The sequence below is a fragment of the Mesorhizobium sp. BR1-1-2 genome (genome assembly GCF_020165435.1).
Taxonomy (GTDB): domain Bacteria; phylum Pseudomonadota; class Alphaproteobacteria; order Rhizobiales; family Rhizobiaceae; genus Mesorhizobium.
In genome coordinates this window covers 505,467-560,349 of sequence record NZ_JAIUID010000003.1, presented here as the reverse complement: position 1 = coordinate 560,349, position 54,883 = coordinate 505,467, and the positions used below count along the sequence as shown (strand labels likewise).

59 protein-coding genes and 1 tRNA gene (2 of these 60 only partly in view) are annotated in these 54,883 nt (G+C 63.7%); 30 read left to right on the top strand and 30 right to left on the bottom strand.

The genetic code is table 11. The annotated features are described in order from the left end of the window. Positions 1–932 carry the 5' portion of a DNA recombination protein RmuC gene (locus LB551_RS09200; protein ID WP_224658969.1) on the bottom strand. Its footprint begins 355 nt before the window's first position, so only the first 932 of its 1,287 coding nucleotides appear in the window; its start codon is at positions 930–932; the stop codon falls past the left edge of the window. A gap of 103 nt (positions 933–1,035) precedes the next feature. Here LB551_RS09200 and def point away from each other — a divergent pair, with 103 nt between their 5' ends. From def to truA, 4 genes are read left to right on the top strand one after another with little or no spacing between them, the layout of a single operon-like run. Then, the gene (gene def, locus LB551_RS09195; protein ID WP_224658968.1) at positions 1,036–1,566 is read left to right on the top strand and encodes a peptide deformylase; all 531 of its coding nucleotides are present in this window, start codon (positions 1,036–1,038) and stop codon (positions 1,564–1,566) included. A gap of 6 nt (positions 1,567–1,572) precedes the next feature. Then, on the top strand, positions 1,573–2,508 hold the full coding sequence (gene fmt / locus LB551_RS09190) for a methionyl-tRNA formyltransferase (RefSeq protein WP_224658967.1): 936 nt from the start codon (positions 1,573–1,575) through the stop codon (positions 2,506–2,508). Beyond that, positions 2,505–3,011, top strand: a complete 507-nt coding sequence (locus LB551_RS09185) for a GNAT family N-acetyltransferase (protein WP_224658966.1) — start codon at positions 2,505–2,507, stop codon at positions 3,009–3,011. The genes fmt and LB551_RS09185 overlap by 4 nt, the downstream gene beginning before the upstream one ends. Before the next feature lie 23 nt (positions 3,012–3,034). Then, positions 3,035–3,784, top strand: a complete 750-nt coding sequence (truA, locus tag LB551_RS09180; RefSeq protein WP_224658965.1) for a tRNA pseudouridine(38-40) synthase TruA — start codon at positions 3,035–3,037, stop codon at positions 3,782–3,784. Here the strand turns inward: truA and LB551_RS09175 are convergent. Next, positions 3,772–4,401 carry a transporter gene (locus LB551_RS09175; protein WP_224658964.1) on the bottom strand — a complete coding sequence of 210 codons (630 nt, stop codon included), beginning with the start codon at positions 4,399–4,401 and terminating at the stop codon, positions 3,772–3,774. The two genes, truA and LB551_RS09175, sit on opposite strands and share 13 nt — an antisense overlap. 5 nt (positions 4,402–4,406) lie before the next feature. Further along, the gene (gene dapE / locus LB551_RS09170) at positions 4,407–5,600 is read right to left on the bottom strand and encodes a succinyl-diaminopimelate desuccinylase (protein WP_224658963.1); all 1,194 of its coding nucleotides are present in this window, start codon (positions 5,598–5,600) and stop codon (positions 4,407–4,409) included. A 128-nt stretch (positions 5,601–5,728) separates the two neighbouring features. Between dapE and LB551_RS09165 the strand changes: the two genes are divergently transcribed. Beyond that, positions 5,729–6,766, top strand: a complete 1,038-nt coding sequence (locus LB551_RS09165) for a 2-dehydropantoate 2-reductase (RefSeq protein WP_224658962.1) — start codon at positions 5,729–5,731, stop codon at positions 6,764–6,766. A 73-nt stretch (positions 6,767–6,839) separates the two neighbouring features. Here the strand turns inward: LB551_RS09165 and LB551_RS09160 are convergent, their stop codons facing one another. Both LB551_RS09160 and dapD read right to left on the bottom strand, forming a co-directional pair. Further along, positions 6,840–7,217: a DUF805 domain-containing protein gene (locus tag LB551_RS09160; RefSeq protein ID WP_224658961.1), complete on the bottom strand. Its 378-nt coding sequence runs from the start codon at positions 7,215–7,217 to the stop codon at positions 6,840–6,842. 142 nt (positions 7,218–7,359) lie between these two features. Further along, on the bottom strand, positions 7,360–8,214 hold the full coding sequence (gene dapD / locus LB551_RS09155) for a 2,3,4,5-tetrahydropyridine-2,6-dicarboxylate N-succinyltransferase (RefSeq protein WP_224658960.1): 855 nt from the start codon (positions 8,212–8,214) through the stop codon (positions 7,360–7,362). Between the two features lie 146 nt (positions 8,215–8,360). On the opposite strand from dapD, the gene LB551_RS09150 reads away from it, so the two are divergent. Continuing rightward, positions 8,361–9,206: an LOG family protein gene (locus tag LB551_RS09150; protein ID WP_224658959.1), complete on the top strand. Its 846-nt coding sequence runs from the start codon at positions 8,361–8,363 to the stop codon at positions 9,204–9,206. Between the two features lie 108 nt (positions 9,207–9,314). Here the strand turns inward: LB551_RS09150 and LB551_RS09145 are convergent, their stop codons facing one another. Next, positions 9,315–10,025 carry a pyrimidine 5'-nucleotidase gene (locus tag LB551_RS09145; RefSeq protein ID WP_224658958.1) on the bottom strand — a complete coding sequence of 237 codons (711 nt, stop codon included), beginning with the start codon at positions 10,023–10,025 and terminating at the stop codon, positions 9,315–9,317. A 161-nt stretch (positions 10,026–10,186) separates the two neighbouring features. Here LB551_RS09145 and LB551_RS09140 point away from each other — a divergent pair, with 161 nt between their 5' ends. The 3 genes from LB551_RS09140 to LB551_RS09130 all read left to right on the top strand — a co-directional run bounded on the left by LB551_RS09140 (position 10,187) and on the right by LB551_RS09130 (position 12,722). Beyond that, entirely contained in the window at positions 10,187–10,948 is a 762-nt protein-coding gene (locus LB551_RS09140) for a GGDEF domain-containing protein (RefSeq protein WP_224658957.1), read from the top strand. A 167-nt stretch (positions 10,949–11,115) separates the two neighbouring features. Beyond that, a complete protein-coding gene (locus tag LB551_RS09135) occupies positions 11,116–11,286 on the top strand; it encodes a hypothetical protein (protein WP_224658956.1) in 171 nt (56 codons plus the stop codon). Beyond that, positions 11,283–12,722 carry a GMC oxidoreductase gene (locus LB551_RS09130; protein WP_224658955.1) on the top strand — a complete coding sequence of 480 codons (1,440 nt, stop codon included), beginning with the start codon at positions 11,283–11,285 and terminating at the stop codon, positions 12,720–12,722. Before LB551_RS09135 ends, LB551_RS09130 begins: the two co-directional genes overlap by 4 nt. 136 nt (positions 12,723–12,858) lie before the next feature. On the opposite strand, the gene LB551_RS09125 is transcribed toward LB551_RS09130, so the two are convergent. The 3 genes from LB551_RS09125 to LB551_RS09115 form a co-directional block, all read right to left on the bottom strand. Beyond that, positions 12,859–13,833, bottom strand: coding sequence for an amino acid ABC transporter permease (locus tag LB551_RS09125; protein ID WP_224658954.1), 975 nt, complete (start codon positions 13,831–13,833; stop codon positions 12,859–12,861). Next, positions 13,830–15,134 carry an NAD(P)/FAD-dependent oxidoreductase gene (locus LB551_RS09120; RefSeq protein ID WP_224658953.1) on the bottom strand — a complete coding sequence of 435 codons (1,305 nt, stop codon included), beginning with the start codon at positions 15,132–15,134 and terminating at the stop codon, positions 13,830–13,832. Before LB551_RS09120 ends, LB551_RS09125 begins: the two co-directional genes overlap by 4 nt. Before the next feature lie 179 nt (positions 15,135–15,313). Next, entirely contained in the window at positions 15,314–16,078 is a 765-nt protein-coding gene (locus LB551_RS09115; RefSeq protein ID WP_224556422.1) for a transporter substrate-binding domain-containing protein, read from the bottom strand. A 334-nt stretch (positions 16,079–16,412) separates the two neighbouring features. Here LB551_RS09115 and LB551_RS09110 point away from each other — a divergent pair, with 334 nt between their 5' ends. Further along, positions 16,413–16,991 carry an Lrp/AsnC family transcriptional regulator gene (locus LB551_RS09110; RefSeq protein WP_224658951.1) on the top strand — a complete coding sequence of 193 codons (579 nt, stop codon included), beginning with the start codon at positions 16,413–16,415 and terminating at the stop codon, positions 16,989–16,991. A gap of 162 nt (positions 16,992–17,153) precedes the next feature. Here the strand turns inward: LB551_RS09110 and phhA are convergent, their stop codons facing one another. Continuing rightward, a complete protein-coding gene (gene phhA, locus LB551_RS09105) occupies positions 17,154–17,990 on the bottom strand; it encodes a phenylalanine 4-monooxygenase (RefSeq protein WP_140551634.1) in 837 nt (278 codons plus the stop codon). Positions 17,991–18,118: 128 nt separating this feature from the next. Here phhA and LB551_RS09100 point away from each other — a divergent pair, with 128 nt between their 5' ends. Continuing rightward, on the top strand, positions 18,119–18,595 hold the full coding sequence (locus tag LB551_RS09100) for an Lrp/AsnC family transcriptional regulator (RefSeq protein ID WP_224658950.1): 477 nt from the start codon (positions 18,119–18,121) through the stop codon (positions 18,593–18,595). 304 nt (positions 18,596–18,899) lie between these two features. Next, entirely contained in the window at positions 18,900–19,358 is a 459-nt protein-coding gene (locus LB551_RS09095; protein WP_140551635.1) for a RidA family protein, read from the top strand. Positions 19,359–19,383: 25 nt separating this feature from the next. On the opposite strand, the gene argB is transcribed toward LB551_RS09095, so the two are convergent. Beyond that, on the bottom strand, positions 19,384–20,277 hold the full coding sequence (gene argB, locus LB551_RS09090; RefSeq protein WP_140551636.1) for an acetylglutamate kinase: 894 nt from the start codon (positions 20,275–20,277) through the stop codon (positions 19,384–19,386). A 167-nt stretch (positions 20,278–20,444) separates the two neighbouring features. Further along, a complete protein-coding gene (locus LB551_RS09085; protein ID WP_224626561.1) occupies positions 20,445–21,938 on the bottom strand; it encodes an amidase in 1,494 nt (497 codons plus the stop codon). A 146-nt stretch (positions 21,939–22,084) separates the two neighbouring features. Here LB551_RS09085 and LB551_RS09080 point away from each other — a divergent pair, with 146 nt between their 5' ends. The 4 genes from LB551_RS09080 (at position 22,085) to msrB (ending at position 24,805) form a co-directional block, all read left to right on the top strand. After that, on the top strand, positions 22,085–22,624 hold the full coding sequence (locus LB551_RS09080; RefSeq protein WP_224626563.1) for a sigma-70 family RNA polymerase sigma factor: 540 nt from the start codon (positions 22,085–22,087) through the stop codon (positions 22,622–22,624). Next, a complete protein-coding gene (locus tag LB551_RS09075; RefSeq protein WP_224626566.1) occupies positions 22,621–23,319 on the top strand; it encodes an anti-sigma factor domain-containing protein in 699 nt (232 codons plus the stop codon). The genes LB551_RS09080 and LB551_RS09075 overlap by 4 nt, the downstream gene beginning before the upstream one ends. Before the next feature lie 224 nt (positions 23,320–23,543). Beyond that, positions 23,544–24,101 carry a fasciclin domain-containing protein gene (locus LB551_RS09070; RefSeq protein ID WP_140551640.1) on the top strand — a complete coding sequence of 186 codons (558 nt, stop codon included), beginning with the start codon at positions 23,544–23,546 and terminating at the stop codon, positions 24,099–24,101. Between the two features lie 200 nt (positions 24,102–24,301). Further along, positions 24,302–24,805: a peptide-methionine (R)-S-oxide reductase MsrB gene (msrB, locus tag LB551_RS09065; RefSeq protein ID WP_224626583.1), complete on the top strand. Its 504-nt coding sequence runs from the start codon at positions 24,302–24,304 to the stop codon at positions 24,803–24,805. A 168-nt stretch (positions 24,806–24,973) separates the two neighbouring features. On the opposite strand, the gene LB551_RS09060 is transcribed toward msrB, so the two are convergent. Both LB551_RS09060 and LB551_RS09055 read right to left on the bottom strand, forming a co-directional pair. After that, entirely contained in the window at positions 24,974–26,566 is a 1,593-nt protein-coding gene (locus LB551_RS09060) for a DHA2 family efflux MFS transporter permease subunit (RefSeq protein WP_140551642.1), read from the bottom strand. A gap of 22 nt (positions 26,567–26,588) precedes the next feature. Then, the gene (locus tag LB551_RS09055) at positions 26,589–27,773 is read right to left on the bottom strand and encodes an HlyD family secretion protein (RefSeq protein ID WP_224626586.1); all 1,185 of its coding nucleotides are present in this window, start codon (positions 27,771–27,773) and stop codon (positions 26,589–26,591) included. Between the two features lie 128 nt (positions 27,774–27,901). On the opposite strand from LB551_RS09055, the gene LB551_RS09050 reads away from it, so the two are divergent. Next, positions 27,902–28,636, top strand: coding sequence for a TetR/AcrR family transcriptional regulator (locus tag LB551_RS09050; RefSeq protein WP_140551644.1), 735 nt, complete (start codon positions 27,902–27,904; stop codon positions 28,634–28,636). A gap of 17 nt (positions 28,637–28,653) precedes the next feature. Here LB551_RS09050 and yihA read toward each other — a convergent pair whose 3' ends face one another. From yihA to LB551_RS09035, 3 genes are all read right to left on the bottom strand, one after another. Then, complete coding sequence (gene yihA / locus LB551_RS09045) at positions 28,654–29,313, bottom strand: ribosome biogenesis GTP-binding protein YihA/YsxC (protein ID WP_140551645.1); 660 nt, start codon at positions 29,311–29,313, stop codon at positions 28,654–28,656. Next, positions 29,310–29,948 carry a CatB-related O-acetyltransferase gene (locus tag LB551_RS09040; protein WP_224626589.1) on the bottom strand — a complete coding sequence of 213 codons (639 nt, stop codon included), beginning with the start codon at positions 29,946–29,948 and terminating at the stop codon, positions 29,310–29,312. Before LB551_RS09040 ends, yihA begins: the two co-directional genes overlap by 4 nt. A gap of 123 nt (positions 29,949–30,071) precedes the next feature. After that, positions 30,072–30,386: a hypothetical protein gene (locus LB551_RS09035; protein ID WP_224626592.1), complete on the bottom strand. Its 315-nt coding sequence runs from the start codon at positions 30,384–30,386 to the stop codon at positions 30,072–30,074. Positions 30,387–30,561: 175 nt separating this feature from the next. Between LB551_RS09035 and LB551_RS09030 the strand changes: the two genes are divergently transcribed. Genes LB551_RS09030 through LB551_RS09020 form a run of 3 tightly spaced genes read left to right on the top strand, consistent with a single transcriptional unit; the run spans position 30,562 to position 33,843 of the window. Beyond that, the gene (locus LB551_RS09030) at positions 30,562–31,026 is read left to right on the top strand and encodes a MarR family winged helix-turn-helix transcriptional regulator (protein ID WP_224626594.1); all 465 of its coding nucleotides are present in this window, start codon (positions 30,562–30,564) and stop codon (positions 31,024–31,026) included. Then, complete coding sequence (locus LB551_RS09025; protein WP_224626597.1) at positions 31,019–32,308, top strand: HlyD family secretion protein; 1,290 nt, start codon at positions 31,019–31,021, stop codon at positions 32,306–32,308. The genes LB551_RS09030 and LB551_RS09025 overlap by 8 nt, the downstream gene beginning before the upstream one ends. Next, a complete protein-coding gene (locus LB551_RS09020; RefSeq protein WP_140551650.1) occupies positions 32,305–33,843 on the top strand; it encodes a DHA2 family efflux MFS transporter permease subunit in 1,539 nt (512 codons plus the stop codon). Before LB551_RS09025 ends, LB551_RS09020 begins: the two co-directional genes overlap by 4 nt. Before the next feature lie 302 nt (positions 33,844–34,145). Here the strand turns inward: LB551_RS09020 and yidC are convergent, their stop codons facing one another. Genes yidC through rpmH form a run of 3 tightly spaced genes read right to left on the bottom strand, consistent with a single transcriptional unit; the run spans position 34,146 to position 36,483 of the window. Then, positions 34,146–35,966, bottom strand: a complete 1,821-nt coding sequence (gene yidC, locus LB551_RS09015; RefSeq protein ID WP_224626600.1) for a membrane protein insertase YidC — start codon at positions 35,964–35,966, stop codon at positions 34,146–34,148. 14 nt (positions 35,967–35,980) lie between these two features. Then, positions 35,981–36,334, bottom strand: a complete 354-nt coding sequence (rnpA, locus tag LB551_RS09010; protein ID WP_224626602.1) for a ribonuclease P protein component — start codon at positions 36,332–36,334, stop codon at positions 35,981–35,983. A gap of 14 nt (positions 36,335–36,348) precedes the next feature. Then, on the bottom strand, positions 36,349–36,483 hold the full coding sequence (gene rpmH, locus LB551_RS09005) for a 50S ribosomal protein L34 (protein ID WP_008833937.1): 135 nt from the start codon (positions 36,481–36,483) through the stop codon (positions 36,349–36,351). A gap of 291 nt (positions 36,484–36,774) precedes the next feature. On the opposite strand from rpmH, the gene LB551_RS09000 reads away from it, so the two are divergent. Further along, the gene (locus tag LB551_RS09000) at positions 36,775–38,262 is read left to right on the top strand and encodes an ATP-binding protein (protein ID WP_140551653.1); all 1,488 of its coding nucleotides are present in this window, start codon (positions 36,775–36,777) and stop codon (positions 38,260–38,262) included. 226 nt (positions 38,263–38,488) lie between these two features. Further along, positions 38,489–38,565, top strand: a tRNA-Arg gene (locus tag LB551_RS08995). A 207-nt stretch (positions 38,566–38,772) separates the two neighbouring features. On the opposite strand, the gene LB551_RS08990 is transcribed toward LB551_RS08995, so the two are convergent. From LB551_RS08990 to LB551_RS08955, 8 genes are all read right to left on the bottom strand, one after another. Then, positions 38,773–39,426 (bottom strand): hypothetical protein, encoded by a 654-nt coding sequence (locus LB551_RS08990; RefSeq protein WP_224658948.1) that lies wholly within the window; start codon positions 39,424–39,426, stop codon positions 38,773–38,775. Positions 39,427–39,568: 142 nt separating this feature from the next. Then, entirely contained in the window at positions 39,569–39,943 is a 375-nt protein-coding gene (locus LB551_RS08985) for an avidin/streptavidin family protein (RefSeq protein WP_224658947.1), read from the bottom strand. Between the two features lie 279 nt (positions 39,944–40,222). After that, positions 40,223–40,813 carry a DUF308 domain-containing protein gene (locus LB551_RS08980; protein WP_224658945.1) on the bottom strand — a complete coding sequence of 197 codons (591 nt, stop codon included), beginning with the start codon at positions 40,811–40,813 and terminating at the stop codon, positions 40,223–40,225. Between the two features lie 283 nt (positions 40,814–41,096). Continuing rightward, the gene (locus LB551_RS08975; RefSeq protein ID WP_224658944.1) at positions 41,097–41,729 is read right to left on the bottom strand and encodes a hypothetical protein; all 633 of its coding nucleotides are present in this window, start codon (positions 41,727–41,729) and stop codon (positions 41,097–41,099) included. Positions 41,730–41,825: 96 nt separating this feature from the next. After that, entirely contained in the window at positions 41,826–42,407 is a 582-nt protein-coding gene (locus tag LB551_RS08970; RefSeq protein WP_224658942.1) for a TetR/AcrR family transcriptional regulator, read from the bottom strand. 161 nt (positions 42,408–42,568) lie between these two features. Beyond that, the gene (arsB, locus tag LB551_RS08965; protein ID WP_263495736.1) at positions 42,569–43,675 is read right to left on the bottom strand and encodes an ACR3 family arsenite efflux transporter; all 1,107 of its coding nucleotides are present in this window, start codon (positions 43,673–43,675) and stop codon (positions 42,569–42,571) included. A 14-nt stretch (positions 43,676–43,689) separates the two neighbouring features. Next, positions 43,690–44,196, bottom strand: a complete 507-nt coding sequence (locus tag LB551_RS08960) for an arsenate reductase ArsC (RefSeq protein WP_224658941.1) — start codon at positions 44,194–44,196, stop codon at positions 43,690–43,692. 16 nt (positions 44,197–44,212) lie between these two features. After that, positions 44,213–44,545, bottom strand: a complete 333-nt coding sequence (locus LB551_RS08955; RefSeq protein ID WP_224658940.1) for an ArsR/SmtB family transcription factor — start codon at positions 44,543–44,545, stop codon at positions 44,213–44,215. Positions 44,546–44,824: 279 nt separating this feature from the next. Here LB551_RS08955 and LB551_RS08950 point away from each other — a divergent pair, with 279 nt between their 5' ends. Next, positions 44,825–45,802 carry an alpha/beta fold hydrolase gene (locus tag LB551_RS08950; protein ID WP_224658938.1) on the top strand — a complete coding sequence of 326 codons (978 nt, stop codon included), beginning with the start codon at positions 44,825–44,827 and terminating at the stop codon, positions 45,800–45,802. Between the two features lie 27 nt (positions 45,803–45,829). Then, positions 45,830–46,261, top strand: a complete 432-nt coding sequence (locus LB551_RS08945; RefSeq protein ID WP_224626611.1) for a nuclear transport factor 2 family protein — start codon at positions 45,830–45,832, stop codon at positions 46,259–46,261. 20 nt (positions 46,262–46,281) lie between these two features. Here LB551_RS08945 and LB551_RS08940 read toward each other — a convergent pair whose 3' ends face one another. Both LB551_RS08940 and LB551_RS08935 read right to left on the bottom strand, forming a co-directional pair. Further along, positions 46,282–46,839, bottom strand: coding sequence for a TMEM175 family protein (locus LB551_RS08940; RefSeq protein WP_263495735.1), 558 nt, complete (start codon positions 46,837–46,839; stop codon positions 46,282–46,284). A gap of 129 nt (positions 46,840–46,968) precedes the next feature. Beyond that, positions 46,969–47,670, bottom strand: coding sequence for a GntR family transcriptional regulator (locus LB551_RS08935; protein WP_181165185.1), 702 nt, complete (start codon positions 47,668–47,670; stop codon positions 46,969–46,971). Positions 47,671–47,887: 217 nt separating this feature from the next. Between LB551_RS08935 and LB551_RS08930 the strand changes: the two genes are divergently transcribed. From LB551_RS08930 to LB551_RS08905, 6 genes are all read left to right on the top strand, one after another. After that, positions 47,888–48,928, top strand: coding sequence for an ABC transporter substrate-binding protein (locus LB551_RS08930; RefSeq protein WP_224658936.1), 1,041 nt, complete (start codon positions 47,888–47,890; stop codon positions 48,926–48,928). Positions 48,929–49,002: 74 nt separating this feature from the next. Continuing rightward, complete coding sequence (locus LB551_RS08925; RefSeq protein ID WP_224658935.1) at positions 49,003–50,085, top strand: ABC transporter ATP-binding protein; 1,083 nt, start codon at positions 49,003–49,005, stop codon at positions 50,083–50,085. Next, complete coding sequence (locus LB551_RS08920) at positions 50,085–51,011, top strand: ABC transporter permease (RefSeq protein ID WP_140551667.1); 927 nt, start codon at positions 50,085–50,087, stop codon at positions 51,009–51,011. The genes LB551_RS08925 and LB551_RS08920 overlap by 1 nt, the downstream gene beginning before the upstream one ends. Further along, positions 51,008–51,808, top strand: a complete 801-nt coding sequence (locus LB551_RS08915; RefSeq protein ID WP_140551668.1) for an ABC transporter permease — start codon at positions 51,008–51,010, stop codon at positions 51,806–51,808. Before LB551_RS08920 ends, LB551_RS08915 begins: the two co-directional genes overlap by 4 nt. A 48-nt stretch (positions 51,809–51,856) precedes the next feature. Continuing rightward, positions 51,857–53,443 (top strand): gamma-glutamyltransferase, encoded by a 1,587-nt coding sequence (ggt, locus tag LB551_RS08910; protein ID WP_224658933.1) that lies wholly within the window; start codon positions 51,857–51,859, stop codon positions 53,441–53,443. Between the two features lie 153 nt (positions 53,444–53,596). Next, positions 53,597–54,883 carry the 5' portion of an acyl--CoA ligase gene (locus LB551_RS08905; RefSeq protein WP_224658932.1) on the top strand. Its footprint extends 234 nt past the window's final position, so 1,287 of the gene's 1,521 nt are visible here — the first part of the coding sequence; the start codon lies at positions 53,597–53,599; its stop codon lies off the right edge, out of view.

Sequence of the window (54,883 nt, the reverse complement as noted above, 5' to 3'; positions counted from 1 at the left end):
GCCTGGATGACCTGGATCGACAGCATCAGCAGCGACGGCGAGACGATGACGACGCGGGCGCGGTGCGCCTTCTGCACCACCGCCTCGAAATTCTCGTGGATCTCGGCAAACACCGATTCCGACGGCACGAACATGAAGGCGGTGTCCTGCGTCTCGCCCTGGATCAGGTATTTTTCCGCGATATCGCGGATATGCACCTCGATGTCGCGGCGGAAGGCCTGCGCCGCGACCTTCTGCTGTTCGACGCCTTCGGCGGCGCGGATGGCGTTCCAGGCTTCCAGCGGAAACTTGGCGTCGACGGAAAGCGACGGCGCGCCGTTGGGCATCTTCACCAGGCAATCGGGCCGGCTGCCGTTGGACAAGGTCGCCTGGAACTCGTAGGCGCCGTGCGGCAGGCCGTCGGCGACGATCGCTTCCATGCGCGACTGGCCGAAGGCGCCGCGCGTCTGCTTGTTGGAGAGGATCGCCTGCAATTGCACGACCTGGCCGGCGAGCGACTGGATATTGCCTTGCGCGGTGTCGATGACGGCCAGCCGCTCCTGCAATTTGGCCAGGCTTTCATGCGTGGACCTGGTCTGCTCGGTCATGGTCTGGCCGAGGCGGCCAGTCATGGCGTCGAGGCGCTGGCCGATCGACTGCGTCAGTTCCGCCTGCCGCGCGCCGAAGACTTCCGCGATAGCGCCCATGCGACCCTGCATCTCAGCCTGGCTTTGCAATATGCCGGCCATCCGCGCCTCGGCATCGCGGGCATGGTCGGCGGCTTCGGCGGCGGCAACAGCACGCGCCTTGGCCGAGCGCCACAGCGCGACGACAAGCGCCACGAACAGGCCAAGAAACACAAAGGCCCCGAAAGCCAGCGCATGGCCGAGCGTGATCGTGGTCGCGCCAAGCCGGGCGACGGGCTCCGAAAGGATGGATGTCAGGTCGTTCATGCGCACAGCATAGACGATTCGGCCGCCCAGCACAGATCAAAACGTGAACGATCCCCTGGCGCACCGGTTGACGCCCTTTATTCAAGGTCTTAGGTGAGACGCCATGCCGATCAAGCCGCTCATCATCCTTCCCGACCCCATCCTGCGCCAGGTTTCCAAGCCGGTGGAGCGCGTCGATGCACCCTTGCACAAACTGGCCGACGACATGCTGGCGACCATGTATGACGCGCCCGGCATCGGGCTCGCCGCGATCCAGATCGGCGAGCCGCTGCGCATGCTGGTGATCGACCTCGCCAAGGAGGACGAGACGCCGGCGCCGCATGTCTTCATCAACCCAGAAATCCTGGAAAGCGCCGACCAGCGCTCCGTCTACGAGGAAGGCTGCCTGTCCATCCCCGACTATTATGCCGAGGTCGAACGCCCGGCTTCCGTGCGGGTCAAGTATCTCGACCGCGACGGCAAGCTGCAGGAGATGGAGGCCGAGGGGCTGATGGCGACCTGCCTGCAGCATGAGATCGACCATCTCAACGGCGTGCTGTTCATCGACCACATTTCGAAGCTGAAACGCGACATGGTGGTGAAGAAGTTCAAGAAGCTGGCCAAGGACAAGGCTCCGGGCAAGCTGGTGGGATAGGGGACAATGCCCCTTCGCGTCATTTTCATGGGGACGCCGGAGTTTTCGGTGCCGACGTTGCGCGCGATTGCCGAGGCCGGACATGATGTCGCCGCCGTCTACACGCAGCCGCCGCGGGCCGCCGGCCGGCGCGGCCTTGAGCTGACGCCGTCGCCGGTACAGCGCGAGGCGGAACGGCTGGGCATCGAGACGCGCACGCCGACGTCGCTCAAAGGCGAGGCCGAACAGGCAGCTTTTCGCGCGTTGCAAGCCGATATCGGCGTGGTCGTGGCTTACGGCCTGCTTTTGCCCAGGGCGGTTCTCGAGGCGGCGCGACTGGGCTGCATCAACGGTCATGCGTCGCTGTTGCCGCGGTGGCGCGGTGCGGCGCCCATCCAACGGGCGATCATGGCGGGCGACAGCGAAACCGGCATGATGGTCATGCGCATGGAAGAAGGCCTCGACACCGGCCCGGTGGGGCTGGTTGAAAAATGCGTCATCGAACCCGACATGACTGCCGGCGATCTGCATGATCGATTGATGAGCGTCAGCGCCGCGCTGATCGTGGAAGCGCTGGCGCGGCTGGAAAGGAATAGCCTGGCATTCACCGCCCAACCGGTTGAGGGGGTGACCTACGCAAGAAAGATCGATAAATCCGATACGCACGTGGATTGGACGCGACCCGCGGCCGAAGTCCACAATAACATTCGCGGCCTGTCGCCCTTCCCCGGCGCCTGGTGCGAGGTTGAAATCGGTGGCCGGGTGGAACGGCTGAAACTGCTTCGCTCGACGCTTGCGCAAGGCGGGGGCGAACCGGGAGGAATTCTCGACGACCGCCTGACGGTCGCCTGCGGAGCGGGCGCGATCCGGCTGGTCGAAGTTCAACGGGCGGGCGGAAGGCCCGCCGCCGCGCAAGAATTCCTGCGCGGGACCAAGATCGAAAAGGGAATGAAACTGTCATGAGCATGATGTCGATACGCGCGGCGACGCCGCGGGATCGCGAGGCCATCCGCCTCGTCGAGGAACACGCTTTCGGCCAGCAGGCGGAAGCCGGGCTGGTTGACGCGCTGGTTTCCGGCGGCGACGCTGTTGTCGAACTGGTGGCGGAAGAAGACGGGCAAGTGGTCGGCCACATCCTGTTTTCGCGGCTTTTCGTCCGCGCCGGCGGCAAGGATTTTCCGGCGGTGGCACTGGCGCCGCTGGCGGTGGAGCCATCGTTTCACGGCACCGGCATTGGCGGCGCGCTGATCCGCGAGACTCACATCCGCCTACGCGACGCCGGCGAGACGCTGGCCGTGGTGCTGGGCGACCCCGCCTACTACAGCCGTTTCGGCTACAGCCATGCGCGCGCCGAAGGCTTCGAGAGCGACTACCAGGGCGAGGCGCTGCAGGCGCTGGCCTGGGGCGACGCTCCCGAAACCGGCCGGCTGGTCTACGCCTCGGCCTTCACCGCACTCGCCGCCTAGGCGAGTGCGTATAGCCGCCCGGCATGCCGCGTTTTCGCCTCGACATCGAATATGACGGCAGCCTGTTTGCCGGCTGGCAGCATCAGGCGGACCAGCCTTCGGTGCAGCAGGCGATCGAGCAGGCGATCGAAAAATTCTGCGGCCAGCAGGTCCGCTTGCGGGCTGCCGGCCGTACCGATGCCGGCGTGCATGCGACGGCCCAGGTGGCGCATGTCGACCTGGCCAAGGCCTGGCCGGACGACAAGGTGCGCGATGCCGTCAACGCGCATCTGCAGGCCGCCGGCAATCGCATCGCGATCTTGAAAGCCACGACCGTCGTCGACGGCTTCGATGCCCGCTTCTCGGCCATCGGCCGCCACTATCTCTACCGCATCCTAAACCGGCGCGCGCCCTCGGCGCTGGAAAAGGGCAAGGTCTGGTGGGTGCCGAAGCGGCTCGACGCCGCTGCCATGCACGAAGCCGCCAAAGTGCTGCTCGGGCGGCACGATTTCACCACCTTCCGCTCCACGCAATGCCAGGCCGAGAGCCCGGTGCGCACGCTCGACCGTCTTGACGTCAACCGTTCGGGCGACATGATCGAAGTCAGAGCCTCGGCGCGTTCCTTCCTGCACAACCAGGTGCGCTCGATGGTCGGCTCGCTCAAGCGCGTCGGCGAAGGCGCATGGACGGCCGGCGATCTCAAGGCGGCGCTCGAGGCGCACGACCGCGCCGCCTGCGGCCAGGTGGCGCCGCCCGACGGGCTTTTTCTGGTCGGCGTCGATTATCCCGGATAGAGTCCCGAAAGGCTCTGAGCTCCGGTGTCCGGAACCGTGATTCCAAGCAGCGCCTGCAGCCCGAACAGCACGATCAGCGAAGCGATGAACATGCCGACGAAGACAGCGGTCCCGATTGCGGCACCTCTGCCGATGGTCGCGTTGGTCATGCGCCAGGTCAGCACCATCGAGAGCGCGAACAACAGCAGCGACACAAGGCTGGAGATCTGGTTCGCCGAGGTCAGGAAAAGCCTGATCAGTGCCGACGGCAGCATCAGCCAGGCGGTGATAGCCGAAGCCCAGTTCGAGGCCACGACATAGTGGACGAAGCGGCCGCCGATGCCGGCGCGCGGCGCGACCAGAGCGAGTGCAACCAGAGGCAGCACCCAGGAACCGATATCGACTGTCGCCAGCCGCAACAGCATGCTGAAGCGGCCCGCGAAGGCATCGGGATCGCCGATCTCGTTGGCGATGCCGACCCAGCCGACGATCAATGCCGGCGCCGCGACGACGATGGCGAAAAAGGAATTCCAGAAACCATCGGCAGACAGGTCGAGCAGACGCAGGCCATCGGCCCTGCCGAGCATCAGTCGCCAGGCGCCGGTCAGCGAAACTTGGGTCTCGTCCGCCGAAAGCATGCTGCTCAGTCCTGTCCGAACCAGTCTTCGATGAAGCGCTGATAGATTTGCGTCAGCGTCTCGAGATCGGCAAGGGCGACGCGTTCGTCGACCATGTGCATGGTCTTGCCGACCAGGCCGAATTCGACCACCGGGCAATAGTCCTTGATGAAGCGCGCATCCGATGTGCCGCCGGAGGTGGACAGCGCCGGCGCTCTGCCGACCACCGTCTTGACCGAGCCGCTCAATGTCTCGATCAGCCGGTCGTCGCGGGTCAGGAAGACATGGCTCGGCCGGTCGCGCCAGACGAGGTCGTAGTCGACCGGCATCTCCTTGCCCGGCCGGTATTTCTTGCGGCCCGCCGCCTGGTCGAGACGATTGTGGATTTCGGCCTGTATGGTCTCGGCGGTCCAGCTGTCGTTGAAGCGGATGTTGAAGGTGGCGGTCGCCTTGGCTGGAATGACATTGGTGGCCGGGTTGCCTACGTCGATGGACGTCACCTCCAGATTGGTCGGCTGGAAATCCTTCGTGCCCTCATCGAAGACGGGATGCAGCAAAGCATCGACCAGGCTCATCAGCCCGCGTACCGGATTGTCGGCAAGCAAGGGATAGGCGACATGGCCCTGGCGGCCATTGACGGTGATGTCGCCCGACAGCGAGCCGCGCCGACCGATTTTTATCATATCGCCGAGCGCAGCCGGGTTGGTCGGCTCGCCGACGATCGATGCATCCCATTTCTCGCCCCTGGAAGCCGCCCATTCGAGCAGCTTCGTGGTGCCGTTGATGGCCGGGCCTTCCTCGTCGCCGGTGATCAGCAGCGAGACCGAGCCTTTCGGGCCGCCATTCGTCTCGACATGGCGCGCTATCGCGGCGATGAAACAGGCGATGCCGCCCTTCATGTCGACCGCACCCCGGCCATACATCTCGCCATTGGCGATCTCGGCGCCGAAGGGCGGATGCGTCCAGGCGGCTTCGTCGCCGACCGGCACCACGTCGGTGTGTCCGGCGAACATCAGATGCGGGCCATTGCCGGAGCGCCTGGCATAAAGGTTCTCGATATCGGGCGTGCCGTCTTCCGAAAACACCGGGCGATCGACGAGAAAGCCGAGCGGTTCCAGCATCGTCTGCAATGCTGTCAGCGCACCGCCTTCGGCCGGCGTCACGGAGGCGCAACGGATGAGGGCGGCAAGGTTTGCGGCGGGATCGGTCGGCAGCGTCATGGCAAAAGCGATAGTCGAAAGCTGAAGGCCTGTCACGGCCAGACGTAGGGGCCAGTCCTATGACCGGCGATACCGCCGACATTATGGTTTTCATGTCGTATAGTCGCGGGCCCGGTGCGGAGTAAGAGATGGCAAAGGGGGACAGGAGAATCGTCATTGCCGGCGCCGGCAGCATCGGCTGCTATGCCGGCGGCTGCCTGGCGCTCGCCGGGCGCAAGGTGATTCTGCTGGCCCGGCCGCGCATCGAGGCGGCCCTGCGGCAAGGCGGATTGCGGGTCAGCGACCTTGAGGGCCGCGACCGGCGCCTTGAGCCGCAAGCGCTTGCCGTCACCACAGATCCAACCGCCGCCTTCCCGGAGGCGGACGTGATCCTGGTCACCGTCAAGAGCGGCGCGACGCGGGAAATGGCTGCGCTCATCGCCGCGCATGCCCCGCCGGACGCCGTGGTGGTGAGCCTGCAGAACGGCATCGACAATGCCGACAGGCTGCGCACCGGTATCAGCGGGCGAACAGTGCTGGCGGGCATGGTGCCATTCAATGTCGTGCAATCGGCCGAGGGCGAATTGCCGCTGCGTGTCCACCGCGCCAGCGACGGCAAGGTCGTGATCGAGGACAGCGATGCCGGTTTGATCAGCCTTCTCGGCGTCGAAGGGTTCCGGATTGAAGCCCATGCCGACATGAAAGCCGTGCTGTGGGGCAAGCTTTTGATGAATTTGAACAATGCGCTGGTGGCGCTTTCGGGCCTGCCGCTGGCGAGCGAGCTTGCCGACCGGCGCTGGCGGCTGATCCTGGCTGGACAGATCGACGAGGCGCTCCAGGCGATGAAGGCGTCGGGCATCGAGCCGGCGCGGATCGCCGGCTTGCGGCCGGCGCTGTTGCCGATAGTGCTCCGCCTCCCCGATTGGCTGTTCAGGCTGCTGGCGCGACGGATGCTGGCCATCGACCCGGAGGCGCGTTCCTCCATGTGGGACGATTTGCAGCGCGGCCGGCCGACGGAGATCGGCGATTTGCAGGGCGCCGTTCTTCGCCTGGCGCAAGAAGCGGGCACACCGGCGCCCACGGTCCGGCGGATCATTGCCCTGGTCCGTGAGGCGGAAGCGGCCGGCAGCGGATCGCCCTGTTTCAGTGCGGATCAGGTCGCCGCGCCTGAAGCGCGTCGGGTCTGAACGACTTCAGGCGACGCGCATCAGGCCTTTGTTTTCATGCATGTCGCCAGTAGCGCATGGCGACATACGGCGCTCAGGGTTCGGCCGGTGCATTGGTGCGCCTGCCATAGCGGTTGGGTCCGGGCTGGCCCGGAAACAGGCAAAGAACGACGAAGGCGACGATCGAGACGACCGGCACGAACAGGACCAACGCCGCGACGCCGGGTTTGTCGAGGTCGTGCAGCCGCTTCACCGCCAGCGCGATGTTCGACCACAGCGAGGCGATGAAGGCGATGAAGAAGACGAACGACCACATATTGCTCTCGGGCGAGCCTTCCGCCACCAGCGTGAAGCGGTAGAGCGGGAAAGCCTGGATGATGGCCACGAGCAGCCCGCCAAGAAAATAGGCCGCGCGGCTGACGCGGCCCGATGTCTTGAAGAAAAGCCAAGTGAGGTTGGATCTGTTAGGCAAGCGGGTCCCGTCCATATTGATTGACACCCCGGGTGCCTTCGAAACTCGTCAGCAGATATTTCCAGTCCATGTCACCCCTCCATGTTGAACCGGCGCGACCGATCGTCGCGCCGGCGGAAGGTGCGCCCGCTTTCCAAAAAGATCAATCGCGCAGCAATTCGTTGATCGACGTCTTGGACCGGGTCTTGGCATCGACCCGCTTGACGATGACCGCGCAATAGAGACTTGGACCCGGCTCCTTGTTCGGAAACGGCTTGCCAGGCAGCGAACCGGCTACGACGACGGAATTCGGTGGCACTTCGCCGTAGAAAATCTCGCCGGTGGCGCGGTCGACGATCTTGGTCGACTGACCAATGAAGACGCCCATGCCGAGCACCGAGCCCTCGCGCACGATGCAGCCTTCGACCACTTCCGAGCGCGCGCCGATGAAGCAATTGTCCTCGATAATGGTGGGACCGGCCTGCATCGGCTCCAGCACGCCGCCGATGCCGACGCCACCCGACAGGTGCACATTCTTGCCGATCTGGGCGCAGGAGCCCACCGAAGCCCAGGTATCGACCATGGTGCCCGAATCGACATAGGCGCCGACATTGACGAAGGACGGCATCAGCACGGCGCCCGGCGCGACGTAGGCCGAGCGGCGCACGACCGACGACGGCACGGCGCGGAAACCGGCCTTCTCGAAATCGACGGCGCTCCAGCCGTCGAACTTCGACGGCACCTTGTCCCACCACACGGCCTGGCCGGGACCGCCCTTGATGATCTCCATCGGGTTCAGCCGGAAGGACAAAAGGACGGCTTTCTTCAGCCATTGGTTGACATGCCATTGGCCATCGGCCTGGCGCTCGGCAACGCGGGCGGTGCCGCGGTCGAGCAGATCGAGCGCCGACTGGATGGCATCGCGTGTCTCGCCTCTGGTCGCCGTCGAGATCGCGTCACGTTCCTCGAAGGCCTTATCGATGGTCTTTTCGAGGCTCGCCAGATCCGGCTTCGACATGAATTCGCTCCATTACCAGGCTGTTAAGGGGCTGAGCCTTAACCTGTTTTGAAAATCGCGCGGACCCTATGTGAAGGCAGAGTAGGGGTCAATCGCGACTGCGCCATGGGACGGCGCAAGTAAATGAAATGGACGGACCTGACATCATGACACCCATGGAAAAGGCGGGCTGGACGCCGCTGCCGCATTCGGACGAGGATCTGGAGCGGGCCAGGAGCGTGCCGGACACGCCCCAGACGCGCGCCGAGACCTACCGCCTGGCGTGGAACGATCCCGACTTCATGACGCGGCGCGAACTGCGCGCGGTCAGGCTGCAGCTCGAACTCCTGAAGCCGGAGATGATCCTGGCCGAGCGCGGTATCCGCTCGACCGTGGTCCTGTTCGGGGGCGCGCGGCTGCCTGAACCCGGCGGCGAGGCCTGGGCTGCCAAAAACGAGACGCAGAAGAAGAACCTCGAGGAAAACAGCAAATATTACGAGGAAGCGCGCAAATTCGCCCGCCTCTGCTCGCAGCAATCGGCCGGTTCATATTACCGCGAATATGTCGTGGTGACCGGCGGCGGGCCCGGCGTCATGGAGGCCGGCAATCGCGGCGCCGACGATGTCGGCGCGCCCTCCATCGGCCTTAACATCGTTCTGCCGCACGAGCAGGCGCCCAATGCCTATGTGACGCCGGAACTCTGTTTCAACTTCCACTATTTCGCCATCCGCAAGATGCATTTCGTCATGCGCGCCAAGGCCGTCGCGGTGTTTCCCGGCGGCTTCGGCACGATGGACGAATTCTTCGAGACGCTGACGCTGATCCAAACCGGGCGCATGGAGCGCGTGCCGGTGATCCTGTTCGGCAAATCCTTCTGGAAACGGGCGATCGACCTCGATTTCCTCGCCGAGCAAGGCACGATCAGTCCCGGCGACCAGGACATCATCGATTTCGTCGACACCGCCGACGAGGCCTGGGGCATCATCAGCCGGTTCTACAAGTTAGGGGAATAGTGAGTGGTGAGTAGTGAGTAGTGAGTAGTGAGTAGTGAGTAGTGAGTGATAAGCCGTTTGCAGTCTCTGCTCGCCGCTCAATTTCCACTACTCACTACTCACTACTCACTACTGCCTTATACCCACGACTATCTCCGTCAGGAATCCGGCGAGGTCGTCGGTGACGAAGTCGACATCATCTTCCTGCGCCGGATCGCGCTCCCAGATTTCGGAGAATGTCGGCTCGAAATTGCGCGGCACCACCAGGACCGTCGTCATGCCCAGCGACTTCGGCACGGCCAGGTTGCGCGCGAGATCCTCGAACATCACCGCATTTTGGCCGGTAACGGCGTGGAGTTCGGCGAATTTCTCGTAGGTCTGGCGCGCCGGCTTGGGGTTGAGCCCGGCGGCGACGATATCGAAGATGTCGTCGAAATGATCAAGGATGCCAAGCTGGCGCGCAGTGCGCTCGGCATGCCTGCGGTCGCCGTTGGTGAAGATGAACTTGCGGCCGGGAAGCTGGCGAATGGCGGTGCCGAGGACGGGATCTGGCACCAGCCAGGAATAGTCGATGTCGTGGACCTTCTCGAGGAAATCGTCGGGGTCTATGCCATGGCGCGTCATCAGCCCGTTCAGCGTCGTGCCATATTCCCGATAAAGTTCCTTCTGCAGCTTGCGCGCGTCCTCGCGCGGCAGCGACAGCAGCTCCCCGACATAGGCGGTCATCTTGACATCGATCTGCGAGAACAGATTCGAATGGTGCGGATAGAGCGTGTTGTCCAGGTCGAACACCCAGTCGGTGACATGGGCGAAGCGAGCGGGGTCGGGGTGTGTAGCCATGCGCCCCTTATGGCACGAAACGGACGATCTTGAAGGGGCTTTATCCACAACTTCTACGCGCCGAAAGTGGCAGAAACCGTCTCACCGTTCAAATTTTAGGCATCCTGGAAAGGTGGCCTTCAGGGCTTGCTGGCACAGAGGCGGTCCAGTGGGAGCCAGCGATGAGCAGTATAATTCTGAAGTCCGCCACCATTGCTTTCGTCTCTGTCGCGGTTTCGCTCCTTCTGACCCTGATCATCGTCCCCGCCATGGGATTCCCGGTCAACCGCATGATCTGGCTGACCTCGACATTGTGTCCGCTGGTTCTTGCATGGGCGGCCTGCGCAAGCACGTTCTGGCACAGCGACAGGCTGAAGTCGGCGCATCGCGACCTTGCCCGCACGCACGCCCAGCTTGCCGCAGCGCATCGCCGGCTGGCGGAAAAGGCCAGCCGCGACGACATGACGGGCATGCTCAACCGGGAAAGCTTCTTTGCCGTGCTCAACGGCTCCCGGCACAAGCCCGATCGCGGCGCCTTGCTGATCATCGATGCCGACCATTTCAAGATGATCAATGACAGCTTCGGCCATCTGACCGGCGACGACGCGCTGCTCCTGATCGCCAGCGCCATCAAGCGCGGGGTGCGCGACGGCGACGTCCTCGGCCGCATCGGCGGCGAGGAGTTCGGCGCATTGCTGGTCGGAGCCACGGAACGGGAAGCCAAGCGCGTCGCAGAGCACATTCGCCGCGAAGTCGAGCTGATCCGCTTCCGGCCCGTGGACGAGCGGACCATTCCGCTGACCGTCAGCGTCGGCGGAACCCTCTGCAATGAAAGCGCCAGCGTGTCGGAGCTGATGCGGGCCGCCGACCGGCGCCTCTACCAGGCCAAACATCGGGGACGCAACCTGGTGATCCTCGACACCGACATCTCCGAGGCGGCCTGAACGGGCTGATCCAGCATATCGGCCTGTTAAGGAGTCTCTAACCCTGTTTGCACTCGGCTGCGCATTGTTCCGGCTTGCGACCAGTTTTGGCACGCTTCTGGCTTCGATGATGAAGCATGTGCCGTTCAGGGAACATGCCTGGATAGAGACCCGTCGAGAGACCTGTCATGAGTTTCCTTATCAAGAAGATGTCGCGCCGAATGATCATGCAGACGCTGATCGCGGTGCCTGCCCTGTCGCTGTTTCGCAAATTGCCCGATGCGGGTTCTTCCGAAGCCGCCCCCGATGAGATCGTCGAGATCAATGGCTGGATCCTGAAGCGGAGTGACCTGGCATGATCTTCGACAGTTATGAGGCGTTTCGCGCCGCGAATTTCACGCCCAGGGTCTGTGTTCTCGGCTCCGGCCCGGCCGGCACCACGATCGCCAGAAAGCTCGGCGCCGCTGGCATACCGGTCGTGGTGCTGGAGGCCGGCGGCAGGGAGTTCAGCGACACCTCGCAGGATTTCTACCGCGGCACCACGGTCGGCGATTTCTATTTCGATCTCGATATCACCCGGCTGCGGTTCATGGGCGGCAGCTCGAATCACTGGGCCGGCTGGTGCCGCGTGCTCGACAAACAGGATTTCGAGCCGAAGGCGTGGGTGCCGGACACCGGTTGGCCGATCCGGCGCAGTGACATCGAACCCTATCTGGGCGAAGTGCGCGAAATCCTGGAACTGCCAGATTTCCGGCCGGACGCACCGATCTCGGACGACATCCGCTGGGTGCAGCTGATCAAGAGCGGTGCGGTGCGCTTCGCTGAGAAATACGCCGACGAGCTCGACAAGAGCCGGAACATCGCTGTCGTGCTCGACACATGTGCCACCGAGCTTGCCGGCGACGGCAGACGCGTGACCGGCGCCAGGCTGTGGTCGCAGGGCCAGGATGCCGGTTTCTTCAGCGCCGACTATTTCATCGTCTGTACCGGGGGGCTGGAGAATTCGCGGCTGCTTTTGTGGTCGAACCAGCGCTCCAATGGAGGCGTCGTGCCGAACGCGACGGCACTTGGCCGCTACTGGATGGAACACCCGACCTTCCAGGGCGGCAACGCCATCCTGGCCGACTATGGCGCATTCGAGGTCGATGCGGTGAACGAGGCCTTCTTCTCGCCGATGCCGGCCGCGATGGAGCGCCTGCGGATCATGAATTTCGGCATCAGGCTGATCGAGACGCCCTATCCGGGCGTCAAGGACCTGATCGCCGATCTCGCCTGTACGGCGCCCAGCATGGCGGAGTGGCTATCGGGCAGGCTCAACCAGAACCTGCGCTGCGCGGCCCAGCTCTATGTCGCCTGGGAGCAGGCGCCGCTGGCCTCGAACCAGGTCGAGCTGTCGAAGACCGTGGTCGACCACGCCGGCGTGCCGCGCATCGAGCTGCACTGGAAGAAATCGGACCTGGAACGCCGCACGCTGCTCGAAGGGCTGAGGCTTTTCGGGACGACGCTGGCCCGGAAGAACCTGGGCCGGGTGCGTATAGCCGACTGGATTTCGAATGGCGGCGACTACCCGACGGACGAGGAGACGGCCGGCCACCATCACATGGGCGGCACGCGCATGGGCACCGATGTCACCAAGAGCGTCGTGGATGCCAATTGCAAGGTGCACGGCATGGACAATCTCTACATCGGCGGCTCCTCGGTGTTCTGCACCTCGGGCCAATGCAACCCGACGACGACGATCACGGCGTTGGCCTGCCGGCTCGGCGAGCATCTCGGCAAGGTGATCGCCGCCTGAAGGTTCCGCAGCCCCGCGAAAATCATCTCATCCCGGCAAGGCCGCGTCACCTGACGGCGCGGCCCCCCGAGCGGCTTAAAAGCCGTAGATGGCGATGCGCACCAGCACGGCGGCGACGTAGCTTTCCCGAATTGCCCTACGCCCGCTGCTCCGAGCGGCCGAAACGCCGTTCGAGATAGGCCTGGCCGAACTCCAGCGTGATCGACAGGATCCAGTAGATCATCGAGGCGGTGATCAGCATCTCGATATGGCGGAACTCCGTCTGGCCCATGGTGCGGGCGAGATACATGATCTCCCAGACGCCGACGACCGACACCAAGGACGAATCCTTCAGCATGGCGATGAACTGGTTGCCGGTCGGCGGGATGATGACGCGCATGGCCTGCGGCAGGATGACCAGCGCCATGGTCTGGCCGGGGCTCAGTCCAAGCGCGGTGGCGCCTTCGCTCTGTCCGCGCGGAATGCTTTCGATGCCGGCGCGGAAGATCTCGGTCATGTAGGCGCCATAACACAGCGACAACGCCAGAATGCCGGCCGGCACCGCGCCGATCACGTAGCCGACCTGCGGCAGGCCGAGATAGATGATGTAGATCTGCATCAGCAAAGGAAGGCCGCGGAACAACGAGGTGTAGAAAGTGGCCAGCCCGTACACGATGCCGTTTCCGGTCAATTTGGCGATGGCGCCGACAAGTGCGATGGCTGTCGCGATCAAGATCGAGATCGCCGAAATGTAGAGCGTGGTGGTGACGCCCTGGGTGACCAGGAAGCCGATCTTCCTGGCGATGAAGGCAAGCGACAGGTCGAAGGAATAGAAGAACAGCATCAGGAGCACGAACAGTTCGATCCAAACGCCGACGATCTGCTGTCGCCGGGGCAAAAGCAGCAGCAGCTTGCAATTCACCAGCACAATGAGCGCGATCAGCACTGCGGAAAGCGCGCGCGACAGCGCAGGGTTGGCCTGCAGCCAGCCGGATGCAACTGGAATCACCGAGCCAATCCAGTTTGACTTGATGCCCATCGCGTAAAGGCCGGCGGCCAACAGCGCCAGCACGAGCGCCGCCGCTGCGCGGCGGGTGATCCCCGGATAGAAGAGCATCAGCCTGCCGATCATGCCGTCACCTTGTCTTTCGTGGCGGCATGACGTTCTCGCCACCAGTCCTGCGCCTGCAATTTCCAGTAGGTGAGTTGCGCGGCCGCCAAGCCGGCGGCGCCGCCTGCCCAGCTCAATCCGAATGGTGCGAACTGCCGGTACCGGTCCGAAACGCCCAGAATGCCTTCCGCCACGACTTTTCCGGCGATGGCCGTGGTGTTGAGGCCATGGCCGCCGAAAGCCGTGCAATACCAGACGCCCGGCTGCAATTCGCCGATCTGGGGCATCAGGTGACGGGCATAGGACATCAATCCGGACCAGGCCAGTTCGGTCTTGAGGTCCGCAAGCTGCGGATAGGTACCGACCATCTCGCGGCGCAATTCGCGCGCCAGCGCGTAGGCGGAAGCGGCGCGCGTGGTGATGCGCCCGCCCCACAACAGGCGATTGCCGCCGTCGACCAACCGATAATAGTCGCCCGCCCGCCGGTTGTCGCCGACCGCGTCCGTGGTCGCGACGGCTTGCGCGATCAGGCGCGGCGCCGGCTCGGAAACCATCACATAGGTCGCGATGGGCAGGAAGGCGCGGTGGAGCTGACTGAATACCGGGCCGGTGTAGCCGCCGGTAGCCAGCACGACGCGAGTTGCCCGAAGCGTGCCCTCTCGCGTGCGCAGCATCTTTTGCGACCCCGACAGATCACATTGCACGACTTCGGAGCTCTCATGGATGCTGCCGCCAAGCCGCTCGATTTCATCGGCCACGGAACGCAGATAATTGAGCGGATGGATGTGAAAGGCTTTCGGGTCGCGCAGGCCCTGATAGTAGCGAGCCGATTTAAGCACCGAACGGACGTCTTCCCTGCGCAGATATTGAAGCTCGTATCCGTGGTCGCGCGCCGTCTGGTCGGCATAGGCCTTGAGCGCGTCGCCATCGTCGTAGCGCAAGACGCTGACCAGCCCGTCGCGCGGCCTGGCGGCCGATATGTCGAGCGCCTCGATGGTGTGACGCACGAATTCGACGCCCTCGATCGACAGCCGGTGCAGTTGCCGCGCCGCCTCCTTGCCGACGCGCGCGGCAATGGTGTCGCCGCCGGTGGCGAAGCCAGGCGTGACGAAGCCGCCATTGCGGCCGGAGGCGCCGAAACCGACGACCTGGGCCTCGAGCACGGCGACGCGCAGCCCGGAACGCGACAGCTGCAGCGCCGTGGTCAGGCCGGCCAGTCCCCCGCCGACGACGGCCACGTCACAGTGCGCCTCGCCGCGGAGCGGGGGCCTGAGCTTCCGGTCGGTCATGGTGCGGGCGTAATAGGTGTCCGGATAGGCCATCGGCGACTTTCAACTGCATCCCGCTCAGAGTCAGGAAAAGCGCGTAGCGCTTTTCTTGGGGAATTGCGCAAGAACAAAGGTTTAGAGAGGGGCGGCGATTGTTTCAAACGCTGCACCGCTCCGGCATCTGACGCGTGATGCCCGCCGGCAGCCGAGCGGCGCCGGCGAGCGATCCAACGTCATTTGGCGCTGTAGTCCTTGCCGTACCATTTCGTGGTCAGCGCGGCGAGCGTGCCGTCCTTCTTCAGCTCGGCGATGATGCCCGAAACCTTTGCGGTCCACTCGGGATCGTTCTTCTCGGCGATGACCACGAGCGGTTCGCGGAAGGCATATTCCCCTTCGAGTATCTTCACGGGATAGCCGTTCTTGATGGCGTTCTGCGCCGTCTGCTCCGGCGCGATCACGGCATTCAGGCGAACACCGTCGCCGAGCCGCAGGTCATCGAAGGGAAGCATGGAATCGGCGAAGGTGCGGATCTCGCCGGGCTCCAGCTTGTATTCGACGGGAGGCAGGCCGGGCGCGTCGATCTCGAGCTTGCGGCGGATGAAATCCTCCGAGGTGGTGGCCGTCTCGACGCCGATCACCTTGCCGTTGAGATCGGTGACCGACTTCGCGGTGCTATCCTTGTGCACGACGTAGACATAGGGGCTGTAATAATAGATGCCGACAAAATCGATCACCTTGGAACGAGCCTTGGTCGGCGTGACCGAGCCGACGCCGAGGTCGTAGCGCCCTTGCCAGCGGCCGCCGGTCAGCGTCGCCCAGTCGGGGGTCTCGAACGAGACCTCGACTCCCAGCCGTTTGCCGATCTCGCGCGAGACGTCGATGTCGAAGCCGGCGAGTTCGTTGCTGTCATTAAGAAAGCTTTGCGGCGGCCAGGCGGCGTTGGTGGCGACGACCATCGCCTTCTTCGACGTGACGCGATCCAAAGTTTCTCCGGCCATGGCGGCCGTCGTGATCGCGAATGTCGCGGCAGCAAGAATGGCGAAATCGAGCAGTTTTTTCAAGGTTATCCTCCCTTATGGATGCAGCTGAAATGATTTGTGCCTGCGGCGGGCACCAGTGGTTGTTGCGACCGCGACGTCTCCGCGCGTTCGGCTTGCGGATGCAAGTCCAATGCGGCTCGCTGTCGATTTGCGTCCATCGCAGCCGAAGCTGTTCCCCTCATGGGCTGGCGTTTGTGACAGTTGACACTCAGGTCGCGAAAAGCAGGGTTCCACCCGGCGAAATGCCGGATAATGGCAGCCATGCAGTCATTGCGTGCCGTGAGGCGGCAAAATGCCGGATATTTCAGCCTTGCGCAGCCTGCACCGGCTATTCCTCAGGATTGTCGCGGACGTGGTTCAGCCGATAGGATCGCGCCGAGGGATTGACGGTTCCAGGGCGGATCGAAGGAGAGGATTGATTGTGGAATTGACTGAAAAAGATCGCCAGCTGCTCGCGCTGATGCAGAAAAACGCGCGTGAGCCGGTGGCATCACTGGCGCGTCAGCTCGGCGTATCCCGGACTGCCTTGCAGGAGCGCATACAAAAGCTCGAGGCGGGCGGCGTCATTGAAGGCTACGCGGTGCGGCTGACCAAGGAGGCAGCTCAGAATTCCGTCCACTGTTTCACCTTCGCCGCCCTGAACAACAAGAGCTACCCGGACGTCTCCAGAAAGATCAAGGCGATGGCTTCGATCCAGGCGGTGTATGCAATAACCGGCGAGTGGGACCTGATCATCCATGTCGCGGCCGAGACGCTCGAGAAGCTGAACCGGGAAGTGAACGCGCTGAATGAAATCGGCGGCATCGTCAAAACCGCTTCGCATGTGGTGATGGAGACGAAGTTCAACCGCAACATCTATGCCGCACTATAGAAGGGCGAGGTTTCGCTCGCCCCTGCCCATCCGAATCCGGCTAGAGCAATTCACTGTCCCATGGAACGCTGAACTGCTCTATCTCTTTGTTTTTGCGCAATTCCCAAGGGAAAGCGCTACGCGCTTTCCCGGGAAAACCGTGCACACTTTTCCTGGATTGCCCTAGACAGTCGCCGGGTCGAGTGCGGGCTCGCCCATGCGGCGAGCGACGATCGCCGCGAAATCCGCGGTCTGGAATGTGTCGCGTAGCGCGTCGAAGGACGGCAGCACGAAATAGACGCGCTGGAACTTGTCGATTTCGTAGCCCGTGCGCATCACCGTTTCCAGGTCGAAAGGCGCATGGTGCGCATCCTTGCTCTCGACCGCGAACTGCAACTCCGTGAAGGATGACATCAGGCCGGCGCCGAAGGCCTTCAGCGGCTGACCACTCTCCTGCATGAGGCCGTATTCGGCCGTATACCAGTAGAGCCGGCTGATCATTTCGTCGCCGCCGAGCGCGATGATGTCGCCCGCCTTCTGGCCGTACATCTGCATGAAGTCGGCGAAGACCGGCTGCGACAGCACCGGCACATGGCCGAAGAAATCATGGAACATGTCGGGTTCGACGATGTAGTCGAGTTCCTGCTGCGTCCGCAGCCAGTTGGTGACGGGGAAACGGCGGCTGGCGAGATGGTCGAAGAAGGGCGCGGCCGGGATGAGCCCCGGCACGGCGACGATCTCCCAACCAGTCAGCTTGCGCAACTTGGCACTGACTTCATCGAAGTCCGGGATGCGGTCGAGCAGGCCGAGCTTGTCGACGCCGTCGAGATAGGAATGGTGGGCGAGCTTGCGCGTCAGTTTCGTCTGGCGGTCGCACAGTGTGCGCCACACCGCCTGTTCGTCGGCGCTGTAGTCATAGCCCTGCGCCACGGTGAAATCGGCACGGCAGACCGAGTAATCGCCGCGCAGCCCTTGAGCCGCGCAGTCGCGGGCATATTCGGCAACGCTCATCGTCGTCATGGTTTTTCTCCTCGCCAACCTAAATTCCGGATTCTAATCGGATTTGCGGAGGCAAATCGGTTTTGGTGATGGCCGGAATGAGGATTTTTGGATAACATCCACTCGGAATGTGCCATAGCGGAGTTAAAGTGCCTCAGTTCGACGATTTCGAGATCAAGATGCTCGATATCCTCCAGCGCGACGGACGCAGGCCGGTCTCGGAACTGGCGCAGGAGATCGGCCTATCGACGACACCTTGCGCGCGGCGCTTCGAGGCGCTGAAGGAGGCCGGCATCATCAAGGGCTTTGCCGCCGTGCTCAGCCGCCGTGCCGTCGGCCTGACGGTCGAGGTGTTCATCCAGGTGCGGCTGGTCAGCCACAGCGACGGTTCGCCCGAGAGCTTCATCGCCGCGGTCCAGCGCATGGACGAGGTATCATCCTGCTGGACGATGACCGGCGACCACGACTTCCTGCTGCACGTGATGGTGCCGTCGGTCGACGAACTCAACGCCTTCGTCATGCACCGGCTGATGCGGCTCGACGGTGTGCGCGACGTCCACACGCAGCTCGTGCTGCAGAACATCAAGGGACCAGGCCACGTGCCGCTCGGCCATCTGCGGCGGTGATGGTGCCGGCATGGGCGGATCATTCATGAAGAGGTCCGCCATGCGCAGATGGGGCGGCGGGTCTGGTTCCGCGAGTCTGGGGATTTCTGACGCGCCACGGCCGGGTGAAGATGGCCCGACGCTGGCCGATTTCCGGGGCGCGCCGCAGGACGCGCAAGAGCAATCGATGGTGTTCGAACGGACGGCACGGAAACCTGCCGTGCTCGCGGCCATGCATTCGCATCGCGCCTGACTTTTTCACGCTGGCCGTTATCAGGCTGCGCGCTACTTCCTGGAAGCGGAGGGTGTCCGGCAGGAGGAAGCGATGGAGCTTGTCACCCATAAAAAGATGAAAGAGGGCAGGCTGATGCCTTGGGGAAAAGGCACCGTCGTCAGCGGCGCCAGGGGCTATGTCTTTCTCGCCGGCAATACGGGCACGGCCGAAGATTACGACCCGTCGACGGGCAAAGGTGGCGCCGTGGGGGACGCGGCGACGCAATGGCGCTCCATTTTGACGACCATCAAATCGGACCTGGAGGAGCTTGGCAGCTCGCTCGAGCATCTCGTCAAGATCACCCAATATGTCAAAGGACCATTTCCGGACGGCGGCGTTCTGAGTTCCCCCAATTTCCGGCTGGACGTCATGGACGAATTCTTCGCCACGCACTGCCCGAAGCACTGCAGCTACAACAATCCGCCGCCCTCGGAGGTAATCGGGGTTGCCGCACTTGCGCATCCCGATCTCGTCATCGAGATCGTGGCGGTCGCCGCTCTGCCGGACTAGCGTCCGGCGCGACAGCCCACAAATATCAGGGCACGATCAGCGTGCCGGCGCCGTGCTCGGTGAACAGTTCGAGCAGCACCGAATGCGGCGTCTTGCCGTTGAGGATGACGACGCCTTCGACGCCGCGCTCGATCGCCTCGATGCAGGTCTCGACCTTTGGGATCATGCCGCCCGACACCGTGCCGTCCTTGATCAGCGCCCTGGCCTCGGCGACTGTCAGCTCGTCGATCAACTTCTTGTTCTTGTCGAGCACGCCCGGCACATCGGTGAGGAACAGAAGACGCGAGGCCTTGCAGGCGCCGGCGATGGCGCCGGCGAAGGTATCGGCATTGATGTTGTAGGTGTGGCCATCGCGGCCCGGCGCCACCGGCGCCAGCACCGGGATCATCTCGGAGCGCGCCAAAAGGTCGAGCAGCGTGCGGTCGACCTCGACCGGCTCGCCGACGAAGCCGAGATCGAGTACGCGCTCGATGTTGGAGTCCGGATCGATCATGGTCTTGCGCGCCTTTTCGGCGAAGACCATGTTGCCGTCCTTGCCGCACAGGCCGATCGCCCATTCGCCCTCGGCATTGATGAGCGCGACGATCTCCTTGTTGATCGAGCCCGCCAGCACCATCTCGACGATCTCGACCGTCTTCTGGTCGGTGACGCGCAGGCCGCCCTCGAATTTGGATTCAATGCCCATCTTGTTGAGCATGGCGCCGATCTGCGGCCCGCCGCCATGGACGACGATCGGGTTGACGCCGGACTGTTTCAACAGCGCGATGTCGCGCGCGAAGGCTTTGCCGAGTTCGCTGTCGCCCATGGCGTGGCCGCCATATTTCACCACCACCGTCTTGTTCTCGTAGCGCTGCATGTAGGGCAGCGCCCGCGACAGCAGGGCGGCCTGCATTTCGGCGGTGGCGGCAATGTCCGTCATCGGCGTGGTTCCCTGGTTTTTGATTTCATGCCTGCCGTTGTCCCAAAACAGCTGCGCATTTCTGGGCGACATGCATCAGGTAAAGACGGCGGCGTCTTAGCGGGAATTGGCGCGGGCCGCAAACGGCTTTGCTGTCATATTCGAGCGGCTCACGACCTCGTCATCGCTTATGGCACCATAAGCGGCGCCCTGCGGCCCCGCCAACCGGAGATCTTCTCCATCTGCGCGGCCAGGGACAAAAGCGTCTCCTCGTCACCGGGCCGGCCCGCGGCCTGGATGCCGAGCGGCAGGCCGGCTTCGGTGACGTGGATGGGCAGCGCGATGGACGGCTGGCCGCTGACATTCTGGATCGCCGGCCAGTGGGTGAACCACAGGCTCTTGTCCATCAGCTGGCCGAACAGCGGTTCGATCCTGAGCAGCGCCGTGAGGCGAAGCTTGTCGAGCATATTCTCGATGAGCTCGTCGGCGCCCTTCGGGTCCATCGCACCGCAGGCGAGCGGCGGGTGGGCGATGATAGGCATCAGCACGGCGTCATACCGAGCCGTCTCCGCAATCAGTTGCCGCGAGGCGGCATGCAGCCGCTGCAAGCCTGAATAGGTCTCGCCGGCCGAGACCATTTCGCCCAATCGGCCGAGCACCCGCGTCGCGCGCTCGATGTCGCCGGTGACGGTGCGGCCGATGCGCACCGCTTCGGCCCGCAACATGCCTGCGACCGCCGAGGCAACCGTTCTGCAGAAATCGGCGAAGAAGTCGCGACCGATGGAGGGCAAATCGATTTCCTCGACGCTGTGGCCGCCCTCGCGGGTGAGCGCAACCGCGGTATCGAGCGCTTTCAGCGTCTCGGCCGAAATCGGCAGGCCAAGTGGAGAGTTCCGGTACATTGCGAGCTTGAGCTTGCCGGGATCGCGCGCGGCAGCCGCGGCGAACGCACCTTTCGGCGGCAGCGCGGCATAGGGCGCGAGCGGGTCGGGGCCATGGGTGAGGTCAAGCAGCAGGGCGCAATCGCGCACCGAGCGGGTTACGGCATGGTCGACCACCATGCCGTACCAGCTTTCGCTCACCAATGGCGACAGCGGGACGCGGCCGCGTGAGGTCTTGAGGCCGACCAGCCCGGTGCAGGCAGAAGGCACGCGGATCGAGCCGCCGCCATCGGAGGCATGCGCCACCGGCACGACGCCGGCGGCGACCAGTGCCGCAGCGCCGCCGGACGAGCCGCCGCTGGTATGGCCGATGTTCCAGGGATTGCGGGTGATGCCGAAGGCCTTTGATTCGGTCATCAGCCGCAGCCCGTGTTCGGGCGATGTCGAGGTGACGATGGGTATCAGTCCGGCGGCGAGATAGCGCTCGGTCAGCACCGAGCTGACCTCCGGCACCCAGGCGGGGATGCGGCTACCGCCATGCGACGGCACGCCTTTAATGGCGATGCCGAGATCCTTGATGGCGAAGGGCACGCCGGCCAGCGGCAGGGAACGGTCGATGCCTTTCGCCCGGCTGCGCGCCGCATCGTAGAGTGGCTCGGCCGTGGCATTGATTTCAGGCCGGCTGGCCTCGGCGCGTGCGATCGCCGCGTCGACCAGTTCGACCGGCGAAACCTCGCCCTTGCGCACCAACGCGGCAAGGCCGGTGGCGTCTTCTTCCCACAGCACCCGTTCGACCGACATGCGCGCTCCCCCGATCCAAGCAAGGTAACCAGCGGCCAATCCGTTGGCAATCGAGCGATGGAACGAGTGCGGCGCGGTGCGGAAAGCTTTGGGTGCACGGAAATTTGCGCCGTTGCAAATACATCGCAATCCCCTAATTTGCCGACATGACGCCACAGGAGATCAGCAATCTGATTGTCCGGACTTCGATGAAGGACCGGGCTTCGTTCGATCTGCTGTACCGGCAGACCAGCGCGAAACTTTTCGGTGTCTGCCTTCGTGTATTGAAGGACCGGGGAGATGCCGAAGAGGCGCTTCAGGAGGTCTTCGTCAAAATATGGACGAAGGCGGACCGTTTCGCCGTCTCGGATCTAAGCCCGATGTCCTGGCTGGTGGCCATCGCGCGCAACCATGCGATCGATCGCATCAGGGCGCGGCGGGAACCCGCCGCCTATATCGATGCCGCGCTCGATGTGGCCGATCCGGCGCCGGGACCGGAGGCGATGACCGTGGCAGGTGCCGAGTCCGAGCGCATCTATCATTGTCTCGAGGAATTGGAGAAGGGCCGGGCAGCGGCTGTCCGGGGCGCTTATCTGAACGGCGAGAGCTATGCCGAACTGGCGGAGCGCCATGGCGTGCCGCTGAACACGATGCGAACCTGGCTGCGGCGCAGCCTGGTGAAGCTCAGAGAGTGTCTGGAAAGATGACGCCGGCAGACGACGACGGACCGGAACGTGGAGGCGACGACCTGTTCGCCGCCGAATATGTTCTTGGCGTGCTGACAGCGGAAGAACGCCAGATCGCGTCCCGCCGCATCGATGGCGACGCCGCATTCGCTAGGCTTGTCGATGCCTGGGAGGCCCATTTTTCGCCCTTGGCCGTCGCCTATCCCGGGACAGAACCTCCGATCAGGGTCAAGGAGGCGATCGACCGCCGGCTGTTCGCCTCGCAGCCTCGCGCCGGCCTATGGTCGAGCCTTGCCTTCTGGCGCGGCCTTGCCGCCGCCGCCATCGCGGCGCTGGCGATCTATATCGCCTTGCCTTTCATCAACCCGCCGCTCCAACAACCACAGCTTGTCGCCTCGCTGGCTGCCGAAGGCAGCGACGTCAGATACCTCGTCGTCTATGACGCGGCGCATCATGAAGTCGGCCTGTCGCACGTTTCCGGTGAGCGGGCCTCCGGCAAGGACTTCGAACTGTGGGTGATCGCGGGCAATAACGCGCCGGTTTCGATGGGCGTCATCCCGGCTGGGAAGGCTGCGCATGTGACGGTTTCGCCGGCCGTGCAGCAGAAACTTGCGCAGGGCGCCGTGCTGGCGGTCAGCCTCGAGCCTTCAGGCGGTTCGCCGACCGGCCAGCCGACGGGACCGGTGGTCGCGGCGGGTGACCTGAAGGGCATCTGACGGCTCCCCGCCGGGGCCGTCAACTTGCAAAATAGTGAAGTCTATTTTTGCATGGATAAACTGCGAACCAAATTCCCGCGGTTGGTTCAGCCTATCCGCCGAAATCACTGTGCCTCATTTGGAAGAATGAGAATTCTTTCATAGGAAGCGAAACTAAGTTTTTCATGGCCCGTATCTCCTCGCGTTCCCAATGATGGGGAAAATAACCCGAGGAGACTTACATCATGCGTAAACTCGCCACCCTTTTGCTCGCCGGTACGATCGGCCTCTCGGCGCTCGGCACCATCGCCTATGCCGCCAATCCGATGGTCGGGGGCGCACCCATGTACGCCAAGAAGAACATCATCGAGAACGCCGTCAATTCGAAGGACCACACGACGCTGGTCGCTGCCGTCAAGGCAGCGGGCCTGGTCGACACGCTGCAGGGCGCCGGGCCCTTCACCGTCTTCGCTCCCACCAACGAGGCCTTTGCAGCACTTCCGGCCGGCACGGTCGAAACGCTGCTCAAGCCCGAAAACAAGGACAAGCTGACCAAGGTCCTGACGTGCCATGTGATCGCGGCGAAAGCGATGGCCGCCGACGTCGCCAAGATGGCCAAGGCCGATGGCGGCGCGCATGTGGTCAAGACCGCCGGCGGCTGCGAGCTGACGCTCAAGGCCGACAAGGGCAAGGTCACCGTCACGGACGAGAACGGCAATGTCGCCCATGTGACGATTGCCGACGTCAGGCAGTCCAATGGCGTCATCCATGTCATCGACAAGGTTCTTTTGCCGAAGATGTAACAAACGGCGCGCTGCCGGCGAACAGGCAGCAAGGCTCCCCTGCCGGTGCGCGGCTTCGTTCAGGCGCCGCGCGACCGGCAGGCGTCCGCTCCGCCCGTGGCTCCATCCGGGAGCCTGGTGCGGGCAACGTTCGGTCCTCAACGGCTTTTGATTTTCAGCCGAACGTTGAATGTGGCAAACAGACAGCAGGAGGATTGGCCATGAACCGTCGCGACTTTCTCTTGAGCGGCGCCGCCGCAATCGGCGTGGCCGCCGGCACGGCATCTCTGCTGCGCATGGGCGGATCGCAGGATGCGCGCGCGGCGGAAACCTTCGAAGTTACCAAGACCGATGCCGAATGGCGCGCGATCCTGTCTCCTGCGGCCTTCGACGTGCTGCGCAAGGAAGGCACGGAATATCCCGGCACCAGCCCGCTGCTCAACGAGCACCGCAAGGGCGTCTTCGCCTGCGCCGGCTGCGACCTGCCGGTTTACTCCTCCGAGACGAAGTTCGATTCCGGCACCGGCTGGCCGAGTTTCTGGCAGGAGATCGCCAGTGCCGTCGGCAAAACGGAGGACCGGTCGCTCGGCATGACTCGCACCGAAGTCCACTGCCGCCGCTGCGGCGGCCATCTGGGCCATGTCTTCGACGACGGCCCGCCGCCGACCGGGCTGCGTCACTGCATCAACGGCGTGGCGCTGAGCTTCAAGCCCGCCACAGCCTGAGACCATGCGGCCGCGATATGAAAAAACTCCGGGCTTGCGGCCCGGAGTTTTTTAGCGGTCAATCATTTCGGGCGTGGACTGGAGGAGCTTCCCGAAACGGCTGCCCGTGTTTCCTTGCTTTCAGCGCGATTCCGGACGCAAACCGTTTTTCCCGGTGTTGCCCTGGTGTCAGTGCCCGCCGCCACCACCGCCGGCGGCCGCCGGTTTGCGAATCATCATGGTAAACAGGCCAAGCGTCGCGAACAGCACCGTCAGCATGTAGAACACATCCATGAAGGACAGCAGCGCCGCCTGCTGCTGGACCATGCCCGACAATTTCGAGATCGCCGCGCTGGCCGCATCCAGGCCGGCGGTCTGCTCGAAATTGAGCGTCATGTTCTGAAGCTTCTGCTGCGCGGCCGCACTTCCCCACTGCACGTGCTCGGAGAGCCTTGCATAGTGGAAGGCGTTGCGGTCGATCAGCACCGTGTTGATCAGGGCAAGGCCGACGGCACCGCCGAGATTGCGGGTCAGGTTGAACAGGCCCGATGCATTCTTCAGCCGCTCGGGCGGCAGCGTGCCGAGCGCGATGTTGTTGATCGGCACCATGCACAGCATCATCGAACAGCCGCGCAGGATCTGCGGGATAAGCAGCTCGTAGAAATCCCAGTCGGCGGTCAGGTGCGTCATCCACCATGTTCCGGTGGCAAAGCCGAAGAAGCCGATCATCATCATCAAGCGCGGGTCCATCTTGTTCGACAGGATGCCCGAGACCGGCGCGGTGAAGAACATCGCCAGGCCGCTGACGAACAGCGCCTCGCCGATCATCATCGAATCGTAGCCGCGGATGCGTCCGAGGAACACGGGGTAGAGATAGGTGAGACCGTAGAGCCCGATGCCGATGACGAAGGAGAACAGCGAGCCGAAGGCGAAGTTGATATTGCTGAACGCCTTGAGATCGACGATCGGCTCCTCGGCGGTGAACACCCGCCAGAAGAACAGCACCGCGCCGAAGGTCATGACGACGGCACAGATGAACACCGCCTGATCCTGCAGCCAATCATTGTTCGGGCCTTCCTCGAGCACATATTCCATGCAGCCGAGGAACGCCGCCATGCCGGCAAGGCCCCACCAGTCGAACTTCGAGAACAGCTTGAGGTTGGGCTTGTCGAAGTCGATCAGCGACCAGGCCGCCGTCGTCACCAGGATGCCGGGCACGACATTGACGAGGAACAGCCAGTGCCAGGACATTGCGTGGCTGATATAGCCGCCGACGGTCGGGCCGATTGTCGGCGCCAGGGTGGCCACCAGGCCGATCATCGGCGACACGACGGCACGGCGCGACGGTGGGAAGATGGTGAAGGCGGCCGCGAAGACGCTGGGGATCATGCCGCCGCCGATAAAGCCCTGGATGGCGCGATAGACGATCATCTGGTCGATGTTGGTGGCGGTCGCGGCGAGCGCGCTGGCGGCGGTAAAACCCGCCGCCGAAATTGTGAACAGAATGCGCGTCGACAGCATCCGGCTGAGAAAGCCGGACAGCGGGATCATGACCACCTCGGCGATCAGATAGGCCGTCTGCACCCAGGGGATCTCGTCGGAACTGGCGCTCAGGCCGGCCTGGATCTCAGCCAGCGAGGCCGAGACGATCTGGATATCCAGGATGGCCATGAACATGCCGAACACCATCGCCAGGAAGGCTATGACGCGCCGCGTCGAGATGGTGTCAGGCACAGCCGGCCTCGCCGGCGGCGCTCCTGCGGTCAGGGTTGCGGTAGCCATGGCGTTGCTCCCCGGAGCGCGCTCAGTTGGTCGCGGCCGGCGCGGTGCGGCTGTCGACGGCGACAACGACGCTCAAGCCGGCGCGCAGCCTGCCGCTCTTCAGGGCATCGGCCGGCACGTCGATGCGGACCGGGACGCGCTGCACCACCTTGGTGAAGTTGCCGGTGGCGTTTTCCGGCGGCAGCAGCGAGAACACCGCACCCGAGGCCGGCGCCAGCGAGGAGACAGTGCCCTCGATGGGCTCGCCGTCGATGGCATCGACCGAGATCCTGACCTTTTCGCCGGGCACCAGCCGGGCAAGCTGGGTCTCCTTGAAGTTGGCGACGACATAAAGTTTGTTCATCGGCACGATGACGGCGAGCTTCTGGCCGGGGCTGACGAGGTCGCCCTGCTCGACGGAACGGTTGCCGACGACGCCGTCATAGGGCGCCTTGAGCACAGTGAAGGAAAGGTCCCGCGCGGCCTTGTCGCGGCTGAGCTGCAAGGATGCCAGCGTGCTTGCCGATTCAGCACGCTGCGCCTCCAGCACGCCGATATTGGCCTGTGCCGCGGCGATCTGCGCGTCGGCGCCGACGAGAGCGGCGTTGGCCTGGTCGAGCGCCGTCTGGGCGTCGTCGAGTTGCGCCTGGGTGCCGACATGGGTCTTGAGCAGTTGCGCGGCGCGCTGCTGGGCGCGCGCGGCATTGGCGGCCGCGGCCTGGTCGGCGGTCTTGGCGGCCTGCGCCTGCTGCAAGGAGGCCTGCGCCGCCTTGGTCTGCGCATCGATGCGATCGAGCGTCCTGGCTAGCGTGGCGATCTGCGCCTCGGCCTGGGCGACCGCTATTTTGTAGTCGCCGTCATCGACCGTCAGCAGCGGATCGCCGGCCTTGACCTGCTGGTTCTCACTGACCTTGACCTGATCGACATAGCCGGAGATCTTGGGCGAAATGAAAGCCATGTCGGCCTGGACATAGGCGTCGTCGGTCGAAATCATGAAACGGCCGGTGGTCCAGTAATCGTAGCCGTACCAGGCGCCGGCGCCGAGCAAGGCGACGCCGATGATCGGCAGCAGCAAAGAGCGCACGGAACGCTTCTTCTTCGGCGGAGTTTCCGCCAGAGGTGGCGCGGCGACTGGCTGGACGGGAACTTCCGGTGCTTCCGTCGCCGGAGCAACCTTGGCGTTGGGGAAAGGACGGACTTCGGCGGTGGACGGCGCGTTCGAGGACATGACATCTCTCTCATGTTATAATACTGAACCGTTCGGTTCGATCCGGGCGTTGACATAGCGCCTAAAGAGGACCATATCAAGAGGCAATCGAACCGCTTGGTTCGAATTATTTTCGAGGTGTGACTTTAATGGCCGACACAACGCCCGAAGTCGAAAACGACAATTGCGGCGACCTGCTGGACAGCTTGCGCCGCGGCCGCCCGGCAGCCGGACAGGATCCGGTCAAGCGCAGCCAGATCATCGATGGCGCCCGCCGGGTCTTTATCGACAAGGGCTTCGAGGCGGCCTCGATGAACGACATCACGCGGGAAGCCGGCGTGTCGAAAGGCACGATCTATGTCTACTTCGCGAACAAGGAAGAGCTGTTCGAGGCGCTGATCGAGGAAGAGCGCGGCACTATCTTCAAGAACATGTATGACGTGCTCGACCGTGCCGACGACCTGCGCGAGACGCTGGTGAAATTCGGCAAGGTCCTGTCCATGAAGATCACCTCGGCCAAGGTCATCCAGGCCCAGCGCACGGTGATCGGCGCCTCCGACAGGATACCCGACATGGGCGCGCGGTTTTACGAACGCGGTCCCAAACGCGGCCACGACAAGGTCGTGACCTTCCTCAATGCCGCCATCGACCGTGGCCTGCTCAAGATCGACGATGTCGACCTTGCCGCCTATCAGTTCACCGAACTGTGCCTGGCCGGTCTTTTCCGGCAGTGCATCTTCGCCTATCGCGCCAAGGCTCCGAACCAGGACGAAATCGACCATATCGTCAGGTCGGGCGTCGACATGTTCCTGAAGGCCTATGGCACCGAAATGCTTGCCGCGGAGGAAAGCCACAAGATGATCGCCCTGGAGGCGAAGGCTTAACCCGGCTTTTTGTGCCGCTAACCGCCATTGGCCGCGAGCACGATCGCGGCACGCAGCTCCTCCAGGCCCTCGGCCTTTTCCGATGACGTCGCCAGCACGAAAGGAAACGCCGCCGGTCGCTTCTTGATCTTGGCAAGCGTCTCCTCAATCAGCCGCGGCACGCCGGCAGCCTTGATCTTGTCGGTCTTGGTCAGCACGATCTGGTACGAAACCGCCGCCTTGTCGAGCAGCGACAGCACCTCGTCGTCCTTGGCCTTGATGCCGTGGCGGGCGTCGATCAGCACATAGACCCGCTTCAGCGTGACGCGGCCCTTGAGATAGTCGAAGACCAGCTTCGTCCAATCGTCTACCTTTTCCTTGGGCGCGGTGGCATAGCCGTAGCCCGGCATGTCGACCAGCGCCATTGGCGGCAGGTCGGCGCCCTCCCCCGAAAATCCGTCCGGCACGAAATAATTGAGTTCCTGCGTGCGCCCCGGCGTGTTGGAGGTGCGCGCCAGGCCCTTCTGGTTGACCAGAGCATTGATCAGCGACGACTTGCCGACGTTGGAACGGCCGGCAAAGGCGATTTCCGGCGGCCCTTCCGGCGGCAGGAACTTCATGGCCGGCACACCGCGGATGAAGATCCATCCGCGGGTAAACAGGTCGGTGCCGATCGTGGTGCTGTATTGAGCGTTCAAGCTGCTATCTCCAGAAGAGAAATATCGGCGCCCCTGATGGCATCGAGGTTGCGGCTGATCTTGTCCACCGGCCAATCCCACCATGCCACCGCCAGCAGCCGCCGGATCGTCCTGTCGTCGAAACGCATCTTGACGACTTTGGCCGCGTTGCCGGCGACGATGGCATAGGGCCGCACGTCGTGCGTGACCACGGACTTCGCCGCGACAATGGCGCCATGTCCGATTTGCACCCCCGGCAGGATCACCGCCTCCATGCCGATCCAGACGTCGTTGCCGACCACCGTGTCGCCGCGCACCTCCTTCGACCATGTGACGGGGTCGAAACCCTTTTCCCAGCCATGGCCGAAAATGTTGAACGGATAGGTCGAAAAACCGGACATGGCGTGGTTGGCGCCGTTCATGATGAAGCGGGCACCTTCGGCGATGGCGCAGAACTTGCCGATGATCAGCCTGTCGCCGATGAAGGAATAGTGGTGCAGCACGCATTTCTCGGCGAATTTGTCCGGCCCTTCCGGATCGTCATAATAGGTGAAGTCGCCGATCTCGATGTTGGGCGCGCTCACCAGCGCCTTGAGGAAGCCGACGCGCGTGTGCATCGGGATCGGGTGCTTGATGTCGGGATTGGGTCCGGTCATGTCGAGGTCCGTCAAGGATTGGCCGATGCGGCGACGTTGAGCTTCGCATGCGCCCGGTCAAAATAGCGTGATCCGCCTATAGCACCAAACGGCGGGTGCGCGAGCCTTCTCGAACTGCCGGGCTCAATTGCTGCCGCGGCAGATCACGATCGGATTGGACAGCGCGCTGTCGAAGCCGCTGCCCTGGTAGATAGTGACGTTCGAAGCTCGCGGCGGCAGCGCGAAACTGCCTTCCACGATCTTCTGGTCGCCGGCCGGCGTGTGCAGAGCCCAGCTATAGGTGCAGAACTGGGGCGGCGCCTCGGCCTCGACATGGCTGCAATTGAGCTGCGCTCCGCCCAGCATGGCAGCGCCGCCGCAGCTGACCGCCTCCTTTGCAGTCGCCGCGCCCGGATACCCCAAGAGAGCCGTGACCGCCGCGACCCTGATCCAATTCATCGTCGAAATCCTTGCAGGCGAATCAAAATCGCAGGCAGCCTTTTCATGCCGTGGCCCATGCGATTTTTCCAAGCCGGGGCTTACTCGGTCTTGCGCAAAGCGTCCAGCAGGATTATGTGCATGATGATAATAAGCATGCTCATGAAAAGTTGCTCGCCGACCCCGATCTCCTCCCATGCCCTCCTCGCCCAATATCAGCTTCGTGCTGCACGATGTCGCGCGCCTGCTCAGAAAACGGTTCGAGCAGCGTTCGCGGACGTCAGGACTAACCCGGGCCCAGTGGCAGGTCCTGGCTCTTCTTTCGCTGCATGAAGGCATTCACCAGAACAAACTCGCCGACCTCATCGAGATCGTGCCGATCACGCTTGCCCGGCTCCTCGACAAGATGGAGGCGCGCGGCTTCATCGAACGCAGGCCCAATCCCTCCGACCGCAGGGCCTGGCTGCTTTATCTGACCCCGCAGGCCCGCCCGCTGATCGAAGTGATGCGCAGCAACGGCCAGAAAACACGCAATGAGGCCTTCGCCGGCCTTCCCCCTGAAACACAGCAGCAACTGCTGCAAACCCTCTGCTTGATCAAATCCAATCTGCTCGTGGCTTGCACCCAGCCAGCCGTCGACCGGGAGAAACTACATGGCTGAACCAACCTCACCCAAGAAACCTGCCGAAGCAGAGCCTTCCGCCAGCCGGACCAAAGACCAGATCATCCGACTGGACAGCGAGCGCGAACACAGGCGGGCCAATACCGTCATCGACAATGACGAGCTGGAAACGCCGGTCGCTCTGGAGCCGGCGGCACTCGAGGCTCCGTCCAGGGAGCGGCCGGCGGCCAATGTCGCCGCGGCACCTGCGACGCTGGCCAAGCCCAGGCGCAGCCTGACGCGGCCGGTCCTGTTTGCCCTGCTCCCCGTGGCGCTGGCGGTCGGCGGCTATTATTACGTCGTCGGCGGCCAGACCATGACGACCGACAATGCCTATATCCAGGCCCAGTCGCTCGGCGTTTCCGCCGACGTCTCCGGCACGGTGCAGGAGATAGACGTCCACGAGAACGAGGTGGTGAAGAAGGGCCAGGTGCTGTTTCGCCTGCGGCCCGCCTCATTCGAAACCGCGCTGACCGCCGCCCAGGCCCAGCTCGGGACCGTGCGCAACCAGGTGCTGACGTTGCAAGCGAGCTATCGGCAGTCGCTGGCGCAGATCGAGCAGGCCGAGGCCGACATCCCCTATTACGAGGCCGCTTTCCAGCGCCAGCAGGATCTGCTCAAGACCTCCACCGCCTCCAAGGCGACGTTCGACAGCGCCCAGCACGACCTCATCGCCGCCCGCCAGAAAGTGTCCGTCGCCAAGGCGCAGGCACAAGCCACACTTGCCCAGCTTGGCGGCGACGCCAACCAGCCGGTCGAGAAGAACCCGTTCTACCTGCAGGCCCGGTCGGCAGTGGACGACGCCCAGCGCAATCTCGCCGATTCCATAGTTAAAGCGCCGTTTGAGGGCATCGTCACCAATGTCGACGCGCTGCAGATCGGCAAGTACCTGCCCGCTTCGCAGCCGGCGTTCAGCCTGGTCTCGGCGACCGATCTGTGGATCGCGGCGGAGCCCAAGGAAACCGAACTGACCTATGTCAGGCCAGGACAGACGGCGACGATCAGTGTCGACACCTATCCTGGCGCCGTCTGGCACGGGACCATCGCCTCGATCAGCCCCGCCTCGTCGTCGAGCTTCTCGCTGCTGCCGGCGCAGAACACCACGGGCAACTGGGTCAAGGTCGTGCAGCGCATCCCGATGCGGGTCACGATCGATGATCCGCAGGGCAAGCCGCCGCTCAGGGGCGGGATGAGCGTGGTTGTCGACGTCGACACCGGTCATGCGCGCGGCCTGCCCGACTTCGTCACCAACCTCATCCACCGGGCCGAGCAGAAATCATGACCGCGGCAGGCGCCACGCCGGTGGTCGCCAATCGCGGCGCCATCACCGCCTGCGTGATCCTGGCGGTCATCATGCAGGCGCTGGACACCACCATCGCCAATGTGGCGCTGCCCTATATCCAGGGGAGCGTTTCGGCGAGCGCCGACCAGATCAATTGGGTGCTCACCTCTTATATCGTCGCGGCTGCCGTGATGACGCCGCCTTCGGGCTACCTTGCCAATCGGTTCGGCCGCAAACGCATCCTCCTGATCTCCATCACCGGCTTCGTGGTTGCCTCGGTGCTTTGCGGCTTCGCGCAGTCGCTGCCGCAGATCGTCGGCTTCCGCCTGCTGCAGGGCCTTTTCGGCGCAGCCCTGGTGCCGCTGTCACAGAGCATCCTGCTCGATATCTATAGTGTGGAAGAGCGCGGCTCGGCCATGGCGCTGTTCGGCGTATCGGTGATGGTCGGGCCGGTGCTCGGGCCGGTCATCGGCGGCTGGCTGACCGAGAACGTCAGCTGGCGCTGGGTGTTCTACATCAACGTACCGATCGGCGCCCTGGCCTTCGCCGGCGTGTCCATGTTCGTCCAGGAGACGAAAACGGACCTCAAGGCGAGGCTGGACTGGCTGGGCTTCGGCATGCTCAGCATCACCATCGCGGCGCTCCAGATGTTCCTCGACCGCGGCGAGCAGCTCAACTGGTTCTCCTCCTCCGAGATCATCGTCGAAGCGTTGATCTGCGCGTCGGCCTTCTACATCTTCCTCGTCCACACCTTCACCGCCCGCAGCAGCTTCGTGAACCCCAGGCTCTTCCTGGACAGGAATTTCGCCGTCGGCATGGTCTTCATCTTCATCATCGGCATCACCTACCTGGCCTCGCTGGCCCTGATGACGCCCTATCTGCAGACGCTGATGGGCTATCCGGTGGTGACGGCCGGCATCGTCATGGGGCCGCGCGGCCTCGGCACCATGGCCTGCATGTTCCTGGTCGGCAGGCTGGTCGGCAAGGTCGATACACGCTGGCTGCTGTTGACCGGCCTGCTGGTCACCGCCTGGGCGATGTACGACATGACCGGCTGGACGCCTGACGTCTCGCAATGGACGATCATCAGCACCGGCTTCATCCAGGGTGCGGGACTCGGCTTCCTGTTCGTGCCGCTGACCACCATCACCTTCGCCACGCTGGCGCCGGAGCGGCGCGCGGAAGGCACCGGCCTCTACAATCTGTCGCGAAACATCGGCTCCAGCGTCGGCATATCCGTCGTCACCGCGCTGCTGACGCAGAACGTGCAGATCAACCACGCCAATATCGCCACCTATGTGACGCCCTTCAACCAGGCGTTCAGCGATCCGGCGATCGCGCAAGCGATGAACCCGTACACGGCCGCCGGCCGCGCCGCGCTCGACGGCGTGGTGACGCTGCAGGCGACCATCATCGGCTACATGAATGATTTCAAGCTGATGATGATCCTGTCGCTGGCCGCCATCCCGCTGGTGCTCCTGCTGCGCAAGCCGGCAACGCCGGCCAAGATCGATCACAGCGCCGTCATGGAATGACCGTTCGAACGCGATCGGGTAACCATTGAGCGCAAGCCGCGGCGGCTCTGCGGAAAAACCGGGGCGCACCACGGCTGGTCTGCCCTGCCGCCATTTCATTGCTCGAATGGACCAGTATCCCGCGAAGCGGCGCGGAACCCGGTTTGCCGGAGGCCTGCCAGACACCAGCGTCGCTGCGCCGAAGCCGTCGCGGTGTTGGGCTTGAGAAAAACTTGGCGATCGATGCCGGCCAAGACCTCTGTCCGAACAAAAAACCCCGGACGAACCGGGGTTTTTTGTTCGGAATCCGGAGCCGGCGCCTTTTATTCCGCCGGCGAGGGTTTCTTGCGGAACAGCGCCAGCAGATTGTCCCACAGTTCGATCTTGGCGCCCTGGCGCTTCATGATCACGCCTTGCTGGAGGATCGACAGCGTGTTGTTCCAGGCCCAGTAGATGACCAGGCCTGCCGGGAAACCAGCCATCATGAAGGTGAAGATAACGGGCATCCAGGTGAAGATCGCGGCCTGCGTCGGGTCCGGCGGCGTCGGGTTCATGCGCATCTGCAGGAACATGGTGACGCCCATGATCAGCGGCCAGACGCCAATCATCAGCATGTGCGGAAGCGTGATCGGAACGAGGCCGAACAGGTTGAAGATCGACGTCGGATCGGGCGCGGCCAGATCCTGGATCCAGCCGAAGAACGGCGCATGGCGCATCTCGATGGTGATGTAGAGCACCTTGTAGAGCGAGAAGAAGACCGGGATCTGCAATGCCACCGGCCAGCAGCCGGCGAGCGGATTGATCTTCTCGGTCTTGTACAGCTCCATCATCGCCTGTTGCTGCTTCATCTTGTCGTCCGCGTATTTCTCGCGGATCTCGAGCATCTTGGGCTGCACCTTCTTCATGTTCGCCATCGACGCGTAGGACTTGTTGGCGAGCGGGAAGAAGATGGCCTTGACGATGACGGTGGTGGCGAGGATCGCCAGGCCGAAATTGCCGAGGAATTTGTAGAGCGTGTCGATGAGCCAGAACATCGGCTTGGTGATGAAGTGGAACCAGCCCCAGTCGATCAGCAGGTCGAACCGCTTGATGTGCCGGTCTTCGGCATAGGCATTGATCTTGGCCACTTCCTTGGCGCCGGCGAAGACCTCGGTCTCGACGGTAGCCGACTGGCCGGCCTCGACATTGATCGGGTCGGTGAGGAAGTCGGACTGGTAGCGGTGGCGGCCGTCCACGAAATAGCCGAAGCGCGGCTGGAACGGCTGCTTCTCGCTCGGGACCACCGTCACCGCCCAGTATTTGTCGGTGATGCCAAGCCAGCCGTCCGTCGCCTTGCCCGGCTTGACTTCCTTGTCCTTCTCGATGGACGCGTATTTGTGTTCCTGCAGGCCTTCCGCACCGGTGAAGCCAATCAGGCCTTCATGCAGCACGTAGGTGCTGGCGACTGCCGGCTTGTCGTAGCGGGTGACGCGGCCGTAATTCGACAGCGTAACCGGGGCCGAACCCGAGTTGCGCACCTCGTCGGAAACGGTGAACATGTAGTCGCTGTCCACAGAGAAGGTGCGCTTGAAGGTCAGCCCCTTGTCATTGGTGTAAGTCAGCGTCACCGGCGTCGACGGGGTCAGCGTCGGATTGCCTTCGACGTTCCACACCGTATCCGCGCCCGGTACCGTGCCCGTCTTGTCGTTGCCGACGAAGCCGATCTCGGCGAAGTAGCCGGTGGGCAGCTCCGAAGGGTTGAGCAGTTCGATCTTGGGCGAATTCTTGTCGACGGTTTCGGTGTAGTGCTTGAGCTTGAGGTCGTCGAGACGGGCGCCGGTCAGGTTGATCGAGCCTTCCAGGCTCGGCGTATCGATCTTGACGCGCTTCGAAGCCGCCAGCACCTGGTCGCGGCTGGCCGCGGTCACGGTGTCGCCGCCGGGCGCGTTGGGGATGGCACCGGGAGCGGTGCCGGCCGGCGCTGGCGTTGCCGCGCCCGGATTGGCTGTCTCTGCCGCCTTCTTCTGCTCTTCCACGCGCTGCTGCTCGACGCGCGCCGCCTCGCGCTGCTGCTCGACGCGCGGGTTCATGTAGAAAACCTGCCACAGGGTCAGGATCAGCACCGACAGCGCGATGGTGATGAAGAAGTTCCGGTTGTTTTCCATCGAGAGCCCTTGGCCTATCGTGTTCCGCGAAGTCGGCGGGAGAGTTCGGCTTTCAACTGGCCGAACGGGGCGCGGAGCGCATCATCGCGCCCGACGATGACATAATCATTGCCAGGCATCATGTCATCGGCCGCATGGGTGCGCACGGCCTCTTTCAGCCGCCGCCTGACGCGGTTGCGCACGACCGCGTTGCCGACCTTCTTGGTGACGGTGTAGCCGACGCGCGGCGCTCCGCCATCGCCGCGGTCGAGGACCTCGATGAGGAAAAACCGCCCGCGACGTTTTTCACCACGGCGGACGGCCAGGAATTCCGCGCGTTTCAGAAGCCGCTTGGGATTTTGTCCCACTGGCTTGCCGGTTGCGGGCAACGATCTTGTCTCGCTCAGGCGCTGAGCCGCTTGCGGCCGCGGTTGCGGCGAGCTGCGACGACGCCGCGACCACCCTTGGTGGCCATGCGGGCACGGAAACCGTGCCGGCGTTTGCGGACGAGTTTGGACGGTTGGTAGGTACGCTTCATTTGTTTTAATACCGCGGGGTGCGGCCCTTCTTGATTCTGTCACTCTGTAACAGGAGCTTTGCCGGGCCGGCTTTGGCGCGATCGAAACCGCGCCGGGACGAATGGCCCGAGCGTGAGCGGGCTTATAGAAAGAAGGGTTTTGGAAGTCAATCCGGTGCCGGGGCCGGTGCCGCCGGGCCCGGGATGAGCACCTTCGGCGGCAATTATATCTCTCCGACCAAGGAGCAAATTGGCAAAAAAGCCGCAATCGCCTAATCTGGGCTGATCAAGCGATTGTGAAGACAGGACCGCATGAGCGAAACCACGCACGCCGAGGAAGGGACAGGACCAGCGCCAGCCGCCGTCCGCAGCGTCCCCTTGTCGCGCGGCCTGTCGACGAAACTGCTGCTGTTGACCATCGTTTTCGTGCTTTTGGCCGAGGTGCTCATCTTCCTGCCCTGGATCGCCAGCTACCGGCTGGCCTGGCTCAAGGAGCGGCTGAGCACCGCCGCGGCCGTATCGATCGTGCTGGTGCAGGGCGAACCGACCTCGCTGTCGCGCACGGCGCAGAACGACGTGCTCATGGCTATCGGCGCCAAGGCGATCGCGGTGCGCGACGGCGGCGTGTCGCGGTTGCTTGTGGTGGCCGACATGCCGCCGCAGGTCGACGAGCACATCGACCTCGCCAGCGTGGGCATGGTCAAGGGCATGACCGGCGCGCTCGACACGCTGTTTTTCGGCGGCAACCGGATGCTGCGCGTCTTCGGGCCGGTCGGCGACAGCGACAAGGAGTTCGAGCTGATCATGCCGGACTACAGCCTGCGCAAGGCCATGCTCATCTATTCGCGCAACGTCGCCTTTGTCTCGCTGCTGATCTCGCTGTTCACTGCGATGCTGGTCTATGCCGCGATCGACCTGATCATGATCGGCCCGATCCGCAACATGACGCGCTCCATGCTGTCCTTCTCGCAGGCCCCCGACGACCCCAGCCGGATCATTCATCCCGCCGCACGCGCCGACGAGATCGGGGTGGCCGAGCGCGAGCTGTCGCAGATGCAGGAGCGGCTGCAGAAGATGCTGACCGAGCAGAAGCACCTGGCCGATCTCGGCCTCGCCGTGTCGAAGATCAACCACGACATGCGCAACATCCTGGCCTCGGCGCAGCTCATTTCAGACCGCCTGCGCCAGGTCAAGGATCCGACCGTGCAGGCCTTCGCACCGAAGCTCCTGCGTGCGCTCGACCGCGCGGTCTCCTACTCGGAAGGCGTGCTTCATTATGGCCGCACGCAGGAGCCGCCGCCTTCGCGCCGGCGCGTGCGGCTGCGCCAGCTGGTCGAGGACGTGCACGGCCTGCTCGACATCGAGGAAGGCATCGAGTTCATCAACGCGGTCGAGAAGGCGTTCGAGGTGGATGCCGATTCCGACCAGCTGTTCCGCGTGCTCACCAATCTGTGCCGCAACGCCGTGCAGGCGATGGCGGCGGACACGGAAAGCGCCGTGGTGCGCCGACTGGCGGTTTCGGCCGAGCGCATGGGCAGCGTCAGCCGCATCGTCGTCACCGACACCGGTCCCGGCCTGCCGCCGAAGGCGCGCGAGAACCTGTTCGCGGCGTTCCGCGGCTCTGCGCGCAGCGGCGGCACCGGGCTTGGCCTGGCGATCGCGCATGAACTGATCCGCGCGCATGGCGGCACGGTGGAGCTGGTCGAATCGATTGGCGGGCGCACCACCTTCGCCGTCACCATTCCCGACCAGCCGGTGCGGCTCGACCAGGCCCGCAACGGGCTGCGCCGCCCGGCCTGAAGGCCCGGGCGCTGTTTCGCCCAGCAGACCGGTCCGACCCGCTTTGACCTGAATGCCGCTTCGAACAATCCGGATTTCCGGCCGGATTCACCGGATGACGCGTCGAAGACAAAACTTTTGCCGGATCGGCTTGCTTTTCGCGAATTCAGTCGCTAGGGAACTGCACACATTCGCGGCCGGTCCTTGAGGATCGGATCGTGGGGTCATGGAAAGCATGACCTGATGCGCGCCCGTAGCTCAGCTGGATAGAGCACCAGACTACGAATCTGGGGGTCAGGAGTTCGAATCTCTTCGGGCGCGCCATTTCGGTACAACACGACGCCGAGTTACTCCTCGCATCTCCCTGACTCTCCGTCTGAGATTGGGGGGCTTAAGGGCGAGCGAATCCGCAGCCTTGCGGAAGCGGAAGCTACCAGCCTCCGCCACTTCGGCCAACGCAGCTGTTTAAGCTCGATCGGCACGCGGCTCACACCTTCGTCTGCTCTGGCCCGAAGCGGCTCCGCAAGTGGGTCATTCCCCGCGCGTGCCTGGGAAAAGAACCGTCAGTCTTTGCTCGGCCGCCGCCCAGGCCCGCAGGTGATAGCGGCGCAGCACGAACACACTTGCAGCGAAGGCGAGCATCCCGGCTGCCACGCCGAGAGCCATTCCCGCGCCGACTGCCGCTGTGGCGGCGATGCCTGTAAAGACACCTGCAATGGCGCTGCTGATCACGCTCACCATGCCGGCCGTCGTCATAAAATACTGCAACGGCGATGGGCTGAGCCCCTTGTCCACGAGCACTGCCGAGCGATCGTCGTGCGTGGAATGAACGAGATAGCTTTGCATGGCGGGCGCGACTTCAACGTAGTAGTGCCGGATCCGTGCCATTCCACGGGCGTGCACCATGTCCTCGACAGCAACCTGCACGGCGCGGACGAAGGTGACCAGGCCGATAAAGAAAACGCAGGGCAGCAAGATCAGGCTGAACAGCACGAACGGCATACCCATTTTCGTGACTTGCGCCACGAATGACAGAGCGATCGCTACGCTTGAGACTGACGTGAGGAACAGATTGGCGCGCTGATTCGCCTCCTGAATCGTGGCTGCGCGGGCGGTCTGCAACACGAAGTGCTCGGTTGTCATGCACTGCAGGACTACCTGCGCGTCGTTGCCTTCTTCCGCCATGCCATTGTCCTCCGGTCGGCTCGACCACAACGCTGCCGAAATCGCTCAAAATCGGCAAGCCGCCTTCAGTCGCGCATATCCCACGCGGGCCTGGCGGCTTTCCATAGCCGCCCATGGAGCCACGCCGGCCCGAGGGGCTGGGTCATTCCACGCGCTCGAACACATCCAGGCTGGTCCCGAAGGCGCGCCATGCCCCAACTCTGACTATCCTGGCGGGCGCCCCTTCCGCCGATGCGGTAAGGGTCTGCCCTGCAACGGTATGCCAAAGCGTCTCGAGCTTACTTTCCCGCAGAATGCCGGTGTAGCTCACGGCCGCAGGCCCGGCCTTGCCCTGTCCAACAGCCGTGAAGCCGATTACGTCGCCACAGGCAGCGCCATGGATCGGAAGTTCCTGACCAAAGAAACTGCTGTCTTCCAACGCCGTCCTGAACGTGCCGCGGATGACGCCTTCCGCGTCGTCCTCGATGATGACGGTCGAGCCGTATTGGTTTCGCCAAGTCCCGATCCAATCTGGCATGGTGCACTCCACGAGCGGTTCGGGATCAACGTGCAGGGCCCGCACGTGTTCCGAGGCTGCCTGCGCCGCTCGGCGTCGAGGCAAACCTCTGGGCAACCGTCGCCGGGCCATGTGCGGCTCTGATGCCGCAACAGCGCCAATTCCGGCTCCGTGTCAGCTGACGCCGATGACCGCCATCAGCCCGCCGCCGCCTTTTTCCTCGGCAGCGACGCCGAAGCCGATGCGACGTTCGTCTGGCGTCGGACCACGATGGGATACGCAGTAGACCGACAATGTGGATCATGCCTGAACGCATGCCACTTTCCGGCGCCGCGATTGCGAGACGGTCAGCCAAATGGCTGAGACGAGGAAATAGAAGGCGCCGAAGCCAGCATAGCCTGCGATGTTGGCGATCGAGGGCGGTGCGGACATCTGCGCTTGCGCGATGAAGAATGCTCCGGCGACAGCCGATTGGCCTCCGCTCAAAATCATGGCCCATTGGCCTCCGGCGGTTTTCCAGCGCCGGATTGCGGTTCCAAGCTGCAGCAGGCCGGAGAAGATTGCCCACACGCCGAAAACGCCGAGTACCCAATTCATGTTCATCGCCAGCGCCATGACGACCGCAAGGGCGACCACCGAACTGACTGCAACGTTGAATGCTTGCGTACGATTGGCGGCAAGCCCGCCGTTGCGGGAAGCATCGACATAATTGGCGGCTGCATCCCAGACAGGATAGGCAATGAGCAAGACAGCCGCGATGGACGCCGACTGCCGGCCGACCGTCAAAGCGGTCACGACCCAGACGACGGAAAAGGCCGCACGGGCGAGGTAATACAGCTTGAGCCACTTGTCCTGGTCATTTGAAGTAACTTCACCGCGATCGCGTCTCATTGGATATCCTTCAGGTATGGTTCAATGTGTGTCTGATGATCTCGGCCACCACAGGTGGCCGAGGCGCTTGTCAAAGAGGGCTGTTTCACCCTCGTAGCCTTCATTTATCCGCCACTTTCGCCCGGGAGCCGTCGGCGAATGCGCCGCTTCCGGTCCATGAGAAATGCCGTCGGCATTTCGGACGAGCGGTAGGGCGTTCACTGTCGCGTTCGTCCGCGCCGAACCGCTCTTTCGCCAGCGCCGCCGTGATGGCCGACAGCCTGCGAACGAGCGGCGACCTGGCTCACATGGGCGGGACCACGCCATTTTTGCCGACGACGACCTGATGGCCGATCGTTCCGCTTGCGGCCTTCTCGCCTGCTATGAAGACGACGGCACCCGGAACCAGATCGTCCTTGGTTGCCGGAGCGAGGGTCACGACGGGGGTGCCATCCGGGATCGCGATCTTCTTTTCCTTGCCCTGGTAGGACACGGTCACGGTGCGCCCGTCGACGTCCTTGACGGCATCGGCGACTGTTGCGTTGGTCATGCTGCTGTTGGGCTTCAGATCCCACCCGTAGCTTCCCTCACCTGCGCCTTTCAGCGCGGGCGGGAAGATCAGGACTTCCAGAGCGCCGTCACCGCCCTTGTCCTTCGGCAGCGAGGCAATTCCGACGAAGTCGCCTGGCTTGATATCGGCCACCTTCGCAGTAGCGACGGCGGAGATCTTCCAGCCATCAGCCAGGGCAACGTCAATGGTTTCTCCTTCCCGGGTGCTGACCTTCAGCGTCGAAGCACCGAAGCTCACCACGCTTCCCCTGATGTGGAGTTGCTCGGTCTTCTGGCTTTGAGCCTGAGCGGGCGCCGTGATGGCTAAAGTTGCCGCGGCGCCGGCTACACCGACGACCAGGAGGGCCGGAAGAAGTTTGTGAAACATTTGGAGTTCCTTTACCTACTAGTTGGTAGTTTCGCGCGACGCAATTGATGATACTCTTGTCGGTACGGCTCGTCGCTTGGCCGCCCGGTATTGAAATCATTCCGGCTTCAGCCTTTTCAGGGTCGGGCCGAGAATGATGCCGAACACGGCAGGCGTTCCGTATGCCCGGGCCGACAGCATTGCGCCGTGAACGGTCGCCATGAGCGCCTCTGCCTCCACCGGCGCCGGACCAGAGATTTTCAGGGAGCCTTGTTGTTCGCCGCGCTCGATGACCGACGTCAGCCACGCCGAGAGAAACTGAAAATACGCCCGTACCTCCGAGGCGACCTCGTTCGGAAGCGCTGGAAGTTCGCTTGCCAGCAGCGCACATACGCAGAACGGGATGCTTGCATCCTCGATGCATCTGGCCCAATAGCCCGCGTAGGCCTGAACGAGTTCGAGCGGTTCAGGCACGCTGCGCTCGAGATCGGCCATGCCGGCTTCGGCGTTCTCGCGGTAACGTGACACAAGCGTACGCACCAGATCGACCTTGCTGGGGAAGTGGTGGTGGATGCTGGCTTTGCGTATGCCGACCACGGCCGCGATGTCTGCGTAGCTGAATCCATTATAGCCGCCGGCGATGATCAGCTTTTGTGCCGAGGCCAGAATCTCGTCAGATTTCGTCGAAAAGTTGCTCATATGGCTGTCTACCTTCTAGTAGGCAGCCTGTCAAGCGGGCGGATAACCCGCGCAATTGACGGGAGAGCGTCGAGCTGCAATCCCGAGCTTTCTTGCAAGGCAATCAACCGGGGGCCGCCCCTGCCGGCTGAGGGCCAGCGGCTAATCTTGCAATTTTTCGATCAAGGTCGAGCATTATTGTTTTCGGCAACACGGGACACTGCGCGGCCACCCTCGTACCAGCCTTTGGAGCGGTTCACGATCCAGACCACGGAGAGCATGACCGGCACTTCGATCAGCACGCCGACGACGGTAGCGAGCGCCGCCCCCGACTGGAAGCCGAACAGGCTGATGGCGGCGGCGACCGCCAGTTCGAAGAAGTTCGAGGCGCCGATCAGGGCCGAGGGGCCGGCGACGCAGTGCTGCTCGCCGGAGATGCGGTTGAGCAGGTAAGCGAGCCCCGAATTGAAATAGACCTGGATCAGGATCGGCACGGCCAGCAGCGCGATGATCAGCGGCTGCGCCAGGATTTGCACACCCTGGAATCCGAACAGCAGCACGAGCGTGGCAAGCAAGGCCATGAGCGAGAGCGGCTGAAGCCGTTCCAGAAATCGCTTCAAGGCGGCTTCGCGGCCCGCCGCGAGCAGCCGCCGACGCAGAAGTTGGGCGCCGATGACCGGCACGACGATGTAAAGCGCGACGGAGAGGACGAGCGTATTCCAAGGCACGGTGATGGCCGAGAGGCCGAGCAGCAAGCCGACGACCGGCGCGAAGGCGAAGATCATGATGGTGTCGTTAAGCGCGACCTGGCTCAGCGTGAAATGCGGTTCGCCTTTCGTGAGGTTCGACCACACGAAGACCATCGCTGTGCAGGGCGCGGCCGCCAAGATGATAAGGCCGGCGATATAGCTGTCGATCTGCTCGGCCGGCAGATAAGGCCGAAAGAGATACCCTATGAACAGCCAGCCGAGCGCCGCCATCGAGAACGGCTTCACCGCCCAGTTGACGAACAGTGTCACGCCGATTCCGCGCCAATGCTCCTTCACATGGCCGAGCGCGGCGAAGTCGATCTTGACCAGCATCGGCACGATCATCAGCCAGATCAGTGCCGCGACCGGCAGGTTGACCTTGGCGATCTCGGCCTCGCCGACGGCGCGGAAGACACCTGGCATGAGATGGCCAAGCGCGATGCCGGCGACGATGCACAGCGCCACCCACACGGTTAGGTATTTCTCGACGAAGCCGATACCGGATCGGGCCTCGCCCGCGTTCAAAGCATGATCGGTCATGATGCTTTCCTTGCTCAGCCGGCTCTGGGAAGATTGCGGCCGATTTCATTCAGCCGCTTCTGCAAGGCGAGCTTGTCTACCATGTTGATCGGCAGGCTGACGAAGATCGAGATCCGGTTGTTCAGCATGCGATAGGCTTCGGCGAAGGCCAGGTGCTTTTCGGCATCGGTGCCTTCCACGTCAGCCGGATCAGGCACGCCCCAATGCGCGGTCATCGGCTGCCCCGGCCAGACCGGGCACGATTCGTTGGCGGCGTTGTCACAGACCGTAAACACGAAATCCATTTGCGGTGCGCCGGGAACCGCGAACTCTTCCCAGTCCTTCGAACGAGCAAAAGAGGTGTCGTAGTTGAGGTTCTCCAGAAGCTGCAACGTAAAGGGGTGAACCGCTCCCTTCGGATGGGATCCGGCCGAATAGGCCTGGAACCTGCCAGCACCGACAAGATTGAGTATCGCCTCGGCGATGATCGACCTTGCCGAATTTCCGGTGCAGAGGAAAAGAACGTTGTATGGCTCGCTCATGGCGAGCGCCCTCCCTCTAGCATTTGCAGGTCACCGCCTGGATCACCGGCTGACAGAGTTCCGGCGCGCCGTTGCAGCAGTCTTCCATGAGGTAGGCGAGCAGGTCGCGGAAGCCGGTCATGTCGGCGACGTAGCGGATTGTGCGGCCGTCGCGCTCGGCGCGGACGAGGCCGGCATGGTCAAGAACCTTGAGGTGCGCCGACATCGTGTTCTGCACGGTGCCGAGGCGGGAAGCGATCTCGCCGGCGGGGGTCCCCTCGGCGCCCGCCTGGACAAGCAGGCGAAAGACCTCGAGCCTTGTATCCTGGCCAAGTGCCGCCAAAGCGAGGAGGGCTGATTTTTTATCCATGCATCCATAAATCCAGAACTAAGGCTTTGTAGTGCCAACATATGACAGCCGGATGACCATAGGCTGCGCGCTCATCGCGTTTGAAGCTGGGGCAGGAGTTCGGAACCGCAACGCGGGCGCGGACCGAATGTCGGATATTCATCGCCGCGATCACTCCTGAGCCGGCGACAAAAAGATGGGTGACCTCCAGGACAGGCATTCGGGTTGCTCAACGCACTCGTTGCGGCCTTCGCCGCCAGCCGTTAAACAGAGACTGACACACGAACGTGAGAAGCGGCCGTGAGCAAACCGACACAGCGAATGGTCGAGACCAACGGCATCCGCCTCAACGTCGCGGAGCAGGGCGACGGCCCTTTGGTGCTCTTGTGCCACGGCTTTCCCGAATCCTGGTATTCCTGGCGCCATCAGTTGGACGCGCTCGCGGCGGCGGGCTTTCACGCCGTCGCCCCCGACATGCGGGGCTATGGCAGGAGCGATCGGCCGGAGGCGGTCGAAGAGTATACGCTCTTTCATCTGGTCGGCGACATGGTGGGCCTTCTAGATGCCCTCGAAGCGCCCACCGCCATCATCGCCGGCCACGACTGGGGCGCCGTCGTCGCCTGGCACGCGGCGCTGCTTCGCCCCGACCGGTTCCAAGCCGTCATCGGCCTCAGCGTACCGTTCCGGCCGCGCGCCAAAGCGCGCCCGACCAGCCTGATGCCGCGAACGACGGACTCGCAATTCTACCAGCTCTATTTCCAGCAACCCGGCATTGCCGAGGCCGAGCTGGAGCGGGACCCCCGGACCACGGTGCGGGCCATGCTTTACGCAGCATCGGGGGATGCCCCGAACACGAACGCGGGTGGAATCGGCATGGTTCCACATGGCGGAGGCTTCCTGCAAGCCGTCGAAGCGCCGCCGGGCCTGCCGCCCTGGCTCAGCCAGCGCGACCTCGATTTCTATGCCGGCGAGTTCCAGCGCACCGGTTTTGCCGGAGGTCTCAACTGGTACCGCAACATCGACCGGAACTGGGAACTGATGGCGCCCTTTGCCGGCGCGCGGATCAAGGTTCCCGCGCTCTATATAGCGGGCGACCGCGATCTGGTGGTCGCCTTCCCCGGAATGGATCAGCTGCTGGCCAATCTCGGAAATTTCGTCCCGCAACTCCGCGATATGTTGATGCTGCCCGGCTGCGGGCACTGGACCCAGCAGGAACGCCCGGACGAGGTCAACGCCGCGATGATCCATTTCCTCCGGAGCTTGCGGGAACAGCGCTGATCCGAAGACACGACCGGAGCGGAAATCATGGAGATGAGCGTAAAGAGATTTTTTGAACGCTATCAGCAGTTCTTCAAGGCGTCGCTTGGCGGCAGCATGGACATGGATGAGGCCGCGTCGCTCTACACGTCGGAGTTCATAGCCGCCTCGCCTGCCGGCGTCGTGACCGGAAAGAACGACGATCAACTCAAGCAAGTCATGGCTCAGGGCTATGCCCACTACCGGGCAATCGGAACGAAAGAGATGCGGATACGCGACATCCGCATCTCGCCGATCGACGAGCATCATTGCGTTGCCCATGTTGCGTGGACCGCGACCTATGCCCGCAAGGGCCAAGCGGATGTTGGGATCGATTTCGACGTTCACTACCTTGTCCGGAAACTCGACGGGGAGCCGAAGATATTCGGATGGGTGTCGGGCGATGAGCAGGCGCTGCTGAAGAAGCACGGCATCGTCTGAAGTCCGCCGCTCCGTTGCGCTCAGCCGGCACGCGCCCCTGGCGCTTCCGGCCGGAGATAGACGGCCAGGCAGCAGCAACAGATCGCCAGTCCGGCGATCGGGTATCTCAGGGCGACGACCGCCGCCAAGCCGAAAAGGCACAGCGTCACGATCGAGCGGATGCGCATGACCTTGCGCACCTTGGGCGGGACGGCGTCGGTCGGCATCGGGTCGATGAGTTCCCGGATCAGGAGAATGTAGGTCAGGTTCACCAGGAAGAATACGACCGCGTAGAACGCCACCGGCTGCGGGGCCAGCTCGCTGACCGCCATCCAGGCGGTCGCCAGCGGCAGCAGCGACACCGAGAACAGATGCGCGAAATTGTACCACATCAGGCTGGTCGTCGCCGCCGTGGCGTGGCGCAGGAGATGATGGTGGTTCGCCCAGACGATGGCGATGAATAGATAGCTTACGCCGTAGCTCAGCCATGTCGGCCACAAGGCCAGCAGCGCGGTGAAGGTCGGCAATTCCGGTGGGCGCAGGTCAAGCACGAGCACGGTGATGAGGACGGCGAACACGCCATCCGAAAATGCGCTCAATCGCTCGAGCCCGGCCGAAGGCAGCACGCGGGACCGTCCCTCTCGTTCATCCCAGTCTATTGTGACATAGCTCTGCGGTCCGCGATATCCATAACGGATGCCGCTGTGGCGCAGCACCGACCGGTCCGCTCACGACGCCTTGGCCAGAAAGCTCTGGTAGTCCGATTTGGCCTGCAGCAGGCGCAGCACGTTCTCGCGCGAGCCGCGCACATGGGCGCGCGCCAGGGCGCCGGCGCGCTTGGCGTCGCCGGCGCAGATCGCCTCGACGATCTCGGCATGCTCGTCGCGGGCGATCTTCCATTCGTCGAGCCACAGCAGTTCCGTCCAGACATAATGCTGGCACTTGTCGAGGATGCCGCACAGCATGCCGTGCAGCATCGCGTTGCCGCTGATTTCGGCGATGACGCGGTGCAGGTCGATGCCGACTTCAAGCTCCTGGAATTTTTCCCTTGTGGTTCGATCCGCAATGGCGGCCAACCGCTCGCATTCGGCCAGCATGGCGCGCAGTCGCGCCTTGTCTTTCTCGGTGGCCGCCGCCGCCGCCAATTCGGTGGCGTGGCCGTCGAGCAGTTCGCGGATGTCGAAGGCTTCGCGGAACATGTTGATGTCAAACTCGGTGACGGCGTAGCCCTGCCGCGGCCGGCCGGTGACCAACCCGTCGCGCTCGAGGCGGTTGAAGGCCTCGCGCACGGGTGTGCGGCTGACATTCAGCTTTGCCGCAATGTCGCTCTCGGTGACGCGCGCGCCCGGCGGGATCTGGCCGGTCACGATCATGGCCTTGAGTGCGGAATAGACCGAGTCGCGCAGCGTGTTTTTTGTTTCCTTGGCCAAGGTCCGTATCCAGTCTCCGGTCTGTGCCGGAAATCGATGTGTTTCACGCGTAGCTGTATTCAAACTCGGCGCGTTTTGCCATTCCCCGAACAGGGTCGGTCGCCCCAAGACCCTGCCGAGCGGAGTTGACTTCGCTGATCCCCGAGTTACACTCAAAATTGTATACAAAATCGCATGCGAAATCAAAAACAATGGGAACACCGGTTGGAGAACCGACATGAACAGCACGAAAACCGTTAGCGTCGTTGCCGTAGCGGGCCTCATGGCAGCGGTCGCGGCACCCGCCGTGGCAGGCGACACCATCACCGTCGCCTCATGGGGCGGCACCTATCAGGAGGCGCAGGGCAAGGCATTCTTCAAGCCGGCCGCCGATGCGCTCGGCATCACCATCAAGGAAGACACCACCAACGGCCTCGACGACGTGCGCCTGCAGGTGACAGGCAATGCGGTGAAGTGGGACGTCACCGAGCTCGGCGCCGACGAATGCGCGCGCGGCTCGAAGGAAGGGCTTTTCGAAAAGCTCGATTACAACCTTATCGACAAGAGCGGCATCAATCCCAAGCTCGTGCATGACGACTGGGTCGGCATCTCCTATACCTCGGTCGTGCTCGTCTACCGGACCGATGTGTTCGGCGACAAAGGCCCCAAGACGTGGGCCGACTTCTGGAACGTGGAAAAGTTTCCCGGACGGCGTGCGCTGAGCAGCAGCCAGGCGACGGAGACACTGAGCGTTGCAGCCCTCGCCTCGGGCCTGCCGATCGACAAGGTCTATCCGGTCGATATCGACGGCGCGCTGAAATCTGTCGACAAGATCCGTAGCCATGTCGATGCCTGGTGGACCTCCGGCGCGCAGGCCATGCAGCTGGTGAAGGACGGCGAGGTCGACATGGCGAGCATCTGGAACGGCCGCGCCGGCACCTTGAAGAAGGAAGGCGCGCCGGTCAGCTTCTCCTTCGACCAAGGCGTGCTCACCGCCGACTGCATGGTCATTCCCAAGGGCGCCAAGAACAAGGAGGCCGCGATGAAGGCGCTGGCGATGTTCGTCAGCCCGCAATTGCAGGCCAATCTGCCGCTTTATGTCGACAACGGACCGGTCAACGAGAAAGCCTTCGAAACCGGCAAGATCCCCCCGGAGCGGATCAAGGACATCAACTCGTCGCCGGAGAACGTCAAGAAGCAGGTGCTGCAGGATGCCGAGTTCTGGCGCGACAACCTCGTCGAGGCGACGGAGAAGTTCAACAATCTGATCCAGCAATAGGCGGGGAACCCTGAGATGGCGGGGCGGCTCGAGGTGCCCTGCTTTTTGGAGTCTCTGCCTGGGAGAAAACAATCTTGTCCATTGCGCCATCCGCGCTGCCGATCGGCATGCGCGCGATCGAGAAACGATTTGGCTCCGTATCGGTGCTGCGCGACCTCAACCTCGACGTCGCGGCGGGCGAATTCCTGACGTTGCTCGGCCCTTCCGGCTCCGGAAAGACGACGCTGCTGATGATCCTGGCGGGGTTCGTGCGGGCCAATGCCGGCTCGATCAAGGTCGGCGACGAGGAGATCATCACCACGCCGCCGCACAGGCGCAATATCGGCATGGTGTTCCAGAATTATGCGCTGTTCCCGCATATGAACGTCTTCCACAACATCGCCTTTCCGCTGAAGCAGCGCCGCGTCCCGGCCGCCGAGACGGTGGAGCGCGTCGAGAAGGCGCTGGAACTGGTGAAATTGCAGGGCCTCGGCGAACGGCGCGTCGACCAGCTCTCCGGCGGCCAGCGCCAGCGCGTGGCGCTGGCGCGCGCCATCGTGTTCGAGCCGCGCATCGTGCTGATGGACGAACCCTTGTCGGCGCTCGACAAGGGCCTGCGCGAGCACATGCAGATCGAGCTGCGCGCCCTGCACCGGCGGCTCGGCATGACGACTGTCTATGTCACGCACGACCAGCGGGAGGCCATCACCATGTCGGACCGTATCGCCGTCATGAATGCCGGGCGCATCGAGCAGCTCGACAAGCCCGAAACCCTCTACGCCGCGCCGCGCACCCGGTTCGTCGCCGGCTTCATCGGGGAATCGAATTTCATCCCCGTCGAATGTCGCAGCGGTTCGGCCTGGTACGAGGACAGGCAAATCCACACCGCGGCGCCGGCGCTGGCGTCGGGCCAGCAGCTGATGGTGGTGCGGCCGGAAAAGCTGCGGCTGCTGGCCAATGCCGAGCCGGTCAGGGGCGTCAACGTGCTCAGCGCCACGCTCAGTGACGTCATCTATCAGGGCGACAGCTTCATCTGCTACGCCGTGCTGCGCGACGGGAGGCAGCTGACATTGCGCGACTATTGCCGCAGCGACGTGCTGGCCAGGTTGCCGGCCGCCGGGCAGCCTATCGCGCTTGGCCTCGATGCGCAGGATACGATCCTGGTGGCGGCGGACTGATGAGCGTGCAAACCGCCGCGATGGACGAGACAATCGACGCCATGGCTCAGGACCTGAACGCGTATGCGCTGCGCGCCGACGCGCGGCGCGAGCAGTTTCGGCTGCTGGCGCTGCTGTCGCCAAGCCTGTTCCTCGTCTTTGCCATCATCATCGTGCCGATCGGCTGGCTGTTCTGGCTGTCGCTGTTCGACGAGGCCGGCGTCTTGAGCGCCGCCAACTATGCGCGCTTCTTCGAGCAGGCCTCCTACATCAAGACCTTCCTCACCACCTTCAAGGTCGCCTTCATCGTCGCCGCTGCCTGCGTGCTGCTGGGCTATCCCTTGGCCTATATGTTGTCGCAACTGCCGCGCCGGGCGGCGTCGATCTGCTTGATCTTCGTCATCCTGCCGTTCTGGACATCGGTGCTGGTGCGCACCTATGCCTGGCTGGTGATTCTGCAGCGCAAGGGGCTGATCAACAGCTGGCTGATCGACCTCGGCGTCATCAGCCAGCCGCTGCCGCTGGCCAACAATTTTTCCGGCGTCGTCATCGGCATGACGCATATATTGCTGCCGTTCCTGGTGCTGCCGCTCTACGCCTCGATGAAGACCATCGACACCGACTGCCTGCGCGCCGGGATGAACCTGGGCGCCGGCCCGGTCTCCACCTTCCGCCAGATCTTCTTTCCGCTGTCGCTGCCCGGCCTCGCCTCCGGCGTGGTCATCGTCTTCGTGCTGTGCCTCGGCTTTTTCGTCACCCCGGCGCTGATGGGCGGCGGCAAGGTCGTCATGTGGGCGATGCGCATGGAACAGACCACCAGCCTCTATTCCAACTGGGGCGCCGGCGCGGCGCTGGGCGTCGTGCTGCTCGTGGTCACGCTGGCGCTGCTCGGCCTGTTCCAGTGGCTGCTCGGCGCGCGCGCCACAGGTGTGTGGAGTTCGCGATGAACGGAGATGTCGGCCTGCCGATCTCGCACCGGCAACGTCTGTGGCTCTACGGCCTGGGCGGCCTCGTGCTGTTGTTCCTGATCGCGCCGTCGGTCATCATCGTCATCATGTCGTTTTCGGATTCGACGCTGCTGCAGTTTCCGCCGCAGCAATGGTCGCTGCGTTGGTACCAGACCTACTTCCAGTCGCTGGAGTGGCGCGACGCGACGGTCGTCTCGGTCAAGGTGGCCGTTATGACAGCGCTGGTGGCGACGCCGCTCGGCACCGCCGCCGCCTATGCCGTCAACCGGGGCACGCTGCGCTTCAACGGCACCATCAACGCGCTGATGACGGCGTCGCTGATCGTGCCGGTGATCCTGATCGGCATCGGCACCTTCTTCCTCTACGCGCGCATCGGGCTCAACAACACGCTGACCGGCCTGGTCATCGCGCATACGGTGCAGGCGCTGCCGCTGGTGGTGCTGACGGTGCTTTCGGGCCTGCGCTCCTACGACATGAACCAGGAGCGCGTGGCACGCAGCCTGGGCGCGGGACGTCTCGCCGCGTTTTGGCAGGTAACCATGCCGCAGATCCGCTTCTCGATCGTCTCGGGCGCGCTGTTTGCCTTCATCACCTCCTTCGACGAAGTGGTGGTTTCGCTGTTCATATCGGGCGGCGAGACGACGACCCTGACGCGCCGCATGTTCAACGCGCTGCGTGACCAGATCGACCCGACGATCGCTGCCATCTCGACCTGCCTGATCGTGCTGTCGGTCGTGCTCTTGTCGGTGGCGCAGATCTTCGGCAGGCGGCATTGATTTCACCGGACCAATTGGCTTCAAGTGACCAGGAGATATTCGGACAGAATGCGTGATTTCCAGTTTCCCGGCCGCTCGCCGGTCCGTGCCACCGAGGCGATGGCCGCGACATCGCATCCGCTTTCGACGCTTGCCGCAATCGACATGCTGCGCGCCGGCGGCAATGCCATGGACGCGGCGGTCTGCGCGGCGGCCGTACAGGGCGTGGTCGAGCCGCAATCGACCGGCATCGGCGGCGACTGTTTTGTCCTCTATTGCCCCGCGGGCCAGGGAAACGTGCTGGCCTTCAACGGCTCCGGCCGGGCGCCAGCGGGCGCGACTGCCGACTGGTATCGCGACCAGGGTTTCAGCGAACTTCCCAAACAGGGACCGCATGCCGTGACGGTGCCCGGCGCGATCGATGCCTGGTGCCGGCTGCTGGAGGACCATGGCCGCAAGGACCTTGCCGAAGTGTTGGCGCCGGCGATCCACTATGCCGAGAATGGCTATGTCGTGCATGACCGCGTCGCCTTCGACTGGGCCGAGCCGGAGACCGATCTTTCGGCCGACGAGCATGCCGCGCGCATCTTCCTGCCCGGCGGCAAGCCGCCGCAGGCCGGCGACGTGCACCGGCAGCCGGAGCTTGCCGCCACCTTACGCATCATCGCCAGGCACGGCCGCGCCGGGTTCTATGAAGGCGCCGTCGCCGACGACATTGTGAGCCGGCTCAGGGCATTGGGCGGACTGCATTCGCTAGAGGACTTCGCTTCGACCAGGGGCGACTACGTGGCGCCGGTCAGCGTCTCCTATGGCGGCCACGAAATCCACCAGATGCCGCCGAACAATCAGGGGATGACGGCGCTCCTGATGCTGAATGTGCTGTCGGGGCTGAAGCTCGGCGAGCTCGACCCCAACGGCGCCGAGCGCCTGCATCTTGAGATCGAGGCCGGACGGCTGGCCTACCGTGACCGCGATCGTTTCGTCGGCGATCAGGACCATGTGCCGGTGCCGGTGGGACAGCTTCTGTCGACCGCCTATGCCGGGCGGCTGCGTGCCGAGATCGATCGCGAGCGCGCCATGACGCACCTGCCGGATGTGCAACTGCCCGGCAGCGACACGGTCTACATCTCGATCGTCGACCGCGACCGCAACGCGGTCTCCTTCATCAACTCCACCTATTATTCCTTCGGCAGCGGCGTCGTCGGCCCTAAGACCGGCGTGGTGCTGCAGAACCGCGGCTCGAGCTTCCGCCTCAACCCGGCGCATCCGAACGCCATCGCGCCCGGCAAGCGCCCGATGCATACGATCATGCCCGGCATGGCGACGCGGAACGGCCGCGCGGTGATGCCGTTCGGCGTCATGGACGGCGGCTACCAGCCTTTCGGCCACGTCCATCTTTTGACCAACATGCTCGATTTCGGCATGGATCCGCAACAGGCGCTGGACGCGCCGCGCGTGTTCTACAATGACGGCATGGTCGAGGCCGAGCGCAACGTGCCCGCCGGGGCGATCGAAGGCCTGCGCCGGCGCGGCCACCGTATAGGCGAGCCGCATCACCCGCTCGGCGGCGGCCAGGCGGTGCTGATCGACTGGGAAAAGGGAACGCTGACCGGGGCTTCCGATGCGCGCAAGGATGGGATGGCGCTCGGATATTGAGACGATCGGGAGAACTCCGGACGTTGGCGCTACCCCGCCGGTGAACAGCAGAGCAATAGCATATGACGGCGCAGGCCGCCAGCGGCAATCGTGGGGGTTCAGGACCATCCACTGGACTTTCAAAAACTATCGTTTGAACCATAATCGGTGATCATGAGTACGAATTCAAAAGACCTCTCCCGCCGCCTCGTTGCCGGAGCAGACGACGCCGCTGCGATCCTGGCGCCTGACAGAACTGCGCTCACCCATGGCGGCCTGCGTGCCCTGATCGCCGCCGCCACCGCGCAGCTCCATGCGCTCGGCATCGGCCGGGGCGACAGGGTGGCCATCGTGCTGCCGAACGGGCCGGAGATGGCAACCAGCTTCGTTGCAGTGGCGGCCACCGCTGCGACGGCGCCGCTCAATCCCGCCTATCGTGCCGATGAGCTCGATTTCTATCTCACCGACATCGGCGCCAAGGCGATCCTCGTCGCCGCTGATGAAACCGGTGCGGCGGTGACGGTGGCCGAGCGTCTCGGCATCGGCGTGCTGCGGCTTGTCGTGCCGCCGGGTGCGCCTGCCGGCAGCTTCATCATCGAGGGCAAAGCGGTCGGCCCGCGGGCGGCGCCCGACATGGCGCGGGACGATGATATCGCACTGTTGCTGCACACCTCCGGCACCACTTCTCGGCCCAAGCTGGTGCCGCTCAGCCATGCCAATGTCGCGGCCTCCGCCCGCCATATCGGCGCGACGCTCGGCCTGACGGCCGATGACCGCTGCCTCAACATCATGCCGCTGTTCCACATCCATGGGCTGATCGCGGCGGTGCTGTCGTCGCTGGCCTCGGGCGGCAGCATCTACTGCACGCCGGGCTTCAACGCGCTGCGCTTCTTCCAGTGGCTCGGCGAGGCCAAGCCCAGCTGGTACACGGCGGTGCCGACCATGCACCAGGCGATCCTGCCGCGCGCGGCGCGCAATCGAGAGGTGTTGGCGGCGACGTCGCTGCGCTTCATCCGCTCCTCCTCGGCCTCGCTGCCGGCGCAGGTGATGGCCGAGCTCGAGGCAACCTTCGGCTGCCCTGTCATCGAAGCCTATGGCATGACGGAGGCCGCGCACCAGATGGCCTCTAACCGGCTGCCGCCGGGCCTGCGCAAGCCGGGCAGCGTGGGTGCGGCCGGCGGACCAGAGGTCGCCGTCATGGCGCCGGACGGCCGATTGATGGAGGCAGGCGAGACCGGCGAGATCGTCATTCGCGGGCCGAACGTCACGGCGGGCTACGAGAAGAACCCCGACGCCAATGCGTCGGCCTTCGCGCATGGCTGGTTCCACACGGGCGACCAGGGCGTGCTCGACACGGACGGCTATCTCAAGGTCACGGGGCGGCTGAAGGAGATCATCAACCGCGGCGGCGAGAAGATCTCGCCGCTCGAGGTCGACGACGTGCTGATGGACCATCCGGCG

Bases quoted from the DNA above. Each gene is read 5' to 3' on its own strand.
- LB551_RS09025 (WP_224626597.1), top strand. From the start codon at position 31,019: ATGGCTGAACCAACCTCACCCAAGAAACCTGCCGAAGCAGAGCCTTCC.
- LB551_RS09050 (WP_140551644.1), top strand. From the start codon at position 27,902: ATGGCCGACACAACGCCCGAAGTCGAAAACGACAATTGCGGCGACCTG.
- LB551_RS09140 (WP_224658957.1), top strand. From the start codon at position 10,187: ATGAGCAGTATAATTCTGAAGTCCGCCACCATTGCTTTCGTCTCTGTC.
- LB551_RS09070 (WP_140551640.1), top strand. From the start codon at position 23,544: ATGCGTAAACTCGCCACCCTTTTGCTCGCCGGTACGATCGGCCTCTCG.
- LB551_RS09150 (WP_224658959.1), top strand. From the start codon at position 8,361: ATGACACCCATGGAAAAGGCGGGCTGGACGCCGCTGCCGCATTCGGAC.
- LB551_RS09085 (WP_224626561.1), bottom strand. From the start codon at position 21,938: ATGTCGGTCGAACGGGTGCTGTGGGAAGAAGACGCCACCGGCCTTGCC.
- LB551_RS09030 (WP_224626594.1), top strand. From the start codon at position 30,562: ATGCCCTCCTCGCCCAATATCAGCTTCGTGCTGCACGATGTCGCGCGC.
- LB551_RS09125 (WP_224658954.1), bottom strand. From the start codon at position 13,833: ATGATCGGCAGGCTGATGCTCTTCTATCCGGGGATCACCCGCCGCGCA.
- truA (WP_224658965.1), top strand. From the start codon at position 3,035: ATGCCGCGTTTTCGCCTCGACATCGAATATGACGGCAGCCTGTTTGCC.
- fmt (WP_224658967.1), top strand. From the start codon at position 1,573: ATGCCCCTTCGCGTCATTTTCATGGGGACGCCGGAGTTTTCGGTGCCG.
- msrB (WP_224626583.1), top strand. From the start codon at position 24,302: ATGAACCGTCGCGACTTTCTCTTGAGCGGCGCCGCCGCAATCGGCGTG.
- LB551_RS09060 (WP_140551642.1), bottom strand. From the start codon at position 26,566: ATGGCTACCGCAACCCTGACCGCAGGAGCGCCGCCGGCGAGGCCGGCT.
- LB551_RS09080 (WP_224626563.1), top strand. From the start codon at position 22,085: ATGACGCCACAGGAGATCAGCAATCTGATTGTCCGGACTTCGATGAAG.
- LB551_RS09035 (WP_224626592.1), bottom strand. From the start codon at position 30,386: ATGAATTGGATCAGGGTCGCGGCGGTCACGGCTCTCTTGGGGTATCCG.
- dapD (WP_224658960.1), bottom strand. From the start codon at position 8,214: ATGTCGAAGCCGGATCTGGCGAGCCTCGAAAAGACCATCGATAAGGCC.
- rpmH (WP_008833937.1), bottom strand. From the start codon at position 36,483: ATGAAGCGTACCTACCAACCGTCCAAACTCGTCCGCAAACGCCGGCAC.
- LB551_RS08975 (WP_224658944.1), bottom strand. From the start codon at position 41,729: ATGTTTCACAAACTTCTTCCGGCCCTCCTGGTCGTCGGTGTAGCCGGC.
- LB551_RS09075 (WP_224626566.1), top strand. From the start codon at position 22,621: ATGACGCCGGCAGACGACGACGGACCGGAACGTGGAGGCGACGACCTG.
- LB551_RS08930 (WP_224658936.1), top strand. From the start codon at position 47,888: ATGAACAGCACGAAAACCGTTAGCGTCGTTGCCGTAGCGGGCCTCATG.
- LB551_RS08915 (WP_140551668.1), top strand. From the start codon at position 51,008: ATGAACGGAGATGTCGGCCTGCCGATCTCGCACCGGCAACGTCTGTGG.
- LB551_RS08955 (WP_224658940.1), bottom strand. From the start codon at position 44,545: ATGGATAAAAAATCAGCCCTCCTCGCTTTGGCGGCACTTGGCCAGGAT.
- LB551_RS09095 (WP_140551635.1), top strand. From the start codon at position 18,900: ATGGAGCTTGTCACCCATAAAAAGATGAAAGAGGGCAGGCTGATGCCT.
- LB551_RS08945 (WP_224626611.1), top strand. From the start codon at position 45,830: ATGGAGATGAGCGTAAAGAGATTTTTTGAACGCTATCAGCAGTTCTTC.
- LB551_RS08980 (WP_224658945.1), bottom strand. From the start codon at position 40,813: ATGAGACGCGATCGCGGTGAAGTTACTTCAAATGACCAGGACAAGTGG.
- LB551_RS09110 (WP_224658951.1), top strand. From the start codon at position 16,413: ATGCCGGATATTTCAGCCTTGCGCAGCCTGCACCGGCTATTCCTCAGG.
- arsB (WP_263495736.1), bottom strand. From the start codon at position 43,675: ATGACCGATCATGCTTTGAACGCGGGCGAGGCCCGATCCGGTATCGGC.
- LB551_RS08990 (WP_224658948.1), bottom strand. From the start codon at position 39,426: ATGGCGGAAGAAGGCAACGACGCGCAGGTAGTCCTGCAGTGCATGACA.
- LB551_RS09115 (WP_224556422.1), bottom strand. From the start codon at position 16,078: ATGGCCGGAGAAACTTTGGATCGCGTCACGTCGAAGAAGGCGATGGTC.
- LB551_RS09185 (WP_224658966.1), top strand. From the start codon at position 2,505: ATGAGCATGATGTCGATACGCGCGGCGACGCCGCGGGATCGCGAGGCC.
- LB551_RS09175 (WP_224658964.1), bottom strand. From the start codon at position 4,401: ATGCTTTCGGCGGACGAGACCCAAGTTTCGCTGACCGGCGCCTGGCGA.
- ggt (WP_224658933.1), top strand. From the start codon at position 51,857: ATGCGTGATTTCCAGTTTCCCGGCCGCTCGCCGGTCCGTGCCACCGAG.
- LB551_RS09165 (WP_224658962.1), top strand. From the start codon at position 5,729: ATGGCAAAGGGGGACAGGAGAATCGTCATTGCCGGCGCCGGCAGCATC.
- LB551_RS09120 (WP_224658953.1), bottom strand. From the start codon at position 15,134: ATGGCCTATCCGGACACCTATTACGCCCGCACCATGACCGACCGGAAG.
- LB551_RS09020 (WP_140551650.1), top strand. From the start codon at position 32,305: ATGACCGCGGCAGGCGCCACGCCGGTGGTCGCCAATCGCGGCGCCATC.
- LB551_RS09040 (WP_224626589.1), bottom strand. From the start codon at position 29,948: ATGACCGGACCCAATCCCGACATCAAGCACCCGATCCCGATGCACACG.
- LB551_RS08970 (WP_224658942.1), bottom strand. From the start codon at position 42,407: ATGAGCAACTTTTCGACGAAATCTGACGAGATTCTGGCCTCGGCACAA.
- phhA (WP_140551634.1), bottom strand. From the start codon at position 17,990: ATGACGACGATGAGCGTTGCCGAATATGCCCGCGACTGCGCGGCTCAA.
- LB551_RS08920 (WP_140551667.1), top strand. From the start codon at position 50,085: ATGAGCGTGCAAACCGCCGCGATGGACGAGACAATCGACGCCATGGCT.
- LB551_RS09130 (WP_224658955.1), top strand. From the start codon at position 11,283: ATGATCTTCGACAGTTATGAGGCGTTTCGCGCCGCGAATTTCACGCCC.
- LB551_RS08960 (WP_224658941.1), bottom strand. From the start codon at position 44,196: ATGAGCGAGCCATACAACGTTCTTTTCCTCTGCACCGGAAATTCGGCA.
- LB551_RS09055 (WP_224626586.1), bottom strand. From the start codon at position 27,773: ATGTCCTCGAACGCGCCGTCCACCGCCGAAGTCCGTCCTTTCCCCAAC.
- yidC (WP_224626600.1), bottom strand. From the start codon at position 35,966: ATGGAAAACAACCGGAACTTCTTCATCACCATCGCGCTGTCGGTGCTG.
- LB551_RS09145 (WP_224658958.1), bottom strand. From the start codon at position 10,025: ATGGCTACACACCCCGACCCCGCTCGCTTCGCCCATGTCACCGACTGG.
- LB551_RS08985 (WP_224658947.1), bottom strand. From the start codon at position 39,943: ATGCCAGATTGGATCGGGACTTGGCGAAACCAATACGGCTCGACCGTC.
- argB (WP_140551636.1), bottom strand. From the start codon at position 20,277: ATGACGGACATTGCCGCCACCGCCGAAATGCAGGCCGCCCTGCTGTCG.
- def (WP_224658968.1), top strand. From the start codon at position 1,036: ATGCCGATCAAGCCGCTCATCATCCTTCCCGACCCCATCCTGCGCCAG.
- LB551_RS09000 (WP_140551653.1), top strand. From the start codon at position 36,775: ATGAGCGAAACCACGCACGCCGAGGAAGGGACAGGACCAGCGCCAGCC.
- LB551_RS09135 (WP_224658956.1), top strand. From the start codon at position 11,116: ATGAGTTTCCTTATCAAGAAGATGTCGCGCCGAATGATCATGCAGACG.
- dapE (WP_224658963.1), bottom strand. From the start codon at position 5,600: ATGACGCTGCCGACCGATCCCGCCGCAAACCTTGCCGCCCTCATCCGT.